Consider the following 56,909-nt stretch of genomic DNA (forward strand, 5'->3'; position numbering starts at 1 on the left):
CCACTAATTAGGCCTTTTTGGCAGAAGAGCCCTTTTTAGCCACTAAACGCGGGATTCGCCGAGCAACCAGCGGCAACCTCATCATTAACAGCAACGCACCTATCGATGCATAGATAGCCCACTCCTTCAGATCGGCGCGCACTATCCAGAGCATATGCAGCAATCCGAGCACAAGAATCAAATAAGCCAGGCGATGCAGCTTCTTCCAGCGGACTCCCAACCGCCGCTGACTGTATCGATTGGACGTGCACGCCAACGCCAGCAAACACAAGAAACCCAAGGCCCCAACAATGATATACGGACGTTTGCGCAACTCGACACCAAGCTGCGACCAGTCGAAGCCAAGGATAAATGCCAGATAAGCGCTCAAATGCAGGACCACATAAGCAAAACACCAAAGCCCCAGTTGCCGCCGGACGGCAACCCACCCCGCCCAACCGGTGAGCTTTTGCAGCGGCGTCATGCTCAATGTGATGAGCAACAGTACAAGCGTCCCCAACCCCAACCGGTCTACCAACACCTTGCCAGGGTCAGGACCCAGTACAGCCTGCCAGGCCTGGTACAACCAAAGCAGCGGCCACACCATCGCAGAAACGAAAACCCCTGTACGCCAGAGCGGATATCGCATCAATAGTTCTTCCGCAGATCGAGCCCTGCATATAAAGAAGCGACTTCATCCGCATAGCCATTAAACATCAACGTGTCACGCACATTCGGCTTGAACAGGCCACTCGGCAATCGGCGCTCGCGGGCCTGGGTCCAGCGCGGGTGATCAACCTCAGGGTTCACGTTTGCGTAGAAGCCGTACTCATCCGAGGCAATACTCTGCCAGGTGGTTTTTGGCTGCTCACTCACCAGGCTTATCCGCACAATGGACTTGATGCTTTTAAACCCGTACTTCCATGGCACCACCAAACGCAGGGGCGCCCCGTTCTGATTTGGCAACTCACGCCCATACATCCCCACCGCCAGTATTGCCAGCGGATTCATTGCCTCGTCCAATCGCAGCCCTTCTACATAAGGCCAGTCGATCAAGGCAAACCCTGACCGTTGCCCTGGCATGCTCTTGGGATCTTGAAGGGTCTCGAAACGAATAAACCTGGCTTTTGACGTGGGCTCTACCTGGTTAAGCAACGCCGAAATGGGAAAGCCTATCCATGGAATCACCATCGACCATGCCTCCACGCAACGCAGACGGTAGATGCGTTCCTCCAGTTGATAAGGCTTCATGAAGTCTTCCAGTGCATACCGCCCCGGCTTGCCCACCTCCCCGTCCACGACCACGCTCCAGGGTTCGGTCTTCAGCGCACCGGCATTGGCAGCCGGGTCCCCCTTGTCGGCACCGAACTCATAAAAGTTGTTGTAGTGCGTTGCGTCTTTGAACGGTGTGATCGCTTCATCCTTCACGCTGACGGCTCCCCACCGGGTGGCAGGAAGCTTTTCGTCAAACCAGGAAGGTGCCTTGCCAGGCTCGACATCAGGGTAACGCGCCGCTTCAGCGGCCACAGCCCATCGAGGCAGGCTGTTCACAGCCAATCCGGCCACGGCAGCGCCCAATACATGGCGCCTGGAAAGATAGAAGGGTTCAGGCGTGACGTCCGACTCATGGCAGTCGGACGCTTTTGGGACTTTGATCAGCATGGCTACTCCGCAGCATTGGAGAACAGACGCACCAACGTACTGCGGAGTATGAGGGAAATTACATCACTCGGCGCTTTTGCGCCGACGAAGATGTAACAGGTATTGCACCGGCCCGGAGGCTGCGTAACCGAGGAAAACCAGGAGCAGGATACGCGGCGGATCACTGAACACGACGGCAAACACCAACACCACGGCCAGGATCGCCACGAAAGGTACGCGCCCTTTCAGGTCCAGCTCCTTGAAGCTGTTGTACTTGATGTTGCTGACCATCAGCATGCCGGCCGCCGCTACCATCAGAGCAACCAGGAAGGACATCTTGGAACCCTGGATGCCGTAATCGCTGAACGCCCACACAATCCCCGCCACCACCCCGGCGGCGGCCGGGCTGGCCAGGCCGATGAAATAGCGCTTGTCGGCGGTACCGACCTGGGTATTGAAACGCGCCAGGCGCAACGCCGCGCCCGCTACATAGATGAAGGCGACCATCCAGCCGACCTTGCCCATGTCGCCCAGGGCCCAGCCAAAGGCGAGCAATGCCGGCGCCACGCCAAAGGCGACCATGTCCGACAGCGAGTCGTACTCGGCACCAAAGGCACTCTGGGTATTGGTCATGCGGGCAACACGGCCATCGAGGCCGTCGAGTACCATGGCCACGAAAATCGCAATGGCGGCAAACGCGAAGTACTTGCTCGCACCGATCGAGTCACCAGCGCTCAAGGCAGCCTGTGCACTCATCGAGTTGATGATGGAATAGAAACCTGCGAACAGGTTCGCAGTGGTAAACAGATTCGGCAGAAGATAGATACCACGATGCCGGACTTTACGGCCTTCAGCATCATGCCCTTCTTCGACATGCTCATCGATGGGCAGCAGGCTTTCGGCGTCAGAGGCCTGGTTTGGCTCTTCGGGACGTTCGCTCATGGACATTACCTTGCAACAGGGTGGAAAGTTTCGACAGGTGTCTGGGACGACGGTTCGACCGCAAACGATGCAGCTTTATACCAGAACCGGTCACCCAAACGAAAAAACGCGGCCTAAGCCGCGTTTTTCGTACAAGCGCTCGACTTAGTTTTTGGCTTTGTCGACGATCTTGTTGGCACCGATCCACGGCATCATGGAGCGCAGTTGCTCGCCGATGACTTCGATACCGTGCGCGGCGTTGTTACGACGCTTGGCGGTCATCGAAGGATAGCCGGTAGCGCCTTCGCTGATGAACATCTTGGCGTATTCGCCGTCCTGAATACGTTTCAGGGCGTTGCGCATCGCCTGACGGGACTCGGCGTTGATGACTTCCGGACCGGTCACGTACTCGCCGTATTCGGCGTTGTTGGAGATCGAGTAGTTCATGTTGGCGATGCCGCCTTCGTACATGAGGTCAACGATCAGCTTCAGTTCGTGCAGGCACTCGAAGTAGGCCATTTCCGGCGCGTAGCCAGCTTCAACCAACGTTTCGAAACCGGCCTTGACCAGTTCAACGGTACCGCCGCACAGAACGGCCTGTTCGCCGAACAGGTCGGTTTCAGTCTCGTCCTTGAAGGTGGTTTCGATGATGCCGGTACGACCGCCACCCACGCCAGCTGCGTAGGACAGTGCCACGTTTTTAGCGTTGCCCGAAGCGTCCTGGTAGATAGCGATCAGGTCAGGGATGCCGCCGCCTTTCACGAACTCGGAACGTACGGTGTGGCCTGGAGCCTTCGGTGCGATCATGATCACGTCGAGGTCAGCGCGCGGAACAACCTGGTTGTAGTGGATCGCGAAGCCGTGGGAGAAGGCCAGGGTGGCGCCTTTCTTGATGTTCGGCTCGATTTCGTTCTTGTACAGGGAAGACTGGAACTCGTCCGGGGTCAGGATCATGACCAGGTCGGCAGCAGCAACAGCGGAAGCAACGTCAGTCACTTTCAAGCCGTGGGCTTCAGCCTTGGCAACAGTGGCCGAGCCTTTGCGCAGGCCAACAGTCACGTCAACGCCGGAGTCTTTCAGGTTGCACGCTTGAGCGTGACCCTGGGAACCGTAACCGATGATGGCAACTTTCTTGCCCTGGATGATCGACAGGTCGCAGTCTTTATCGTAGAAAACTTTCATGAATTTCCCCTCTATCAGGCCGTTCAGGCCATTCGCTAATTTGGTTTAGATGCTGAGTACTTTGTCGCCGCGGGCGATACCGGTGACGCCACTGCGGACGGTCTCCAGGATCGAGGCGGTGCCAATGGACTGGATGAAGCTGTCGAGCTTGTCGCTGGTACCGGTCAATTGAACGGTATATACGCTGGCACTGACATCGACGATCTGTCCACGGTAAATATCGGTGGTGCGCTTGATCTCGGCGCGCTGGGCGCCGGTGGCCTTGACCTTGACCAGCATCAGTTCGCGCTCGATGTGAGCACTTTCCGACAGGTCGACCAGTTTGACCACTTCGATCAGCTTGTTCAGGTTCTTGGTGATCTGCTCGATGACTTCATCGTGACCAACAGTGGTCAGCGTCAGACGCGACAGGGTCGGGTCTTCGGTTGGCGCCACGGTCAGGCTTTCAATGTTGTAGTTGCGCTGCGAGAACAGGCCGACTACACGAGACAAAGCGCCAGGTTCGTTTTCCAGAAGCAAGGAAATTATGTGCCGCATGATTAAGTACGCTCCGTCTTGCTCAGCCACATATCGCGCATGGAGCCGTCTTTGATCTGCATCGGGTAGACGTGCTCGCTGGTGTCGACCGAAATATCGATCACCACCAGGCGATCTTTCATGGCGAACGCCTCTTCCATCTTCGACTTCAAATCTTTCGAATCGGTGATGCGCACGCCAACGTGGCCGTAGGCCTCTGCCAGCTTGACGAAATCAGGCAGCGATTCCATGTAGGAATGAGAATGGCGGCTGCCGTAGCTCATGTCCTGCCATTGGCGAACCATGCCCAGTACACCGTTGTTCAGGATGACGATTTTTACCGGCAAACCGTATTGCAGGCAGGTCGACAGTTCCTGAATGTTCATCTGGATGCTGCCCTCGCCCGTTACGCAGGCGACGTCGTCATCCGGAAAGCTCAACTTGATGCCCATGGCTGCTGGGAAACCGAAGCCCATGGTGCCCAGGCCACCGGAGTTGATCCAGCGGTTCGGCTTGTTGAACTTGTAGTATTGCGCCGCGAACATCTGATGCTGGCCCACGTCGGACGCAACAAAAGCATCGCCCTTGGTCACTTCGCACAGGGTTTCGATCACGGCTTGCGGCTTGATGACACTGCCGTCGCCCTTGTCATAAGGGAACAGGCCGCGGTCGCCGCGCCACTCGTCAATCTGCTTCCACCAGCTGGCAACGGACTCCTTGTTCGGGGTCTCGCCGATTTCCTTGAGGATCGCGACCATTTCGGTCAGGACGCTCTCGACCGGACCCACGATAGGCACATCGGCCTTGATGGTCTTGGAGATCGAAGCCGGGTCGATGTCGATGTGAATGATCTTGGCGTTCGGGCAGAACTTCGATGCGCCGTTGATGACGCGGTCGTCGAAACGTGCGCCGACGGCCAGGATCACGTCAGCATGGTGCATCGCCAGGTTGGCGGTGTAGCTGCCGTGCATGCCCAGCATGCCGATGAACTGACGGTCGGTGCCAGGGTAGCCACCCAGGCCCATCAGGGTGTTGGTCACTGGCAGGTTGAGCATTTTCGCCAACTCGGTGAGCGGCGCGGAGCCACCCCCCAGGATGACGCCACCGCCCGAATACAGCACAGGACGCTTGGCCGCCAGGAGCATTTCTGCCGCCTTGCGGATTTGCCCCGAGTGGCCACGTACGGCCGGGCTGTAGGAGCGCAGCTTGGCTTTTTTCGGGAAGACGTATTCGAACTTCTCGGCCGGGTTGGTCATGTCTTTCGGGATATCGACAACGACAGGACCAGGACGACCGGATTGCGCCAGGTAGAAGGCTTTCTTCATGACTTCCGGGATTTCCGACGCGTGCTTGATCATGAAGCTGTGTTTCACGATCGGCCGGGAGATACCGATCATGTCGGTTTCCTGGAAGGCGTCGGTACCGACCATGGTGCTCGGCACCTGGCCGGAAATCACCACCATCGGAATGGAGTCCATGTAGGCCGTGGCGATACCGGTGATAGCGTTGGTTGCGCCCGGGCCGGAGGTCACCAGTACCACGCCGGCTTTACCGGTGGCACGGGCGTAGCCGTCAGCCATATGAGTCGCAGCCTGCTCATGACGAACCAGGATGTGGGTCACTTCCGGTTCTTTGAACAGGGCATCGTAGACATGAAGAAGAGCACCACCCGGGTACCCGTAGATATATTTGACGCCTTCGTCACGCAAAAAGCGGACGAGCATCTCACCGCCAGATAAAAGCTCCACGTTGTTCACCTCTAAAACGCCAGAATACCGCCCACAAAAGGACGGGTCTTAATAGGTTTACTTCTCAGCAGAGCATGAGCGACGGTGGTCGCCGACTACGTCAGCACTGACTGAGCAAGTATTGGGATCGTCCCAAGTGTTGCGGGCCTTTCCCACCCAGCGCGAGGTAACGCGTTGCGGGTGTAACAGGTCGGCGCGGATGTGCGCCTCATGATCTGCCGAGTGGGTCTGCTTCTGGCAGTCCCTCTACAGCGGACTTTGGATTCTTCTGTTTCGTCCCCTGCAAGTCAAGTCGTCTATGAGGTTTATTCTACTAACCACATGAGAACGCAAGAAAAAACCTGTAAACACCCAGTGTGTTAGCTTCAATTGCGCAACTTTTGACTAGGAATTGGCATGCGTACGCACTTCTTCATCGCCGGCCTGATGGCCATCCTCAGCCCGCTGTCCATGGCGGCGCAGATTTACCAGTGGGTCGACGCCCAGGGCGTTACCCATTTCGATGCGCAACCACCCAGGGATCAGCCATCCACGACCATCGTCACGCCCGCCTCCCCCTCTGGCAAACCTGGCAACGCCGCGCACAGCGGCGCCATTGGCGACCAGCAGGCCATCGACAAGTCGGTCAAGCAGCAGGTGGCCGAGCAACAGAATCAGTTGAAGGTTTTTTGCGAACAGGCACGAACGAACCTGGCGCAGTTGCAGAATAATCCGCGCTTGAGGGAGGAAGTGGATGGCCAGATGCGGCGCCTGGATGACTCCCAACGCCAGGAACGCATCGGTGAAACGCAGAAACAGATTGCGAATAACTGCCGACGATGAGGGCACAACATTCAATGGATCCGTTGAATGTTACACCGCCATCGTGAGCAAGCTTGCCCCTATTAGGGGGCCGGCGTTCAGCGGGAGGCGGTAATCAGTTGATCGAACTCTTTGAGCAACACCTGCAGCTGACGATCCCTGCCCTGGACATTGCGCCCGGCAAAGACCATTTCTGCCATCTCCTGGATACCCGATGCGTTCGGCAATGGCAGATCCTGTTCGAGGATCATCTTCATGCGCGGCAGGAAGATCCATTGCAGCCACTGCTCGAAGTCCAGCGTATCGACCGAAAATGGCTCGACACTGGACAGCGCTTCAGCGGATGGCGGGACCTCGTCCCACCACCCTTGCACTCGCAACTCACGTTCGATCAACAGCAGCTGATCGGCGATTTGAAGAAAGCGTGCATCCATCACGAAGTAACCTTGGCTTTTTGACGAGCCAGTGCCGCGCCCGCGGAATCACCCTGCTTCTCACGCGCCTGGGCAATCAGCTCCCACAGGCTGGCTTGAAGTGCCGGCCGCCCGTTGGCGAAGGTCAGGCCACGGCGGGCAAATTGCTCGGCTTGCGGCGCATCGCCTTGAGCCATGCGAACTTGTGCCAGGCGATAAAGCACTTGCGGCTCACGCGGGGCCACACGCTGGGCGCGTTCAAGGCTGGAAGAGGCGCCATTGAGATCACCGCTGGACTGTTGCTGCTGAGCGGTGGTCAACAGGGCCAGTACCGGACCGTCCAGTTGCTCGTCGGCGGACAGGCCACCGGAACTGGCAGACGGAATCCCGCTCGGCGTCGAAGGCATGCTGTAGCTGCCCTGATTGACCGGCGCGGACTGAACCGGCGACGTGTCGATCGGCCCCGGGGTAATCGGACCCGGAGTGATAGGGCTGGTGCTGATCGGTGCCGACGTCACCGCACCACCGCCTGGCACCATCACGACTACACCGGTATCACCTTGTGGAATCGCCTGGGTCTGGGATTGCACAGGACGCTGTACCGTCGTCTGACGGTATCCGCCGTTCGCCGAAACGCGCTCGCTATTGGAAACCTTGGTGCCGGAGTCCACCACCGGAATCGAGCCGCGCTGGACCGTGGAGCAACCGCTGAGCAAAGCCACGGCGGTAACCGCTGGAATCAACCACTTGTTCACTTGAAACCCTCTTTGCTTAATTCATCCAGCCCTTGACCCAATCCATCACCGTTTCGCCGGAAGGGCTTTCGCCACCGCAAGCGGCACCGGGAGGCGGTTCGCTGCCGCGAATATACGGCATCTGCACGGCACCCGGGCAACCGGCGTCGGAACCTTGACCGGTTCGCGAGTCGACCCAGGCCTGAACGATATTATCCGGCTGCGGCATGTCCAGCGGCAACGGGTCGGCCTTGCGCATGAAGCTGGTCCAGACCTGCAATGCACCGGTAGCACCGGTGAACGGTGTCTTGCCGTTATCGTCGCGCCCCAGCCAGACCACCGCCAACAGGTCCTGACTGAACCCGGCGAACCAGCTGTCTCGCGAATCGTTACTGGTGCCGGTCTTGCCCGCCAGGTTCAAGGTCTTTGGTAACACGTTGTAAACCGAGCTGCCCGTACCCTCACGCATGACGCGCTGCATGGCACTCTGGATCAGGTAGATCGACGCCGGGTCGAAACGCTGCTGGATCTGGAACGGATAGCGCTTGAGCGGCTCGCCTTCGGCCGTCAATACGCTACGAATCCCACGCATTGGCGTATTGAAACCACCGTTGGCGAGCGTCTGGTACATGGTCGCCACTTCGATCGGGGTCATGCCGCCAGCGCCCAGCAACATCGACGGGAAGGCCGGGAACTCGCGGCTGACACCCAGGCGTCCAACTGTCTTGAGCACGTTCGGCACGCCTACGGCCAGACCCAGGCGCGCCGTCGACAGGTTATAGGAATGCGCCAGCCCTTGATAAAGGAACACCGTGCCATGGGAACGGCGGTCATAGTTCTGCGGCTTCCACACCTGGCCGTCCGCGCCCTTGACCGAGAAAGACTCGTCTGACAGCCAACTGGTCAATGTGTACTGGCTCGGTTTTTCCAGCGCCGTCAGATACACCGCCGGCTTGATCAACGAGCCGATCGGTCGTACCGCGTCCAGTGCCCGGTTGAAACCGGCAAAGCTGGCCTGGCGACTGCCGATCATCGCCTGCACCTCGCCGGTTTCCGGGTTGGTCACGACCATGGCGGCCTCGACATCATCCGAACCCTTGCGACCGGACAGGCGCTTGAACGTGTCGTTGACCGAGGCCTCGGCTTTCATCTGCAGGATCGGATCGAAACTGGTAAAGATCCGCAGCCCCTCTTCGGTCAAGTCTTCGTCGCGGTAGTCTTCGCGCAACTGGCGCTTGACCAGATCAAGGAAGCCGGGGAACGAGCTGTCCGCCAGGCTGCCGCGCTTGGTCACGCCCAGCGGCATTTTCTTCGCTGCATCGACCTGCTCGGCCGTGGCCACGCCCTGCTCCTGCAGCACATCGAGCACCAGGTTACGCCGTTCCAGTGCCCGCTCCGGATACCGGCGCGGGTTGTAGGAGGAAGGCCCCTTGACCATGCCCACCAGCAAGGCCACCTGATGCAGCTTGAGCTCGGCCAGTGGCTGACTGAAGAAGAACTGGCTGGCCAACCCGAAACCGTGCACCGCGCGCTGACCATCCTGGCCGACAAACACTTCGTTGAGGTAAGCCTCGAGGATCTCACGCTTGTCGTAGTGCAGTTCGAGCAGCAGCGCCATCATCGCTTCGGTAAGCTTGCGGCTCAGGCTACGCTCGTTGGTCAGGTAGAAGTTCTTGACCAGCTGTTGAGTCAGGGTACTACCGCCCTGGCGCATGCGGCCCGACGAACCGTTGACCCAGATCGCCCGGGCAATCGACTTCGGCGAGACGCCGAAGTGGTGATAGAAATCACGGTCCTCGACAGCGACCAACGTGTCGAGCAGATACGGCGGCACCTGGTCGATCTTGATCAGGATCCGGTCTTCGAGGTTTTTCGGGTACAGGCCGCCGATCAGCAGCGGCTCCAGGCGCACTACCGACAGCTTCGCGCCCTTGGTCGACGATAGTTCGGCCACATAGTCACCCGAGAAGCGCACACGCACGGGTTGCGCCTGCTCCATGCCCTCATAGAACTGGAAGCCACGGGTATTCAGATCGACGGTATTGCCGTTGACCGAAGCCGCGCCCGGACCATTGGCCACGCTTTCACGGCGATAGCCCAGGGCATCGAGCTCGGTGAGAAAATCGTCCCTGCTCAGCTTTTGTCCGACGAACAGCTCGAGCGGACGCGCGTAGACCTTGGCCGGAATGGTCCAGCGCTTGCCGGAGAACTTCTCCTGCACGATGGCATCGAGGTAAACGGCGAACCCGGCCAGCACCACAAGGCCGACCAGACTGAGTTTAAGGGCCCAGCCCATCCAGGGCCGCAGGCCTTTGGAGGGTGGTTTCTTTGGGGTACGGGGGGATCGAGTACGAGTCATGGCGGCGGATTATACGCACTTTATTCATACTCAACAGGAGGCCCGCGAGTTTGCGTTAGGCTGGCTAGACGCCATAATGACGACCTGAATTTTTTCCGACTCTTAAGGATCGCCTGTGAGCCAGTCCCTGATCGCCGCCCTGCAAAATCCGGCCCTCTACCCGCATCCTGTAGATGGATTCAAGGTCATCGAGACCCACATTTCCTGGGTCGTGCTTACCGGCCCCTTTGCTTATAAAGTGAAGAAGCCGATGAACTTCGGTTTCCTCGACTTCACCACCCTTGAGGCTCGCGGGCATTTCTGCGCCGAAGAGCTGCGCCTGAACCAGCGCCTGACCCAGGATCTTTACCTCGAAGTGTTGCCGATCACCGGTAGCGCCGAAGCGCCGCAACTGGGCGGTGAGGGCCCGGTCATCGAGTACGCGCTGAAAATGCGCCAGTTTGGGCAGGACGGATTGCTCAGCACACTGCAAGCCAACGGCGAATTGACGCCTGCGCACATCGACCAGTTGGCTGACCAGATCGCCCGTTTCCACCTTGACGCACCACGAGTGCCGGCAGAACACGAAGCCGGGACCCCGGACAGTGTCATGGCACCGGTGCGACAAAACTTCGAGCAGATTCGCCCCTTCCTCAGCGACAAGGCCGACCTGCTGCAGCTGGATGCGTTGCTGGCCTGGGCCGAAAGCAGCTTCGAACGCCTCAAGCCACTGTTCGCCCAACGCAAGGCCGAAGGGTTTATTCGCGAATGCCACGGTGACATCCACTTGGGCAACGCAACAGTGATCGACGGCCGTGTCGTGATCTTCGACTGCATCGAATTCAACGAACCGTTCCGCTTCACCGACGTATACGCCGACACCGCCTTCCTGGCGATGGACTTGGAAGACCGCGGCCTGAAGTGCCTGGCCCGTCGATTCATCAGCCAATACCTTGAGCTGACCGGCGATTACCAGGGCCTGGAGCTGCTGAACTTCTATAAAGCCTACCGCGCACTGGTTCGCGCCAAGGTCAGCCTGTTCAGCATGCCGGCCGAGGCGACCCCGGTACAGCGCGCCACGACACTGCGCCAATATCGCAACTACGCCAACCTGGCGGAAAGCTACAGCACCATCCCTTCGCGCTTCATGGCCATCACCCACGGTGTTTCCGCCGTTGGCAAAAGCCACGTTGCCATGCGCCTGGTGGAAGCCCTGGGAGCCATTCGCCTGCGCTCCGACGTGGAACGCAAACGCCTGTTCGGCGAGCAAACCGTCACCAACGACCTGCAGGCCGGCATTTACAGTGCTGATGCCAGCGCGGCAACCTACCAGCGCCTGCACGAAATTGCCGCGGTGATCCTGCACGCCGGGTTCCCGGTGGTGGTCGATGCCACTTACCTCAAGCATTCGCAGCGCGACAGCGCGGCGAAAGTGGCCGAGGCCACCGGCGCGCCGTTCCTGATCCTTGACTGCAATGCCCCGCAAGCGGTGATCGAGAGCTGGCTGGCCCTGCGCCAGGCCGACCAGAAGGATCCGTCCGACGCCACTCTGGCCGTGATCGAAGCCCAGCAAGCCAGCCGCGAGGCATTGACGCCCGCAGAAATACTCTGCAGCAAACGCGTGCAGACCAACGAAAGCGGAACCCTTGACACAGTAGTGGAACAGATTCGCCAGCGCCTGCCCGGACTATAAGGAAGCATTTCAGCCGTGGAGCCTGCTCCGGCTTCACGGCTGTCAAATAGTGGCCCTATACTGGCGTCATAAATCCAACAGGTGACACGCCATGAGCCAGCCGAAACTGCTCGATACCCCGCTTTATGCCTTGCTGCACAAAGACGACATCGCTGGCTTCAACAAAGAGCGCCCAGAGCAAGGACCTATCGACATGGTCGGTGGTGATTTTCGCGGGTTGGACCTGCGCGAGTTGAATGCCGACGGCATCGACTTCACAGACGCCTACTTTCGCTCAGCCGATTTGCGCGGCATTGATTTTCGCAATGCTTCGCTTGAAGGTGCGAGCCTCGCCCACGCTCAGATATCCGGCGCCTACTTTCCGGCGGAGCTGAGCGCCGACGAAATCCTGATGTCGATGAACTTCGGTACGCGCCTGCGTTATCGCACCCGCTGAGCACCCGTCTAAATTGACAAGTCCAGCGCCCTCGCCTCGCGCTTGACTACGGGCTTTTTCGCGCTGAAATTCGCATTTTTAATGGCTATACCCTTCCTTATCGGCGCTTTTCGAAGCACCCGTGCCTGCCGCCGCTTAGAAGCATTTGCGTCAAAAACGAGCAAAGAATCACGCTTTTCCTACTGATGGCTACACTCCTCAGAAGCTTGCCCACGCACCATTCGGCCATCGCAAGGAGGCTTGATGAATGATGAACTGCAACACCTGAAAAATCTTGGCAAGACGTCGGCGCAGTGGCTGCATGCCGTGGGCATCCACAGCGCCTCGGACTTGCGTCGCCTGGGGGCGGTGGATGCTTATCGGGCCGTGCGCACGCGCGGGTTTCGGGCGTCCAAGGTGTTGTTGTACGCGATCGAAGGCGCGCTGATGGACGTGCACTGGAACGACATTCCCGCCGAACGCAAGGAAGCCCTGAACAAACAACTCGAAGCCATCTCGTCCCGCCACAAGAATTGAACGAGTACCGCTCGCCATGTACTTACTTGGGGAACAACCGGCTTACGCCGAAACACTGATCAATCGACTGCAAAACATTCCCGCCAGACTGCTGCAGGGTTTGGCACCGAGTGGGCCCGCCATCGAGTTTCCCGCCATCGACGACCTCGCTGCCGCGCTGCCCAGCGACCAACTGTACGTGCTGGATATCGGCCGGCTGCACGGCTGTATCGATGATCGCGCACTGTTCTACCTGCGCCAGGGCGACCTGATCGGCCTGCGTCAGGACGCTGGCCTGCCGCGCTGTCGCTTGTGCAGCAAGACGCCCCTGGCGCTGACGCCCTACCTTCGATCCCAGGTGTTCCAGCATATCTATGCCGACCCGGCCCGCTCGGAGCTGTTCCTGCAGTACATGGCGGGCCAGACCGCCCTGCTGTCCGATGCCGTGGCACGACTCAAGCAGCCAGAGTTTCGCGCCACCAACGGCTTCCAGCGAGTCGCCAGCGGCGAAACGCTGATCCGTCAGGGCGATGAGGCGGACCACGTATTCGTGATCATTGAGGGTCACGCCGAAGCGTTCGTCGATGGATTCAAAGTGGGCGACGTGCCCAAGGACGAGATTTTCGGCGCCATGGCGGTGTTTACCGGCGAGAAACGCAATACCACGGTCATCACCGCCGAACCGAGCACCATCATGCGCATACCCAAGGATCAGTTTTTGAGCCTCACCCAGAGCAATCCGAAGATTGCCGGCAGCCTGATCGAGAGCATGGCCCGCAGAATCGACTTGCTGAATAAACAGGTAACACAACTGATGGCATTGAAAACGACAGGCAGAACCCAGTAAATACAAGGAATTGGAACGTGCGTGCGACACGAATCAAACAAATGGGAAATCACCTGTTGACTTGGTAATGAGAATCGATATGATTATCACAACTGGTCGCGAGACTGGTCGATTTTCTGGAAAGCCCTTGGTTCGGACTCTCAGATTATCTCCTCATCAGGCTAATCACGGTTATTTGACCCGGCTCTTGCCGGGTCTTTTTTTGCCTGTGCAAAAGTCATCCGGCGCTGCGCCAAGTATCCTGAGCACCTGAGTACTGCTCGCACCGGGCAAGGGCGTCATTTGAGGACCAGCATGAAATTTTTGTGTACCGGCATTGAACTGGCCGAGGCCAGCAGCCGCGGTTTCGACATCGACGGCCAGAAGCTTTTCGCCGTGCGCCGGGGCGGCCAGGTCTATGTCTACATCAACCGTTGCCCGCACCGAGGGGTCGGCCTGGAATGGAACCCTGACCAGTTCCTGGATCCCAGCAACAGCCTGATCCAGTGTGCGACCCATGGCGCCCTGTTCCTGATCGAGGACGGCGAATGTGTCGCCGGCCCGTGCGCGGGGCAATCGCTGAGCCGTGTCGATAGCCGCGAGGACGCCCAGGGAATCTGGATCAGCCTCTAGCCCCCGAGCAACACGTCCAGGCGCCGGTCCACCACCATCTCTTCATGGCTCAGGCTTACGCCGTAGGCCAGCACTTCCACTCCGCACGCCACGGCCTCGCGCAGGGCCTGGGCGTAGGCCGGATCGATTTCTTCAGCCGGACGCACGGCTTCGATACCAGTGAGATTGACGCAATACAATTGCACCGCGCGAATCCCGTCCCGAGCCAGATGCGCCAATTCGCGCAAATGCTTGGCCCCACGCTGGGTCACCGCGTCGGGAAACGCCGCCACGAGCGTGCCGTCATAGCCCAGCGTGACACTTTTGACTTCCACGTACGCTGGCCCGCCCGGGTAATCGAGGCGAAAATCGATGCGACTGCTTTCCTGACCGTACGCCACTTCGCGCTTAAGCTCGGTGAAGCCGTTCAACTCGCTGATGACGCCCGCCCGCAGCGCCTCTTCCACCAAGCCATTGGCCCGTCCGGTATTCACGCAGAACAAGCGCCCGTGCGGGGTCTCGCCGACTTCCCAAGTGCCGGGCAACTTGCGCTTGGGATCATTGGAGCGACTGAACCACACTTGCCCGCCTTCCACCTGGCAATTGAGCATCGAGCCCGTGTTCGGGCAGTGAATGGTCAGTAATTCGCCATCGACGGTTTCGATGTCGGCGAGAAAACGCTTGTAACGGCGAATCAGCCGACCTTCTTCGAGAGGGGGATGAAAACGCATCAGCCTTGCCAGCTCCGCAGGCCACGACCGATACGCTCCACCGCTTCCTGTAAGCGTTCGAGGTTTTGGGTGTAGGCAAACCGTACGTGGTGCCCGGCTTGATAGCGGCCGAAGTCCAACCCCGGGGTAATCGCGACATGTTCGGTTTCGAGGAAATGACGGCAGAACGCGAAGGCATCGCCGCCGAACTTGCTGATATCGGCGTACAAGTAGAACGCACCTTCCGGTTCGACGGCGATACCGAAACCGAGCTCTCTCAGGGCCGGCAGCAGGAAATCCCGACGACGACCGAATTCGGCGCGACGCTCTTCCAGGATCGCAATGGTGGCCGGCTCAAAACAGGCCAACGCCGCATGCTGGGCCATGCTGGGCGCGCTGATGTAAAGATTTTGAGCGAGCTTTTCCAACTCACTCACCGCCGCGTCCGGCGCTACCAGCCAGCCCAGACGCCAACCGGTCATGCCGAAATACTTGGAAAAACTATTCAGGACAAAGGCGCTGTCGTCGACTTCCAGCACGCTGGCCGCATCGGTGCCATAAGTCAGGCCATGGTAGATCTCATCCACCACCAAGTGACCATGGCGCTGCTTGATGGCCTGGGAGAGACCCGCCAGTTCGTCGCGAGTGAGGATCGTACCGGTCGGGTTGGCCGGGGATGCCACCAGCGCACCCACGCTGTCGTGATCCCAATGCCGGGCGATCAGATCCGGCGTCAGCTGATAACGCACGTCGGGCCCAACTGGGACAAGCTGCGCGGCGCCTTCCACCAGCCGCAGGAAATGCCGGTTGCACGGGTAACCCGGGTCGGCCAACAGCCAGTGTTTGCCAGGATCGACCAGCAAGGCGCTGGCCAGCAGCAACGCACCAGACCCCCCAGGCGTGATAAGGATGCGGCGCGGGTCGATGTTCAAGCCATAACGCTGCTGATAAAAGCCCGAAATGGCCTCACGCAGCTCGGGAATGCCGCGGGCAGCGGTGTAACGCGTCTTGCCCCCTTCCAGCGCAGCCTGCCCGGCACGGATGATCGGCTCGGCGGTGGTGAAGTCCGGTTCGCCGATTTCCAGGTGGATCACATCATGACCGGCAGCCTGCAACTCATTGGCCCGCGCCAGCAGCGCCATGACATGGAAAGGTTCGATCGCGCGGCTGCGGGCACTGTAGGACTGAGCCATTGGCCTTCCTTCAACAGGGAAAAGAACCGATTCTACCCAAGCGCAGGAACGAGCGAGAACCTAAAGCGGTCAGAGGCCATATGACCCAGGCCGCAAACGAGCTGAGCGAGTGCCCCAGGTTTGACTAAAATCATTAATTGAGCAGGACTCCAGAGCCACCAGGCAACGCTTTGCCATCATTTGCAAGCACCGCGGGCTGCGCCCTCGACATCCGGGAGTAGCGCGGTCTGATTTGATCTGGTAAGTTCGCCCGCTTGCAGCCGCAGGGCCGGCAGGTGCCGGTGATGGAGCAATCCTGCGCAGATGGATTACAAGAGTAGAGGCGGTCTATTTCATGTCCACCCAAGCAAAGCAACAAGCGAATCAGACGATCAGCGGCTTCGAGCCCTATGTTCAGAAAGCTGGCGAAGAGTACATGGGCGAGCCCATGCGCAAGCACTTCACCAAGGTTCTGAATCAGTGGAAAAAAGAGCTGATGGAAGGTGTCGACAAGACTGTGGACCACATGAAGGACGAAGCGGCCAACTTCCCGGACCCGGCAGACCGTGCCAGCCAGGAAGAAGAGTTCGCTCTCGAGCTTCGCGCCCGCGATCGTGAACGCAAGTTGATCAAGAAGATCGACAAGACGCTTCAGCTGATCGAAGACGAAGAGTACGGCTGGTGTGAGTCCTGCGGCATCGAGATCGGCGTCAAGCGCCTCGAGGCACGTCCTACCGCTGACTTGTGCATCGACTGCAAGACACTGGCAGAAATCAAGGAAAAGCAAGTCGGCAAATAATCGCGACTTGAACGAAGAACGGGGCGTGCGAACGCTCCGTTTTTGTTTCTGATGTTTTTTTGGCTTTAAATGCATTCATGACCGCCATCACCTCCCCCGCCTATATCGGGCGTTTTGCCCCCACGCCCAGTGGCCACCTGCATTTCGGTTCGCTGGTCGCGGCACTGGCTTCGTACCTGGACGCCCGCTCAGTGGGTGGCCGCTGGCTGATGCGCATGGAAGACCTGGATCCGCCCCGTGAAGAACCCGGCGCCCAGGCGGCCATACTCAAGGCTCTGGAAAGCTACGGCTTCGAGTGGGATGGCGACCTGGTTCGCCAAAGCGATCGCCACGAGGCCTACGCCGAAGCGCTCAATCGCCTGTTCAATCAGGGCCTGGCCTACGCCTGTACCTGTTCGCGCAAACAGCTGGAGCCGTATCACGGGATTTATCCGGGGCTGTGCCGCAATGCCGGCCATGGCACTGATGGTGCGGCCATCCGCCTGCGCGTACCGGAACTGGAATATCACTTCCTCGACCGGGTGCAGGGTCAATACCGCCAACACCTGGGACGCGAAGTCGGCGATTTTGTGATCCGCCGCCGCGACGGGCTCTACGCCTATCAATTGGCCGTGGTCCTGGACGATGCCTGGCAGGGCATTACCGACATCGTTCGCGGTGCCGACCTGCTGGACTCCACACCCCGCCAACTCTACCTGCAAGAACTGCTCGGCCTGCCTCAACCCCGTTACCTGCATATCCCGCTGATTACCCAGCCAGACGGCAACAAACTCGGTAAATCCTACCGTTCGCCGCCGTTGACCGAAGATCAGGCAACGCCACTGTTGCTGCGGGCGTTACGCGCACTGGGACAGAAACCGGGAACCGAGCTGGCCTGCGCCACGCCACGGGAAGTGCTGGACTGGGGCATCGCCCACTGGGACGCCTTGTTGATCCCGCGCACACTGAGCCTGCCTGAGGCACAGCTACAGTGATCGTACTTGCAGTGGCGCGCCCATCCGTTACCATCGCCGCACGTTTTCGGGCACGGGCATAAAAAAGAGAGGCCGGGATGTACATCTATCGCTTGGTCCTGCTCCTGGTAGTGGGGATTTACCTGTTTTCCCCGGCCATCATGGATTGGTGGATCGACGCCACGGGCGCCTGGTATCGCCCTTATCTGCTCTGGCTGATCCTGATCGTCGTGACCTTCATCCTGCAGAGCCAAAAAGATGCCGATGAGCTTTAGCCTGACCCAGATGATCCTGATCAGCGCCGCCTACCTGGCGGTACTGTTCGGCGTGGCCTGGGTCAGCGAACGGGGCATGATCCCGCGGGCGATCATTCGCCACCCGCTGACCTACACCCTGTCGCTGGGGGTCTATGCCAGTGCCTGGGCCTTTTATGGCACCGTGGGCCTGGCCTATCAGTATGGCTACGGCTTCCTGTCCAGCTACCTGGGCGTTTCCGGCGCATTCCTGCTGGCGCCGGTGCTGCTGTATCCAATCCTGAAGATCACCCGCACCTATCAACTCTCGTCCCTGGCCGACCTGTTTGCGTTCCGCTTTCGCAGCACCTGGGCCGGCGCGCTGACCACGGTTTTCATGCTGGTCGGGGTTCTGCCCCTGCTGGCGCTGCAGATCCAGGCGGTCGCCGATTCCATCGGCATCCTCACCCGCGAGCCGGTACAGCATCGCGTGGCGCTGAGTTTCTGTGCCCTGATCACGTTGTTCACGATTTTCTTCGGCTCCCGGCACATCGCCACCCGGGAAAAACATGAAGGCCTGGTGTTCGCAATTGCCTTCGAGTCGGTGATCAAGTTGATCGCCCTGGGCGGCGTCGGCCTCTATGCGCTGTATGGTGTATTCGACGGCCCGCAACAGCTGGAGCTGTGGCTGCTGCAAAACCAGACCGCCCTCGCCGCGCTGCACACGCCATTGCAGGAAGGCCCTTGGCGTACGCTGCTGCTGGTGTTCTTCGCCTCGGCGATCGTCATGCCGCACATGTACCACATGACCTTCACCGAAAACCTCAATCCGCGCTCGCTGGTCAGCGCGAGCTGGGGCTTGCCGCTGTTCCTGTTGCTGATGAGCCTGGCGGTACCGCTGATTCTCTGGGCGGGCCTGAAACTCGGCGCCACCACCAACCCGGAATACTTCACCCTGGGTATCGGCATCGCTGCCAACAGCAAGGCCCTGGCATTGCTGGCCTATATCGGCGGCCTGTCCGCCGCCAGCGGCCTGATCATCGTCACCACCCTGGCCCTGTCCGGCATGGCCCTGAACCACCTGGTGCTGCCGCTCTACCAGCCACCGGCCGAAGGCAACATCTACCGCTGGTTGAAGTGGACCCGTCGGGCCCTGATCGTCGCCATCATCATGGCTGGCTACGGCTTCTACCTGATGCTGGGTGCCGAGCAGGACCTGGCCAACCTCGGCATCGTCGCTTTCGTCGCCACCCTGCAGTTCCTGCCTGGCGTGCTGTCTGTACTGTATTGGCCGACCGCCAACCGTCGCGGCTTCATTGCCGGGCTGCTGGCGGGGATCCTGGTGTGGCTGGTGACCATGCTGCTACCGCTGGTCGGCAACCTGCAGGGCTTCTATATACCGTTGTTGAACATGATCTACGTGCTCGACGACACCAGTTGGCACATGGCCGCGATCGCCTCCCTGGCCGCCAACGTGCTGATGTTCACCCTGATTTCGCTGTTCACCAATGCCAGCACCGAAGAAGCCAGCGCCGCCGAAGCCTGCGCCGTGGACAACGTGCGCCGCCCGCAACGCCGGGAGCTGCATGCCGCCTCGCCCCAGGAGTTCGCCACCCAGCTGGCCAAACCGCTGGGTGCCAAGGCCGCGCAGAAGGAAGTCGAGCAGGCCCTGCGCGATCTCTACCTGCCCTTCGACGAACGGCGGCCGTACGCCCTGCGCCGCTTGCGCGACCGCATCGAAGCCAATCTCTCCGGCCTGATGGGACCGAGCGTGGCCCAGGACATGGTCGAGACGTTCCTGCCCTATAAGGCCGGCGGTGAAAACTATGTCACCGAAGACATCCACTTCATCGAAAGCCGCCTCGAGGACTACCACTCGCGCCTGACCGGCCTGGCCGCCGAACTCGATGCCCTGCGCCGTTATCATCGCCAGACCCTGCAGGAGTTGCCGATGGGCGTCTGCTCGCTGGCCAAGGACCAGGAAATCCTCATGTGGAACAAAGCCATGGAGGAACTGACGGGGATCGCCGCGCAGCGCGTGGTCGGTTCGCGCCTGAGCACCATTGCCGACCCGTGGAAAGCGCTGCTGCAAGGCTTCATCAACGTGCCGGATGAGCACTTGCACAAACAGCACCTGGCCCTCGACGGCCAGACCCGCTGGCTGAACCTGCACAAGGCGGCGATCGACGAGCCGCTCGCACCAGGCAACAGTGGCCTGGTACTACTGGTGGAAGACTTGACCGAAACCCAGATGCTCGAAGACAAACTGGTGCATTCCGAGCGCCTGGCCAGCATCGGTCGCCTGGCTGCGGGCGTGGCCCATGAAATCGGCAACCCGATCACCGGCATTGCCTGCCTGGCGCAGAACCTGCGCGAAGAGCGCGAGGAAGACGGCGAACTCAAGGAAATCAGCGGGCAGATCCTCGAACAGACCAAGCGCGTGTCGCGCATCGTGCAATCGTTGATGAGCTTCGCCCACGCCGGCAGCCACCAGCACAGCGACGAACCCGTTTGTCTGGCGGAAGTGGCGCAGGATGCCATCGGCCTGCTGGCCCTGAACCGGCGCAATTTCGAAGTGCAGTTCTACAACCTGTGCGATCCCGACCACTGGGTCGAAGGCGACCCGCAGCGGCTCGCCCAGGTATTGATCAACCTGCTCTCGAACGCCCGCGACGCCTCGCCCCCCGGCAGCGCGGTGCGGGTCAAAAGCGAAGCCGGCGAACACACGGTCGATCTGATCGTGGAAGACGAAGGCAGCGGAATTCCACAGAGCATCATGGACCGATTGTTCGAACCCTTCTTCACCACCAAGGACCCGGGTGAAGGTACCGGTCTGGGCCTTGCACTGGTCTATTCCATCGTTGAAGAGCATTATGGACAAATCACCATCGACAGCCCGGCTGATGTACAGAGCCAACGCGGCACCCGGATCCGGGTGACTTTACCGCGTCATGTCGAAGCGACGTCCGCTGTGAACTGAGACCGTCGAGAGTATCGAATCAATGCCGCACATTTTGATCGTCGAAGACGAAACCATTATCCGCTCCGCCTTGCGCCGCCTGCTGGAACGCAACCAGTACCAGGTCAGCGAAGCCGGTTCAGTGCAGGAAGCACAAGAACGCTTCACCATTCCCACGTTCGACCTGATCGTCAGTGACCTGCGCCTGCCGGGCGCGCCGGGCACCGAGTTGATCAAGCTGGGCCAGGGCACTCCGGTGCTGATCATGACCAGCTACGCCAGCCTGCGCTCGGCGGTGGACTCGATGAAGATGGGCGCGGTGGATTACATCGCCAAGCCTTTCGATCATGACGAAATGCTCCAGGCCGTCGCACGCATCCTGCGCGACCGGCAATCGGCGCAAGCCAGTGTCGAACCGGTTGCCGCCAAAGCCGGCAATGGCGCGGCAAAACCCGGTAGCGACAACAGCAACGGTGAAATCGGCATCATCGGCTCGTGCCCACCGATGCAGGACCTGTATGGCAAGATCCGCAAAGTTGCGCCGACCGACTCCAATGTCCTGATCCAGGGCGAATCAGGTACCGGTAAGGAACTGGTGGCGCGTGCCCTGCACAACCTCTCCAAGCGGGCCAAGGCGCCGATGATCTCGGTGAACTGCGCGGCCATTCCGGAAAGCCTGATCGAGTCGGAACTGTTCGGCCACGAGAAAGGCGCATTCACCGGCGCCAGCGCCGGCCGTGCCGGCCTGGTGGAAGCGGCGGATGGCGGCACCCTGTTCCTCGATGAAATCGGTGAGCTGCCACTGGAGGCCCAGGCGCGCCTGCTGCGCGTGTTGCAGGAAGGTGAAATTCGTCGAGTGGGCTCGGTCCAGTCGCAGAAAGTCGATGTGCGCCTGATCGCCGCGACCCACCGCGACCTCAAGAGCCTGGCGAAGATCGGCCAGTTCCGTGAAGACCTGTATTACCGACTCCACGTGATCGCCCTGAAACTGCCCGCCCTGCGCGAGCGCGGCGCGGACGTCAATGAAATCGCCAACGCCTTCCTGGCGCGCCAAAGCGCTCGGATCAACCGTACAGACCTGAGGTTCGCCGCGGACGCCGAGCAAGCCATTCGTCACTACTCGTGGCCAGGCAACGTTCGCGAACTGGAAAACGCGGTCGAGCGGGCTGTCATCCTGAGCGAGAGCGCGGAAATTTCCGCCGAGCTGCTGGGCATCGACATCGAACTGGGTGACCTGGAAGACGACGAGTTCATCGGCCTGCCTCCGCAACAGGGCGGCGGCAATGCCGGCAACAACAATCATGAGCCGACCGAAGACCTGTCCCTGGAAGACTACTTCCAGCACTTCGTGCTTGAGCATCAGGATCACATGACCGAAACAGAGCTGGCGCGCAAACTCGGGGTCAGTCGCAAATGCCTGTGGGAACGCCGTCAGCGCCTGGGCATCCCGCGGCGCAAAACCGGGGTGGCCAGCGAAAGCTGAACCCCACCTGTCTCATGTGCGGGTAACACATGATTTTGTGAAAAAACTGTTACCTCAGGTTTTTCACGTAACAGAAGCCGGGGCTTACGGTAACGAAGCCCCGGTTTTTTTTGGCCCTCATCTACCCCCTCCATCCGCCTAACCCCTTGTTTTACTGGGGTTCGCAAAAGTTGGCACGCACCCTGCTATATGTTTGGTACAAGAACAATAACAAGCAATGCACAAGACAATAAAAATAAGACGTATCGACTCACGCACAATAAAAACAAGACGGCGAGAGGCGCAGCTAACTGATTCTTTTGGAGAGGCGTTGTATTTGGGGCTTGCCCCACGACCAGGCCGAGAACAACAAAAAACTGTCTTAAGACAGAGCCTGAACTGGTTGGATCGCAAGATCACTGCAGCACAGCGACCAAAGCAATCCGTTTGCTCTTGGCTCCCGATTGGGAGGGTCATGAAGGAAAGCTTCATGGCGAGGGCACTCAACAAAAACAAGAAGCCCGAAACCAATAACAAAAATAGAGCATGCAACTACTTCTTGGGGAGCTTCGGCTCCCCTTGTAGTTTCTGCGATTTGCCTGCCCCGCCTCGCTCCTACAGCTCAAATCTGCTGTGTCCTACACCATCCCCCGACTAAATGCTAGAATCCCCGCCCATCATGCGGTCATTCTTCGTTTTTGGCCGAACATTCCTTCAAACAGTGCATCCCATGCTGAAGAAGCTGTTCCAGTCATTCCGTACTCCCGTGCGTCGTACGCAACACATTCGCAGCACGCCTGAAGTGCTCAACAGCGGTCAACATTCGCTGCAAAAGGGGCAATTCAGCCGTTACGCGGTGAACATCGTCGAACGCCTGCAGGGCGCCGGTTACCAGGCCTATCTGGTTGGCGGCTGTGTGCGTGACATGCTGCTCGGCATCACGCCGAAAGACTTCGACGTCGCCACCAGCGCCACCCCTGAACAGGTACGCGCCGAATTCCGTAACGCACGGATCATCGGCCGCCGGTTCAAACTGGTGCATATCCACTTTGGTCGCGAAATCATCGAAGTTGCGACCTTCCGCGCCAATCACCCGCAAAACGACGAAGAGGAAGATCAAAATCAATCCTCGCGAAACGAAAGCGGGCGCATCCTGCGCGATAACGTCTACGGGACCCTGGAAGAAGACGCGCAACGTCGCGACTTCACCATCAACGCCCTGTACTACGACCCGGTCAGCGAACGCATCCTCGATTACGCCAACGGCGTGCACGACATTCGCAACCAACTGATCCGCCTGATTGGCGACCCCAAGCAGCGCTACCAGGAAGATCCGGTGCGGATGCTGCGCGCCGTGCGGTTTGCCGCCAAGCTGAATTTCGGCATCGAAAAACACAGCGCCGCGCCTATCCGCGATCTCGCGCCCATGCTGCGCGAGATCCCGTCGGCCCGCCTGTTTGAAGAAGTGCTCAAGCTGTTCCTGTCCGGTCACGCGGCCGACACCTTTGAAATGCTGGTCGACCTGCAATTGTTCGATCCACTGTTCCCGGCCAGCGCCGAGGCGCTGGAATACAACCCGACCTACACCCACACCCTGATCAGCGAAGCCCTGATCAACACCGACCTGCGCATCAAGCAGAACAAACCGGTGACCCCGGCGTTCCTGTTTGCCGCCCTGCTCTGGCCTGCCCTGCCGGCACGCGTATTGCGTTTGCAGGACCGTGGCATGCCACCGATCCCGGCGATGCAGGAAGCCGCTCACGAACTGATTGCCGAGCAATGCCAACGCATCGCGATCCCGAAACGCTTCACCCTGCCGATCCGCGAGATCTGGGACATGCAGGAGCGCCTGCCACGGCGCAGCGGCAAACGGGCCGACCTGCTGCTGGACAATCCACGATTCCGCGCTGGCTACGACTTCCTGCTGCTGCGCGAAAGCGCCGGCGAGCAGACCGATGGCCTGGGCGAATGGTGGACGGACTACCAGGATGCCAATGACAGCGAACGTCGCGACATGATTCGTGACCTCAGCGGCAAGGACGACGGCACCGGCGGCCCACGCAAACGTCGCCGCAGCGGCGGCTCCAAGCGCAAGCGCGCAGCGGACGCATCGAGTACCACGGGCGAGTAATCCATGGAACGCATCTACATCGGCATGGGCAGCAACCTGGCTGACCCCGCCGAACAACTGCGCAGCGCCGTAGAGGCGCTGGCACAGTTGCCGCACTCGGAGCTTGTCGGGGTTTCAGCCTTCTATCAAAGCGACTCGTTGCTGCCCGGCCAGCCGCGTTACACCAACGCAGTGGCCGCGCTCGACAGCACGCTGCCCCCCCTAGAGCTACTCGACGCCCTGCAGTCAATCGAGAACGGCCAGGGCCGCGAGCGCCTCGAGCGCTGGGGGCCGCGTACGCTGGATCTGGACATCCTGCTGTTCGGAGCCCGCCTGATCGACGAGCCTCGCCTGAGAGTCCCTCATTACCATATGCAGGAACGGGCATTCGTGCTGTATCCCCTGGCCGAACTGGCTCCCGCCGACTTGCGCCTTGCCGATGGCCGCACACTGGCCGACTTGCTCGCTTCGTGCCCGTTCGTCGGGCTGGAACGCCTCCCTTCGAGCTGACCAAGCCCCCCTGTGGGTGCGGGCTTGCTCCGGGCGGCGTTCCGACGAAAGCGGTGCATCAATCAACACAGATGTTGAATGTCAGGCCTCCTTCGCGAGCAAGCCCGCTCCCACATTGGATTGTGTTGCTCCTGCAGAATTTGCTGAAACGCATCAGTCAACCCGGTAACACCCCACGCGTAACAATGCGGTAACACACGCAATTGACTTCCCACGTTCTCCTCACGACTATAGGCGTCCCGCTGCCGTCACCGCGGCATCAAGGGCGCAATCCAGGCCTTAAAAGCACGACAAAAGACCGTGCGCCTGTATTCAACGAAGAATCACGCGCGTTACTCGCAGTAGTTTCCACAGCGCCTGAATGAGGAACTTTTCATGCCAGCCATCACCCTGACCACTCTGCAAGGTCTCAAGCAAAAAGGTGAAAAAATCACCATGCTGACCTGCTATGACGCGACCTTCGCCCACGCCTGCAACCAGGCCGGCGTCGAAGTGCTGCTGGTGGGCGACTCCCTCGGCATGGTTCTGCAAGGTCATGACAGCACCCTGCCGGTCACCACCGCCGAGATGGCTTACCACGTGGCCTGCGTCAAACGCGGTAACACCGACGCCCTGATCCTGGCCGACTTGCCGTTCATGGCCTACGCCACCACGGAACAGGCCATGACCAACAGTGCCCTGCTGATGCAGGCCGGCGCTCACATGGTCAAGATCGAAGGCGCGTTGTGGCTGGCGGACTCGATCCGCCTGCTGGCGGAACGAGGCATTCCGGTGTGTGCCCACATGGGCCTGACGCCGCAATCGGTGAACATCCTCGGCGGCTACAAAGTCCAGGGTCGCAACGAAAACCAGGCGCGGCAGATGCGTGCCGATGCGATTGCGTTGGAACAGGCCGGCGCGGCGATGCTGCTGCTCGAATGCGTACCCAGCGACCTGGCCGAAGAAATCACCCAGGCCGTGAGCATTCCGGTCATCGGGATTGGCGCCGGCCACCGCACCGACGGCCAGGTATTGGTCCTGCATGACATGCTGGGCCTGTCCATTACCGGACGCGTACCCAAGTTCGTGAAGAACTTCATGGCCGGCCAGGAAAGCATTCATGCGGCCTTGAGCGCTTACGTCACTGAAGTCAAAGCGGCGACTTTCCCAGGCATCGAACACGGATTCTCTGCATGAACACCGTCAAAACCGTACGCGAATTGCGGGCCGCCGTGGCCCGCGCCCGCAGTGAAGGCAAGCGCATCGGCTTTGTGCCGACCATGGGCAACCTGCACAGCGGTCATGTCGCGCTGATCACCAAGGCCACCCAACGGGTGGATTTCGTGGTCGCGAGCATTTTCGTCAACCCGCTGCAGTTCGGTGTTGGCGAAGACCTCGACAAATACCCGCGCACCCTCGCCGCCGATCAGGAAAAGCTGCTCGAGGCCGGTTGCGACCTGTTGTTCGCGCCAACCGTTGAAGAGATGTACCCCGACGGCATGGCCGGCCAGACCCGCGTCAGCGTCCCGCAGCTTTCCGAAGGCCTGTGCGGCGCCAGCCGTCCGGGGCATTTCGAAGGTGTGGCAACGGTGGTCAGCAAGCTGTTCAATATGGTCCAGCCGGACCTGGCGATCTTCGGCCAGAAGGACTATCAGCAACTGGCGGTGATTCGCGCGCTGGTGCATGACCTGAACATGCCGATCCAGATCATCGGCGAGCCGACGGTACGGGCGGCCGATGGCCTGGCTCTTTCGTCGCGCAATGGCTTCCTCGACGAGGATCAGCGCGCGGTGGCTCCAGTGGTGTATCGCACGCTGAGCGAGATCGCCGAATCGATCAAGCAAGGCGAGCGCGATTACCCGGCCCTGATCCGCACCAAGCTGCAACAGCTCGAAGCGGCGGGCCTGCGCCCCGACTACCTGGAAATTCGCCATGGGTTGAGCCTGCGCCCGGCAACCCCGGAAGATCGGGACCTGGTGATCCTGGTGGCGGCGTTCCTGGGGACGACGCGCCTGATCGACAACCTGCACCTGAACCTCGACACCCCCGCCTGACTCCCCCACGACCGCGCCGGTACAAAAAAGTACCGGTCGCAGGTCCGACAAAGCCAAGACAGATCGTCTCTCTGGGTTTACTGTTACCGGTCTGCGCTATTTAATCGTGTGCACGCAGGCTAACCGGGTTACCGCCAGTCAGTGGTCAGGACATTCCGGTATTTTCAGTGTCTTAAAGGCAGTTCAAGTAAAAGGAAACCCGCAGCGATGGCGTATTACCGCACCCCCCACGACGTGACCACCCTGCCCGCCTGGCAGGCGTTGAAAGACCACCGCCAGGCCATGCAGGATTTCAACATGCGCGAGGCCTTCAACGCCGACCCGCAGCGCTTCAACCAATTCACCCTGAGCAGCTGTGGCCTGTTTCTCGACTATTCGAAAAACCTGATCAACGCCCAGACCCGCGACCTGCTGGTGGGCCTGGCCGACGAAGTCGACCTCAAGGGCGCGATCAAATCGCTGTTCGATGGCGAAATCGTCAACGCCTCCGAAGGACGCCCCGCCCTGCACACCGCCTTGCGTCGCCCGGTCGGCGACAAGCTGTCGGTCAACGGCGTCAACGTGATGCCTGAAGTGCACAAGGTACTGAACCAGATCACCGACCTCGTGGGCCGTATCCACGACGGCCTGTGGCGCGGCTACTCCGAGAAGCCAATCACTGACGTGGTCAACATCGGCATCGGTGGTTCGTTCCTCGGTCCGGAACTGGTGTCCGAAGCCCTGCTGGCCTATGCCCAGAAAGGCGTGCGCTGCCACTACCTGGCAAACATCGATGGCAGCGAATTTCACGAACTGGCCATGAAGTTGCGCGCCGAGACCACGCTCTTCATCGTCTCGTCGAAATCCTTCAATACTCTCGAAACCCTGAAAAACGCTCAGGCCGCACGCGCCTGGTACCTGGCCCAGGGGGGCTCGGAAGCCGAGCTGCATCGCCACTTCATCGCGGTATCGAGCAACAACGCCGCCGCCGTGGCGTTTGGCATTCGCGAAGAGAACATCTTCCCGATGTGGGACTGGGTCGGCGGGCGTTACTCGCTGTGGTCGGCCATCGGCCTGCCGATTGCCTTGGCCATCGGCATGTCGAACTTCAAGGAATTGCTGTCCGGTGCCTACACCATGGACCAGCACTTCCTGAATACCCCGTTCGAACAGAACATGCCGGTGCTGCTGGCCTTGCTTGGTGTGTGGTACGGCAATTTCTGGGGCGCGCAAAGCCACGCGATCCTGCCGTACGATCACTACCTGCGTAACATCACCAAGCACTTGCAACAGCTGGACATGGAATCCAACGGCAAGAGCGTGCGCCAGGACGGTACACCCGTCAGCACCGACACCGGCCCGGTGATCTGGGGTGGCGTGGGCTGCAACGGCCAGCACGCTTACCACCAGTTGCTGCACCAGGGCACCCAACTGATCCCGGCCGATTTCATCGTGCCGATCGTCAGCTTCAACCCGGTGGCCGACCATCACCAGTGGCTGTACGCCAACTGCCTGTCGCAAAGCCAGGCACTGATGCTCGGCAAGACCTTGGCCGAAGCGCAGGCCGAGCTGCGTGACAAAGGTATGAGCGAAGAGCAGGTGCAGAGCCTGGCGCCGCACAAGGTGATCCCGGGCAACCGTCCGAGCAACACCCTGGTGGTCGAGCGCATCAGCCCGCGGCGCCTGGGTGCGCTGGTGGCGATGTACGAACACAAAGTCTTCGTGCAAAGCGTGATCTGGGGCATCAATGCCTTCGACCAATGGGGCGTGGAGCTGGGCAAGGAACTGGGCAAAGGCGTCTACAACCGCCTGGTCGGCAGTGAGGAAACCCCGGCCGACGACGCATCCACCCAAGGCTTGATCAACTACTTCCGCGGGCGTCACCGCGGATGACTTGACGCTTGTACTAACCTTTGTAGGAGCTGGCTTGCCAGCGATTGCGGTGTGTCAGTCGACATAGGTATTGACTGATCCACCGCTTTCGCTGGCAAGCCATCTCCTACGAGGGTCGCGCAGCTCCCCTCTTCGCCAAAACAAGAAGAAGGAACCGTCATGTTCGATATCAGCACGTTTCCCAAAGCCGATGCCGTGCGCCGGGCTGCTCAATTGAGTCAGGACGACTATCGCCGCCTGTACCGCGAATCCATCGAACACCCCAGCACCTTCTGGGCCGAACAAGCCACCCGCTTCCTCGACTGGAGCACACCGTGGCAGACCGTCCAGCGCTACGACCTGAAAACCGGTGAAGCCCACTGGTTTGCCGGCGCAAAACTGAACGTCAGCTACAACTGCATTGACCGTCACCTGGCCACACGCGGCGATCAAACCGCGATCATCTGGGAAGGCGACGACCCCGCCGAATCCACCCAGATCACCTACAAGAAACTTCACCATTACGTCTGCCGCCTGGCCAATGTGCTCAAAAGCCGTGGCGTGAAAAAAGGCGACCGGGTGTGCATCTACATGCCGATGATCCCTGAAGCAGCCTATGCCATGCTCGCCTGTACGCGCATTGGCGCAGTGCATTCGGTGGTGTTCGGTGGATTCTCGCCGGATTCGCTGCGCGACCGGATCCTCGACGCCGACTGCCGCACAGTGATCACCGCCGATGAAGGCGTGCGCGGCGGCAAATTCGTACCGCTCAAGCACAATGTCGACAAGGCGCTGCAAAGCTGCCCGAATGTCAGCACCGTGGTCGTAGTCGAACGGACCCAGAACCCGGTGAACTGGGTCGAGGGCCGCGACCTCTGGTATCACCAGGCGCTGCGCGACGTCAGCGACGACTGCCCGCCCGAGCCGATGGACGCCGAAGACCCGCTGTTCATCCTCTACACCTCCGGTAGCACCGGTAAACCCAAGGGCGTGCTGCACACCACTGGCGGCTACCTGCTACAAGCGGCAATGACCTTCAAATATGTGCTGGACTACCGCGACGGTGAAGTTTTCTGGTGCACCGCCGATGTCGGCTGGGTCACCGGCCACAGCTACATCGTCTACGGTCCATTGGCCAATGGCGCCACCACCCTGATCTTCGAAGGCGTGCCGAGCTACCCGAGCACGTCGCGGTTCTGGCAGGTGATCGACAAGCACAAGGTGAACATCTTCTACACTGCCCCCACCGCGTTACGCGCGCTGATGCGCGAAGGTGCGCAGCCATTGAAGGAAACGTCCCGCGCCAGCTTGAGATTGCTCGGCACAGTCGGTGAGCCGATCAACCCGGAAGCCTGGGAGTGGTACTTCAATGTCGTCGGCGAACAACGCTGCCCTATCGTCGATACCTGGTGGCAGACCGAGACCGGCGGCATCATGCTCAGCCCGCTGGTCAGCGCGCAGCGGATCAAACCGGGCTGCGCGACACAACCGATGTTCGGCGTGCAACCGGTGTTGCTGGACGAGCATGGCAAGGAAATCAAAGGTGCCGGCAGCGGAGTGCTGGCGATCAAATCCAGCTGGCCGGCACAGATCCGCAGCGTCTACGGCGACCCGCAACGAATGGTCGACACCTACTTCAAACCCTACCCCGGCTACTACTTCACCGGCGATGGCGCTCGCCGCGACGAAGATGGCGACTACTGGATCACCGGGCGCATCGACGATGTCATCAACGTCTCCGGGCATCGTATCGGCACCGCCGAAGTGGAGAGCGCCCTGGTCGTGCATGACAACATCGCCGAAGCCGCCGTGGTCGGTTATCCCCATGACGTCAAGGGCCAGGGCATCTACGCCTTCGTCACCCCCATGAACGGCGTCGAGGCCAACGAAGAACTGAAAAAAGCCTTGCTAGCCCACGTCAGCAAGGAAATCGGCAGCTTCGCCAAGCCCGACCTGATCCAGTGGGCGCCGGCCTTGCCGAAAACCCGCTCAGGCAAGATCATGCGGCGCATCCTGCGCAAGATCGCCTGTAACGAACTGGACAGCCTGGGAGATACCTCGACCCTGGCTGACCCGAGCGTGGTCCAGGGCTTGATCGACAAGCGCTTGAACCAATAACGTACTGCTTCTGAAGTCAAAACCGGGACACCATGGAATACATTCGTACCCGCATCGAAACCCAGATCATGAGCCTGACCGGCCTGTCCCTGGGCAAGCTCGACCTGGAAAACCCCAAGGGCGACCCCGGGCTGTTCGGGCCGGATTCGGTGAGCTGGCAAGTCCACGGCGACTTCAGCAGCATGTTGATCGGCGGCATCAGCGCCCTGATGCTGCAGGCCCTGCACCCGCTTGCCCTGGCGGGTGTGTGGGACCATTCGAATTTTCGCGAGGACATGCTCGGTCGCCTGCGCCGCACCGGGCAATTCATCTCCGGCACCACCTTCGGTTCACGCCAGGACGCCGACTGGCTGATCGAGAAAGTGCGCACCATCCATCTGCAAGTGACCGGCACCGCGCCCGACGGCCGCCCCTATGCCGCCAGCGATCCCGAGCTGCTGACCTGGGTGCATGTGGCCGAGGTCAGCAACTTCCTCGCCGCCCACTTGCGCTACCGCAACCCTCGCTTGTCCCTGGCCGATCAGGATCGTTACTACGGCGAAATCGCTCTGGTAGCCGAACGCCTCGGCGCGCGCGAGGTGCCGCGTTCCCGTCAGGAAGTCTGCGATTACCTTGAACACATCCGCCCGCAACTGCTGTGCGACGAACGCAGTCGGGAAGTGCTGCGATTGTTGTTGAACGCCCCTTCCCCCAGCCGCCTGGCCAGACCATTCGGCGGTTTGATGATGCAGGCAGGAATCGATCTGCTGCCGGACTGGGCGAGTGACATGCTCGGCGTCCATCAAAGTCCGCTGCAACGCAAACTGATCCGCGCCAGCGTCAACCGCAGTGCGCCGATGCTGCGCTGGGCAGTGCGCAATGGCTCGGTGCAGCGTGCGAAAAGACGTATGGGCTTGTTGTAGGCGCGAGCCTGCTCGCGATGCTGTTAAACTCCCGCGCCCAATTCCACCTGCAAGGCGCCCGGCATGTCCTCCTTGAATCAGGCGCTGCGCGCCGCCCTTGAAAACCGCCAGGATCTGCTGGCCGAGTTGCACAGCCAGGGCACCGACTGCTATCGCCTGTTCCATGGCAGCCAGGAAGGCGCCGGCGGCCTGACGATCGACCGCTATGGCCCGCAACTGATGGTGCAGAGCTTCCACCAGTCGCTGGACCGCGAAGCGTTGCTGCAGTTGCACGAAATCGTCAATCAGCACTTGGGCTTTGAAACCCTGCTGGTCTACAACGACCGCTCCCGTGGCAACTCGCGCATCGACCGCGAAGACACCGTCTACCGCAACGACGACGCCGCGCTGCAAGACCTGGTGGGCCATGAATGGGGCCTCAATTACCGGGTGCGCGGGCGCCACGCCGGGCAAGACCCGCTGCTGTTCCTCGACCTGCGCAACACCCGCGGCTGGGTCAAGGCCCACAGCCAGAACAAAAGCGTACTGAACCTGTTCGCCTACACCTGCGGGGTCGGCCTCAGCGCCGCCGCCGGTGGAGCCCGCGAGGTATGCAACCTGGACTTCGCCGAAGGCAACCTGGCGGTCGGTCGCGAGAATGGCCTGCTCAACCCGCAATTGCCGACCATGGAATTCATCCAGTCCGACTACTTCCCGGCCATTCGCCAGTTGGCCGGCCTGCCCATTAGCCAGCGTCGCGGGCAGAAACTGCCGAGCTATCAACGCCTGGAACAGCGTCAATACGACCTGGTGCTGCTCGATCCACCGGCCTGGGCCAAGAGTGCTTTCGGCACCGTCGACCTGCTGCGCGACTATCAGAGCCTGCTCAAGCCGGCGTTGCTGGCCACCGCCGACAATGGCGTGCTGATCTGCTGCAACAACCTGGCAAAAGTCAGCATGGACGACTGGCGTGAGCAGGTTTTGCGTTGCGCCGAGAAAGCCGGTCGGCCGGTACGGGAGTGGACCGTCATGAAACCAGGCGCCGACTTCCCGTCCATGGACCAGCAGCCACCGCTGAAAACCCTGATTTTGCAGTTCTGAAAGTCGCCGTTGTTTTCAGACAAATCCGGCCGGATGTGAGGACTTCGGAACCGAAATCGCGTGCCATACTCCAAGGCACTCCGATCCAGACAGATGAAGCCGCACATGTACAAAGGATTGATTCGCGCCATCGGCGCCTTGTTGACTGCTCTGGCCCTGTACAGTCTGCTGGGCTTTCTGATTTTGCCCGGCATCGCGTTGCGCGTTGCCAACCAACAACTGGCCAACTACGCCACGACGCCCGCCACCCTCCAGCGTATCGAACTCAACCCGTTCAGCCTTGAAGTGACCCTTTGGGGCCTGAACATCGGCGAGCCCGGCAAGGAGCAGGTCGGCTTCCAACGCCTATACGCCAACCTGCAGCTCGACAGTCTCTGGACCAAGGCGCTGCACCTGTCCGACATCGAACTGGAAAAATCCACGACCGAAATCCTCTTCAGCAAGGACGGCAAGCTCAATCTGCGCGGGCTGTTCAAACTGCCAGCGAGTGAACCCACGCCGGCCGACCCGAATGCCAAGCCGTTCCCGTTGCGCATCGACCGGATCAAACTGGCCGGCGGCGCCTTGCACTTCAAGGATGAGCGCCCCAGCGAACCGATCGAATTTCTCTACGACAAACTCGACTTCGAACTGAAAAATCTCAGCACCCTGCCCGAAGACAGCGCCGACATGGAGCTGGTCGCTATTGGTCCCAACGGTGGCCAGATCGACTGGACCGGCAACTTCAGCCTCATTCCGTTCGCCTCTGAAGGTAAGCTGAAAATTACTGACGGCAAGATGAAAGCCTTCTGGCCCTATGTTCGCGACGCCGTGCCCCTGGACCTCGAAAGCGGGGTGATGAGCCTCAGTACCGACTACAAACTCAGCCTGGCCAAGCAAACCGAACTGCTGCTGAACAACCTCTCTGTCAGCGTCGCGCCTTTCGCGATCAAGGCCCCGGACGGACGGCCGCTGGCGAAGCTCGAGCGTCTGGACATCAGCGAAACCACGGTGGACCTGGCCAAACAACAAGTGGTGGTCGGCAAGATCCGCAGCCACAAGCTGGAAACCTGGGCCGCACTGGAAACCGATGGCCAACTCGACTGGCAGAAGCTGTTTGCCAGCCAACCGTCCAAGCCGGCGGCCAAGGCCAACGCCGAACCGCCGAGCACCCCGGCGGCGGCCGATTCGCCGAAACCTGAACCGGCAGTGCCGAGCAAACCCTGGCAAGTGCTGCTCACCGATGTGCAATTGCGCGATTACAAAGTGCATCTGGCGGACCGCAAGGCACAACCCCCCGTGGAAGTGGAACTGAGCCCGCTGAATCTCGACTTGCAGAAGTTCGACAGCCTCAATGGCTCGCCCTTCGCCCTCAAGCTCGACACCGGCGTGGGCAAACAAGGCAAGCTCACGGCCGATGGCGAGGTCAACCTGGCGCCGGTCAGCGCCAGGCTCAACGTACAGACCAAGGACATCGACTTGCGCGTCGCCCAGTCCTATATCAGTCCGTTCATTCGCCTGGAACTGCGCAGCGGCATGCTCGGCAGCGACCTGGCGGTCAATCTGAAAAGCACTGAGCCACTGGCCCTCAGCGTCACCGGCCGCGCCCAGGTCGATCAGTTGCACACCCTCGATACCCTCAAGACCCGCGACTTCCTCAAGTGGCAACAGTTGGTGGTCGAAGGCCTGAACTACCAGCACGGCGACAGCTTGTCGATCGACAAGATCAACCTGCTGCAACCCTATGCGCGCTTCATGATCAACGATGACCGAACCACCAACATCGATGATCTGCTGATCCCGCAACCGCCGGACGCCGGCGCCAAACCCGCCGCCAGCAAACCGGCCGCCAGCAAGGACAAGCCCCTGGGCATCCATATCGGCGGCATTGCCATCAACGACGGATCTGCGAACTTCGCCGACTTCAGCCTGACCCCGAACTTCGCCACGGCCATCCAGCAGCTCAACGGTTCGATCGGGACCATCGACAGCCGCCAGGCGAAACCGGCCAGTGTCGATATCAAGGGCAAGGTCGACCGTTACGCACCGGTGACCATCAAGGGCGCAGTCAACCCGTTCGACCCGATGGCCAGCCTCGACATCGCCACCAGTTTCAAACGCGTGGAACTGACCACGCTGACCCCCTACTCCGGCAAGTTCGCCGGTTATCGCATCCGCAAGGGCCGGCTCAACCTCGAACTGCATTACGTCATCGTCAAGGGCCAGCTCAAGGCTGAAAACAAAGTGGTGGTGGAGCAGTTGCAACTGGGCGAAAAAGTCGACAGCCCGGACGCCGTGAGCCTGCCACTGAAACTGGCGATTGCCCTGCTCAAGGACGTCGACGGCAAGATTTCCATCGAACTGCCGGTGAGCGGCGACCTGAACAATCCGCAGTTCAGCGTCATGCCGATTGTCTGGCAGACCCTGCGCAACCTGATCGTCAAGGCTGCCGCCGCACCGTTCAAACTCATCGGTGGCCTGGTGAGCGGAGGTGGTTCGCAAGACCTGGGTACCGTGTCATTCGCGCCGGGCTCGAGCGACCTGAGCAAGGACGCCGAAGCGGCACTGGTCAAACTGTCCCAGGCCCTCAAGGAACGCCCGGCCCTGCGCCTGGAAATCGAGGGCACCGCGGCCAAGAGCAGCGACGGCCCGCTGCTCGCCGAGCAACGCCTGGAACGGGAATACCAGTACAACTACTACAAAATGCTCCAGCGCCGTGGCGACAAGGTACCGGCGAAAGCGAGTCTGCTGGAGGTGCCCGACAGTGAGAAAGGTCCACTGCTGGAAGGGATCTACCGCACACGCCTGAAAGTCCAGCCACCCGTCGAATGGAAAGATCTGGGCAAAGAAGAACGCACCGCAAAAATGCGTGCGGACGTGATCCAGTTCTGGAGTACCAGCGAAGTACTGTTGCGTGAGCTGGGTCAGGAACGCGCCAGCAGCATCAAGGATTATCTGGTCGACAAGGGGCAGTTGGCCGATGATCGGGTGTACTTCATCGATGCCCAGTTGGGCGAAGCCGAGAAGGACGGCAAGGTCGTCACCCCAATGCACCTGGACGCTGAGTGAGGGTGTGGGAGCCAGCCTGCTGGCTCCCACAGTTGTTCCCCAGGCCCGAAATAGAACAGGCCCCGACACGAATGCCGGGGCCTGTAATGACCACATCCTTGTGGCCGGTCGCATGAACTTCATAAGTTGCGGCAGACGTATGGCTCAGCCCGCCTACCGCGCCTTCTCCCAGTCCAGGCGAGAAGTCTTGCCTTACTCGGCTTTCAGGCCGTCAGCGGAGACCGCCTTGACGCCTTTGATTTTCTTGGCGATGGCCACCGCGGTGGTTTTCTGAGCGTCGGTTACCGCAACGGTGGACGACAGGGACACAACACCTTTATTGGTTTCCACTTTGATATCGGTACCTGGAATGCCTTTCTCGGTAACCAGGTCAGCTTTGACTTTGGTAGTGATCCAGGTATCGGAAGTAGCTTCTTTTGCTTCAGTCACTTCACCGGCAGCCAGCACCATTGGCGACTGGGTAGCCTGGGTGGTTTGAGCAAACGCAGCGTTGGCCATGGCCAGGGTCAGCGTGGTAGCAGCAGCGGCAGCAATAGCGAACTTCTTCATACGAGTAACTCCTGTTTTTCTGGAAAATCTGCTGATTGTCTTGTCAGCAGGCTTACCGTAGATATTGCGAACGCTGTGCCAACTTTGAAACACGTATAAATAGCTTAAAAATCAATAACTTATAAAATCAGTCATTTTTCACAATCATGCAAATTGCATGAGTTGGAAATTATCTACATGCAAGTTGCGGGTTTTGAAGAAGGCCTAAGGCCATGAATTGTGGGAAGTTTTCTCAGACACCCGACACCGCTGAACATCGTGAAAAAAATACCCCGCATAAGCGGGGTATCCGGTAATAAGCGGATGTATCAGGCTTTCGGGACTACGCCCGTACAGCCTTTTGGCGCGTATTCCTGATCGACGGTGGTGGCACATGTCCAGCCTGTTGCCGTACGCGAAAGGGTGATGGTTTTGTTCAGCACCGGAGCCGGCGCATTAAGGATCGTGCAACCGATGGTCCCGCTACCATCAGTGGCTTTACCGCTGGCCGAGGTCGTGCAGTTGGACGTTGATGGCGTGCCGCCGACCTTGGCCAGATCAGGGTCGTCGCCCTGATTGATCACATCCTCGAACGCCACCTTCAACGCCGATATCTCGGCCAGCCCGGCCGTCACCTTGGCCCGCGCCTGGTACTTCGAGTAAGCCGGTATCGCAAACGTTGCCAGAATGCCGATGATCGCCACCACGATCAGCAACTCGATCAGGGTAAAACCTTTTTGATTGTTCAAGGACAGCCTCCGTGCATGAGTCGAATTCTCATGATCTGCACCTGCACAGCACAGCCCATGCCAAGCCCTGCGTCCCCTGTCCGCGGGGCGCGCGATCGCCACGAAGCCCCTTTTTTTCCCTCAGGAACCGCACTATCTGACACTTTTTGTCACCTCAACGGCGCTGGATTGGTTCTGCCGCTTGACTAGGCTATAAGTCGCTTCCCGAGGAACGCATCGGCACATTCACGATCTATGAGCCGATCGGCTGCGATCAACGCATCGGCGGTTACAAAGGGCTGAACATGGCAGTCAAGGCAGCAAGCACCAGCGTCTACAGCTGGGAAGGCACAGACCGGAAAGGCGCGAAGATAACGGGCGAGTTGAGCGGCCAGAACCCGGCGCTGATCAAGGCGCAATTGCGCAAACAAGGTATCAACCCCGGCAAGGTGCGCAGGAAGACCACGTCGATTTTCAATCGGGGCAAGCGCATCAAGGCCCAGGACATTGCCCTTTTCACCCGGCAGATGGCGACCATGATGAAAGCCGGCGTGCCGTTGCTGCAATCCTTCGACATCATCGGTGAAGGCTTCGATAACCCGGCCATGCGCAAGCTGGTCGACGAAGTGAAACAGGATGTAGCGGCGGGCAACAGCTTCGCCGGCGCCTTGCGCAAGAAACCGCAATATTTCGACGAGTTGTACTGCAACCTGGTGGACGCCGGGGAACAGGCCGGCGCACTGGACACCTTGCTGGAGCGGGTGGCGACCTACAAGGAAAAAAGCGAGCGTCTCAAGGCGAAAATCAAGAAGGCCATGACCTACCCGCTGATCGTCGTGTGCGTCGCGATCATCGTGGCCGGCATCCTGCTGATCAAGGTGGTGCCGCAATTCGAATCCGTATTCAAGGGATTTGGCGCTGAGCTGCCGGCCTTCACCCTGATGGTCATCGACCTGTCGCAATTCATGCAGGCGTGCTGGTGGATGCTGCTGGGCGCGCTGACCGCAGGCATTTTCGCTGTGCGCCACGCCTTGAAAACCTCGCAAGGCTTTCGTGATCGAATGGACACCTGGCTGCTGAAACTGCCGCTGGCAGGTACCTTGATGTACAAGTCCGCCGTGGCCCGTTTCGCCCGCACGCTTTCGACCACTTTCGCCGCCGGTGTGCCGTTGGTAGAAGCCCTGGAGTCGGTGGCCGGCGCCACCGGCAACATCGTGTTCAAACGTGCGGTGCTGCGCGTTCGGCAGGACGTTGCTACGGGCATGCAGCTGAATTTTTCCATGCGTACGACCGGCGTTTTTCCCAACATGGCCATTCAGATGACCGCCATTGGCGAGGAGTCTGGCGCACTCGACGACATGCTCGACAAGCTCGCCGGCTTCTACGAGGACGAGGTCGACAATCTGGTCGACAATCTCACCAGCCTGATGGAACCGTTCATCATGGTGGTGCTGGGTGTTATTGTCGGCGGCCTGGTGGTTGCGATGTACCTGCCCATCTTCCAACTCGGCTCAGCGATCTGACATGCCCTTGAACGAAATTCTGATCCACTTCCCGCAGGCTTTCGTCGTCATCGCCGGGGTGGTCGGCCTGCTGGTCGGCAGCTTCCTCAATGTACTGGTCTGGCGGCTGCCGAAAATGCTCGAGCGCGAGTGGCGCATGCAAGCCCATGAGATCCTCGGGCTGCCCGGCGAAACACCGTTGCCTACTTTCAACCTGATGCTGCCCCACTCCCAATGCCCATACTGCGGCCACCGGATCCGTGCCTGGGAAAACATTCCGGTATTGAGCTTCCTGTTCCTGCGCGGGCGCTGTTCGGACTGTGCGACACCGATCAGCAAACGCTATCCATTGACCGAACTGGCCTGCGCGCTTCTGACCGCGTTCATTGCCTGGCACTTCGGTTTCGGTTGGCAAGCCGGCATGGCGATGCTCCTGACCTGGGGCCTGCTCGCCATGAGCCTGATCGACGCCGAGCATCAACTGCTGCCGGATGTGCTGGTGCTACCGCTGATGTGGCTGGGGCTGATCATCAACAGCCTCGATCTGTTCGTGCCATTGCCTGAGGCGTTGTGGGGCGCCATTGCCGGCTACATGGCCCTGTGGACGGTGTTCTGGGTGTTCAAGCTGATCACCGGCAAGGACGGCATGGGTCATGGCGATTTCAAGCTGCTGGCGATGTTTGGCGCCTGGGGCGGCTGGCAGATCCTGCCGCTGACGATCGTCCTGTCGTCCCTGCTGGGCGCGATCATCGGTGTGATTTACCTGCGCCTGCACAAGGCGCAAACATCGACGCCAATCCCTTTCGGCCCCTATCTGGCCATTGCCGGCTGGATTGCCCTGCTCTGGGGTGGTCAAATAACCGACTTCTATTGGCAGTTTGTCGGTCTGAAATGAATACCCCTGTGGAAAAACCCTGGATTCTCGGCTTGACCGGCGGCATCGGCAGCGGCAAAAGCGCGGCGGCCCAACACTTCATCGACCTGGGCGTGCACGCGGTCGATGCCGATCATGCCGCTCGCTGGGTGGTGGAACCCGGTCGGCCGGCGCTGGCGAAGATTGCCGAACACTTCGGCCCAGGCGTGTTGCTGGCCGACGGGCAACTGGACCGCGCCGCATTGCGCAAACTGATCTTCGAAGTACCAGAGCAACGCCTCTGGCTGGAAGCCTTGCTACATCCGCTGATCGCCGAAGAGATTGCCCATCACCTGGCGCTGGCAAAATCACCTTATGCGATCCTGGTTTCGCCGCTCCTGATCGAATCCGGCCAGTACGCCATGACCCAACGGGTCCTGGTGATCGATGCCCCCGAACAGTTGCAGATCGAACGCACCCTGCAGCGCGACCAGACCAGCGAGCAGCAGGTCCAGGCGATCCTCAAGGCCCAGTCCAGCCGCCAGGATCGCATAAGCCATGCCGACGACGTGGTGGTCAACGACCGCGATCTCGCCTGGCTGCACAGCGAGGTCGAACGCCTGCATCACTTTTACCTTACTTTGCGTGGAGGCCAGTCATGAGCCAACCAACAACCGTCGAATGCCCAACCTGTGGTGCCCCCGTGGAGTGGACAGCCGAGAGCAAATTCCGGCCATTCTGCTCTGATCGCTGCAAACTGATCGACCTGGGCGCCTGGGCGTCCGAAGAACACAAGATCCCAGTGGCTCCCGATGCCGAGGACGAGATGTTCAGCGGCGACTTCGACCCGCGTCACTGATTCTCGATGGCGTCGACGATCTCAAGCATGCGCTGCATCAAGGCTTGGGATCGTCGTCTTTCCAGGGCGCCGACAGATAACGCGTACGGTTGAAGGTCTCCAGCCATTCCGGGCAGAACACCACCAACGCGCTGACGACCATGCCGTTGATGAACGCCTCGGGAAAAATGATCAGCCACAGGTAACCGACAAAATCCTCCAGCCAGTACGGCATGGCGAATCGTTCGTCGTACCACAACAACGTCAGCGCCAGCACCAGGCACAGCAACGCTGAAAGGGCTGCGGCAAAGAAACCGGAAACGAAGATGTACACGAAGAGATTTCGTGGCTGCGCGCGCTCCACCAGAATCGCACAGCATTCGGTGATCAACACTGGCAACAAAATGAACAGTGCGCCATTGACCCCCATGGCCATCAGGTCCTGACGGCCCAGCAGCACCAGGCCTGTTTGCGCCACCAGACCGCCGACGATCGCCAGCGGCCAGTCCAGCAACAGCGTCACCGCCGTCATGCCGATAAAGTGATAGGACACGCCGGTATCAAAGTCCCGACGCACCAGCCACAGCATGAACAGCGCAAACACCGTACCGAACAGCAGATGCTGGCGACGACTGTCGGTGAACAACTCGACCCAGGGTGCGCGCACAACGGCCCAGAGCAATACCGGTAGGTAGATCAACCACCCCACGTTCAGGGTCTGGGATGACAACAGCTCGACACCGATCATGGCTGGGCGCACTCCCTGTCTTGCCGAAAGAGAAAGACCCTCAGTCTACACCGCACTTCGCCGGCCCTTCGACCTCATGCCCAATGCCGTGGATCGTTCATCACCGCGTCATGTTCGGCAAACATTTTTGGAAGCTCTGCCTTGAGAAAATCCACCCAGGTACGCACCTTGGCATCGAGAAAACGCCGCGACGGATACAGCGCATAGACATTGCGCTCACGCAGGCGCCAGGCCGGCAGTACACGCAACAAGGTGCCATCGCTCAAGGGCCGAGTGGCGGTGTGGAACGGCAGCAGGCTGATGCCCATGCCAGCCTCCGAGGCCTTGACCATCGACTCGGCGACATTGCACTGGAAGGTCTTGGCCGGACTGATGGCATGTTCGCCGTGTTCGTCCTGGAATATCCACGGGTCGCCATACATGGGATCAAGCAGGCGCAGGCATTGATGCTCGTTCAGCGCCAGCGGCTGCTGCGGAATACCCCTGCGCCGCAGGTAATCCGCTGAGGCGCAAGGAACGCTGTAGATCTGCCCGATGGCCTGGGCGACCAATTGCGAATCGGCCAGTTCGGGGGCGATCGAAATCACCACGTCGTGCCCTTCCTCCAGGGGATCGGGATTGCGCTGCGACAAAGTCAGTTCGAACACCACTTCGGGATAAAGCTCACTGTAGCGGGCGATCAGCGGCGTAATCAGCACGCCCAGGCCAGTCATGCTATGCACCCGCAGACGCCCGGCCGGGTTGATATGTGCGCCTCGGGCCTCGGCCGTCGCCTCGTCCATTTCTTCGACAATCTGCCGGCTGCGCAACAGGAAGCGCTCGCCCGCTTCCGTCAGGCTCAACCGTCGCGTGGTGCGTTGCAGCAGGCGTGCCTGTAGATGTACTTCCAGATCCGCGACCAATCGGGACACCTGTGCCGTCGACAGGTCCAGCGTGTCGGCCGCGGCGGTGAAACTGGCGCAGTCCACCACACGGATGAACACGCGCAAGTTGTTAAGCAAATCCATAATCCCCCCTCGGACTATTACATTATCCGTAACGCTGCATCAGCCGCTGGCCCCTTTATCCCCGGGTGGCGAAGACTAAAATCAATACATCAAAACCCACCCGGAGCACGCCAGCATGAAAACGTTGATCAGCCTGTTTCTGACCGTCATCGCCACCTCGGCGATGGCCGCTGACAACGAGCCGCTCGCTGTCTTGTACAACCCGGCGCAGCCGCTGGACATCGCCAAGGTGGTGTCTGTGTCGGACACCGCGACCGCTTGCGGGGTTGTGCCGGCGACCATGGTGTATGTGGATCATCAGGGCCAGACCCGCCGCGTGACGTACAACGTGATCGGCGATTGCACCAGCAACCTGTAATTGGCCGCTGCACTCACAGCAGGGTCCAGGTGTAACTGAGGATCAGGCGGTTTTCATCGATATCACTGCGGTAATTGGACCGCGCCATCGCGTTACGCACGCGGATGCCCAGGCCTTTGAGGCTGCCGCTTTGCAGCACATAGCCGATGTCCAGGTCACGCTCACGATCCTTGCCCTCATACCCCTTGCCGGTATCGACATTGTTGCCGCGGATGTAGCGCAGGGTACTGGTCAAGCCCGGTACACCCAGGGCCGCGAAGTCGTAGTCGTAACGCGCCTGCCAGGAACGCTCATCGGTGTAGGCGAACTCGTAGGTCGGCACCTCGTTACCCAGTGGCGAGATGTTGGCGAATACCCGCGGGAACGCGCTGTCGCCGAACATCCCCTGATAGCCGACATAAAAAGTGTGACCACCACGTTTGGCCGATAGCAACGAATAGAACGCCTGGTTGTCGATGTTGCCCAGCAGTTTTTTGCCGTCTTCGCGCGAATCGAAGTACCCGAGGTTGGCGCCCAGGACCCAGTCACCCAAGGGTTCGCTGTGTTTAAGGCCTAGAAAGCGCTGGTTGTAGATGTCCTCCAGTTGCCCGTACCAGGCGCTGACCGAGGTGCGCTTGTCGTTGAAGGCATAATCGCCACCGGCAAAATTGAACCCGTCACTGCTGACCTGGCGCTGCGGCACATGCCCGAGCATGGCCTGCATTTTTTCGTCGCCAGCCTCGTTGCGCAGGCTGGTTGAACTCAAGTGTCCGCCCTGCACGGTCAGGCCATTGATCTCGCTGGAGCTGATGCTCGCCCCCTGGTAACTCGGCGGCAGCAGGCGAATGTCACTGAACACCAGCACCGGCAGATTGGGTTGCAACTCGCCGACTTTCAGCTCGGTTTTCGAGTAACGCATCTTCAACGCGCCTTCCAGACGGCTGTAATTGTCCGCCGCGCGACCGTCATCCTGCACCGGCAGCAAACCGGTATTGACCCGGTCCGGGCTGCTGTCGAGCTTGAGTCCGAGCAAGCCGATGACATCCACACCAAAACCGACGGCACCCTGGGTGTAACCGGACTTCACGTTGAGGATGAAACCTTGGGCCCACTCCTGCGCCTTCGATTGTTGGTTGGCGCCGACGATGTCGGAATAGTCGCGGCTGAAGTAGTAATTGCGCGCCTGCAACGTCGCGGTGGTGTCTTCGATAAATCCACTCTCGGCGGCCATTGCGCCGGTGGAAAAACCCGAGACGACAGCCAGGGACAACGCCGAACCGGTTGTTGGAAGAATCTGTTTCATCGGTTTTTCTCTTATTGTTATTGATCGACAGGTTGAACAACTTCAGTCGCAGTGGATGTGTGAAGGGGAACGGGCCGACGCGCGTTTAACAGCACATGGGTGACCATGCCGAAAATCAGACCCCAGAAGGCAGCGGACAAGCCGAACAGCGACATGCCCGAAGCCGTGATCAGAAATGTCACCAGAGCGGCTTCACGGTCGCTCGGCACCGCCATCGCCCCCGTCAGCGCCCCGGCGATGGCGGCAAACAGCGCCAGCCCTGCCAACGCCGCAATCAGCTCCTTGGGGAATGCCGAAAACAGCGAAACCAGGGTGGCGCCGAAGATGCCCAGGACCAGGTAGCACAGGCCCCCTACCACGCCTGCGACGTAGCGTTTGCGCGGATCCTCGTGGGCTTCCCGACCGGTGCAGATGGCCGCCGTGATCGCGGCCAGGTTCAGCCCATGACAACCAAAGGGGGCCAGTAGCGCAGTGCCCAATGCACTGCTGGCGATGATCGGGCTCGCGGGCGTCGGGTAACCGCTGGCGCGCAGCACGGCCATGCCGGGCACGAACTGGCCGGTCAGCGCCACCATCACCAGTGGCAAGGCGATGTTCAGCGTCGCGCCCAGGCTGAACTCGGGCGTGATCCACACCGGAGTAGCCAGGCCGATCACCAATGCCTCGCGATGCAAATCACCGCTGAGTGCGGCAATCGAACAGCCCGTCAGCAGCACCAGCAACACCGCGTAACGCGGCATCAGCCGTTTGCCGATCAGATAGACAGCAAACATGGCCAGCACCAGCAACGGCTTGTGTTGCATGGAGACGAACAACCCGGTGCCGAAGCTGAACAGGATCCCGGCCAGCATCGCCGCCGCAATCGCGGCGGGAAGCTTGCTGATGATCCGGTCAAAAGCCCCCGAGACCCCAACCACAAAGATGATCAGGCTGCTGACCAGATAAGCCCCCACCGCTTCTGCCATGGAAATATCAGGCAACAACGCCACCAGCAACGCCGAGCCCGGTGCCGACCAGGCGATGATCACCGGTACCCGATAGCGCAGGCTCAAACCGATGCCCAGCACCGCGCTGCCGATGGAGATCGCCCAGATCCAGGACGACAGCAGTTCCCGCGGCAGATGGGCCGCTTGCGCCGCCTGAAAGATGATCACCAACGGCCCGGCATAGGAAATCACCGTGGCGATAAATCCGGCGACAGCGGCTGACAGGGAGAAGTCCTGGAAAAAAGCCCTCATGGCTCAGGCGCCCGTTGGCGACAGCGCCGGGCTGACGGCCATGGCGCTGCGTCGGTTGCTGATGGCGAACACCGTCATGGCGATGGCCGCTACGGCACCGGGCAAGGCGAATGCCATGAAGTTCAGTTGCAGCGGCAGGCTTATGCCAAGCAAGGCGCCGCCCAGCAGAGGACCGACGATGGCACCGTTGCGTCCGATGCCCGACGCCCAGCCAAGGCCAGTGGAGCGAATGGTCATGGAGTAGAACTGGGCGGCGCAGGCGTACAGCAGAATCTGCGAGCCGATGGTGGTGGCGCCAGCGATGGCGATCAGCAGGTACAGCACCGGCATCGGGCTGTTGAAGCCCAACAGGGTGATCGACACTGCCGCCATGGCGAAGAACACCGACAGCACACGCGGCAGGTTGAGCTTGTCACCCAGCACACCGCCGCCGACTGCACCGAAGATCGCCCCGAAGTTCAGCACCAGCAGGAACGACAGGCTGGAGCCCAGGCTGTAACCGGCGTTGGCCATCAGTTTGGGCAACCAGGAACTCAAGGCGTAGACCATCAGCAGGCAGCAGAAAAACGCCAGCCACAACATCAGCGTGCGCAGTGCACGCCCCTCGCGAAACAACTGCAGCACCGGGGTGCCCGTGCCCTTCACTTCACTCATGTGCAACTGATCATCGGCCTGCGCGACATACACCGGGTCAATCCGCTGGAGAATGTTGCGGGCTTCTTCATTGCGCCCCTGGCGCAGCATGAAACCCACCGACTCGGGCAGGAAGTACATGATCAGTGGCAACAGCAGCAGTGGCAGGGCCGCCACGTAGAACACCGACTGCCAGCCGAAACTCGGAATCAGGACGATGCCCAGCCCGGCAGACAGCATGCCGCCCACCGAGTAGCCGCTGAACATGATCGCCACCAAGGTGCTGCGGATTTTTTTCGGCGCATATTCGTTCATCAGCGCCACGACATTGGGCATCACACCACCAATGCCCAGGCCGGCAACGAAACGACAAAGACCAAATTCGGTGGGGTTGCGAGCGAAACCGTTGAGCACGGTGAAACCGCTGAAGAGCATCACGCAGATCGTGATGGCTTTCTTGCGTCCGATCTTGTCCGACAGCGGTCCGAAGAACAGTGCACCGAACATCATGCCGAACAGCGCATAGCTGCCCAGTGCTCCGGCTTGCAGAGGACTGAGCCCCCACTCTTTCATCAGCATCGGCAAGACCACGCCGTAGATCACCAGGTCGTAACCATCGAAAATGATGATCAGGGCACACCAGAACAGCACCATCCAGTGAAAGCGGTTGAACCGAGCGTTGTCGATAACCTCGTGTACGTCGATCTTGCGCATGGCATTCATCTCTTGTTGTTGTTTTTCCAGGAGCAGCGGTAGCACGGCTTACGTCCGTACAGCCGAGGGTAGAGTCACCAGGCGCGGGCCAATATCCGCATTGCGCAGACCACTATCCGTTTTGTGCAGCGCTCTGAATCGGGCTGGGGAGCGAGAGGTTTTGCCCCTCTCCGATAAACTGTCTTCTTTGCAATCACATTTGAGCGCTAAGCTTGGGCGTATGGATGATTCAGATTACTTACGCCTGCTGACCATTGCGGCCGAGCAAGCCAACGCGTTCCTTTCCAATGCCCGCAAATGGGAGCGGGAGCGTTGGGTTTGCCAACGCCTGCTGCAAGGCTTGAACATTCCCTACCGCGCCGACGAATTCGCCCCGGCCGGTGAGCCGCCGGACGTGTTGTTTCGCGACGCCAGTTTCGAGGTCTTCTTCGTGCTCGACGAAGGCCGCCGCCTCAATGATGAATGGCGCGACGAACTGCAGAGGCGGCGCAGCGCGTTTTCCTTGAGCCAGCTGGTACGGCGCGAGGCCAAGCCCCGGCGCATACCGGCCAACGAGTTCTTGCTGCGCCTGGCGCCGACCTTGCGTAAAAAAGCGCACAACTACAAAGAGCGCGGCATGGATCTGGGCGAGCTGGACATCATTGCCTTCGCCAGCCTCAAGCGCGAAGTGCTGGACCTCAACAGTCATTTCCCGCCGCCCACCGAATACCTGCGCCAAGGCTGGCGCTCGCTGTCGCTGGTGGGTCCGACCTTCGCCCGCGTGCTGTTCGCGCATCCCGATGCACCGGACTTCCTGCGCAGTAACCTGGGACGCAGCATCGTGTTCGACGTCGGGATCAGCCTGTGAGCCCATTGCAGGAACTGATTGCCGAAGTCCCGCAAACCGGCCGCGTACGCTGGATCGGCGTGCGCCCGGAACGTCACGGGGCAATGATCGAACTGGATGCCGTGGAAGCGCGGCTCGAGGCCGGCCTGACGGGCGATCGTGCCCGACCCGGCATTCGCAATGCGCGTCAGGTAACACTGATTCAGTGGGAGCACCTGGCAGTGATCAGTTCGCTGATGGGCCGCCCGGACGATCAACCGGTCAAGCCTGAAGATTTGCGCCGCAATCTCGTTATCAGTGGGATCAATCTGTTCAGCCTCAAGGGCCGGCGCTTTCGCATCGGCCAGGCGATTTTCGAAACCACCGGCTGGTGCCAACCCTGCGCACGGCTGCAAGCCAACCTGGGACCCGGAACGTTTCAGGCGGTGCGTGGACATGGCGGAATCACCGCCCGGGTGTTACAAAGTGGCATCATTCGCCTGGACGACACGGTGAGCGTCGAGCCCATTCCGGACAGTGGCTATGCTCCGTTCAACGTTCGTTGAATCAGCCTGTAGCTTCAACACCTTCAGCAACGTCTACCTGACGAGGCCTTTATGACCAGCCGCCTGAACCCCGACGACCAAAAGCATGTCGAAGAGTACCTGCAGTTGTCCCAGCACCGAGTCGAGCGCCGGCCTTTCCGGCCGTGGATGCTCCTGGTGCTGGTATTGGCAGTGACCATTGGTCTTGGCCTGTTGAGCCGACTTATCAGTTACCTGACGCTATGAGCTGCCTCGCGCTCGCTTGGGTAACCACATCGATTTCCTTTAGCCTTGCGAGTTATCCCCATGTCCCATCGTATTGTCATTGTCGGCGGCGGCGCCGGCGGTCTGGAGTTGGCTACCCGTCTGGGTAAGACTCTGGGCAAACGCGGCACGGCCAGCGTGATGTTGGTCGACGCTAACCTGACCCACATCTGGAAACCGCTGTTGCACGAAGTCGCTGCCGGGTCGTTGAACTCGTCCGAAGACGAACTCAACTATGTTGCCCAGGCCAAATGGAACCACTTCGAGTTCCAACTGGGACGCATGAGCGGGCTTGATCGCGCCAATAAAAAAATCCAGCTGGCCGCCACTTATGATGAAGCAGGCCTGGAACTGGTGCCCGCCCGGGAAGTGCCATACGACTCACTGGTGATTTCCGTCGGCAGCACCACCAACGATTTCGGTACCCTGGGCGCGGCGCAGCACTGCCTGTTCCTCGATACCCGCAAACAGGCCGAGCGCTTCCATCAGCAGTTGCTCAACCACTACTTGCGCGCGCACGCCGGGCAGACCGACAAGATCGAGCAGATCAGCGTCGCCATCGTCGGTGCCGGTGCCACCGGGGTCGAACTGGCCGCCGAGCTGCATAACGCCGCCCATGAACTGGCGGCCTACGGGCTGGACCGGATCAAACCGGAAAACATGCACATCACCCTGATCGAAGCCGGTCCACGGGTGCTGCCGGCCCTGCCGGAACGGATTGGCGGGCCTGTGCATAAAACCCTGGAAAAACTCGGGGTCAACGTCATGACCAATGCTGCGGTCAGCGAGGTGACCGCAGACAGCCTGATCACCGCGGATGGCAAAGTGATCAACGCCAGCCTGAAAGTCTGGGCTGCCGGGATTCGTGCACCGGCGTTCCTCAAGGACATCGATGGCCTGGAAACCAACCGCATCAATCAACTGCAAGTGCTGCCGACCCTGCAAACCACCCGTGACGAGAATATCTTCGCTTTCGGTGACTGCGCGGCCTGTCCGCAACCAGGCACTGACCGCAATGTGCCGCCGCGCGCCCAGGCTGCGCATCAGCAGGCGTCGTTGCTCGCAAAATCGCTGAAACTGCGGATCGAAGGCAAGGCGCTGCCGGAGTACAAGTACACCGACTACGGTTCGCTGATCTCGCTGTCGCGCTTTTCGGCTGTGGGTAACTTGATGGGTAACCTGACCGGGAGCGTCATGCTGGAAGGCTGGCTGGCGCGGATGTTCTATGTGTCGTTGTACCGGATGCACCAGATGGCCCTGTACGGGCCGTTTCGCACGGCGATGCTGATGCTGGGCAGCAAGATTGGTCGCGGCACCGAGCCGCGCCTGAAGCTGCACTGATGTAAAAACCTGTGGGAGCAGGCTTGCTCGCGAACGCGGTGTGTCATTCAGCTTTATGTCGACTGACACACCGCTTTCGCGAGCAAGCCCGCTCCCACATTGGTTTTGCGCTGTTGCAGGTTTCTCGCGGGCAAAAAAAATCCCCGTATCTTTCGACACGAGGATTTTTAATATGGTCGGGGTAAGGGGATTCGAACTCCTGACATCCTGCTCCCAAAGCAGGCGCGCTACCGGACTGCGCTATACCCCGGTAAAAAAAAGGCACCTTTTAAAGGCGCCTTCTGCGAACAGAGCTTTTGGCGTCTGATCTTAAGATTCGATTCCAGCGTTAACTGGTTTCAAAAATGGTGGGTCGTGTGGGATTCGAACCTACGACCAATTGGTTAAAAGCCAACTGCTCTACCAACTGAGCTAACGACCCAAAAATGGTCGGGGTAAGGGGATTCGAACTCCTGACATCCTGCTCCCAAAGCAGGCGCGCTACCGGACTGCGCTATACCCCGGCTTGAAATTGGCTCCGTGACCAGGACTCGAACCTGGGACCCAATGATTAACAGTCATTTGCTCTACCGACTGAGCTATCACGGAACTACACATTTCAATTTACAACTTTGTAGCTTTACTGCGTTCTCTTCGACCCGTTCGCATCGCTGCGTTCGTGTGTCTGAGGCGCGCTATTCTACAATTTCTACAACCTCTGTCAACCCCCTAATTTGCTTTCAAGTTAATGATTTGCAACTTATTTTAGATTCCTGCTTGTTAGCAGAAACCCTGGCGGGTGACTTACTGCGGGGCGCACTTTACAAGCCTTTTCCTTTGAGTTCAACAGCCTGAATGAAAAAAAGGCCTCGCAATGCGAGGCCTTTTCGATTTTGCTGTTGTTATGGCTCAGACGAAGACGATTTCGTCGTTCTCCACCACGCCATGAGCGGTGTCGCCCGGCATGAATCGACCCGAAAGGATCAACTGCGCCAACGGGTTCTCGATCCAGCGCTGTATGGCCCTCTTGAGCGGCCGTGCGCCGTATACCGGGTCGTAACCGACCGCGATCAGCTTGTCCATGGCCTCGGGGCTCAGTTCCAGCTTCAGTTCCCGCTCGGTCAGGCGACTGCGCAGGCGGCCCAACTGGATCTCGGTGATGCCAGCGATCTGATCCCGCGCCAATGGCTCGAAGATCACCACTTCGTCGACCCGGTTGATGAACTCCGGCCGGAAGTGGGTGGAGATCGCATCCATCACCGCCGCGCGCTGTGCCTCACGATCACCCACCAACTCCTGGATCTGCACCGACCCCAGGTTGGAGGTCATGACAATCACGGTATTCTTGAAGTCCACCGTGCGGCCGTGGCTGTCGGTCAGGCGACCGTCTTCCAGCACTTGCAGCAAGACGTTGAAGACATCCGGGTGCGCCTTTTCGACTTCGTCCATGAGGATCACCGAGTAAGGCTTGCGACGTACCGCCTCGGTCAGGTAACCGCCCTCTTCGTAACCGACGTAGCCTGGTGGTGCACCGATCAGGCGAGCCACGGAATGTTTCTCCATGAACTCGGACATGTCGATCCGCACCATCGCCTCTTCGGTATCGAAGAGGAATTCAGCCAGCGCCTTGCACAGCTCGGTTTTACCGACACCGGTCGGGCCGAGGAACATGAACGAGCCGCTCGGGCGATTCGGGTCGGACAAGCCGGCTCGGGAGCGCCGTACCGCGTTGGAAACGGCCACCACCGCTTCGTCCTGGCCGATCACACGCTGGTGCAACAGGCTTTCCATCTTCATCAATTTTTCGCGCTCGCCTTCGAGCATTTTCGACACTGGAATACCGGTCCACTTCGAAACGACTTCGGCGATCTCTTCTTCAGTCACCTTGCTGCGCAGCAACTGGTTTTCGGGTTTGCCATGCTGATCGACCATTTGCAGGCTGCGCTCCAGGTCCGGGATCACCCCGTACTGCAACTCGGCCATGCGGTTCAGGTCACCTTTGCGGCGAGCGGTTTCCAGCTCCTGGCGTGACTGCTCGATCTTCTGCTGGATTTGGGCAGAACCCTGCACCTCGGCTTTTTCCGAGTTCCAGATTTCTTCCAGGTCCGAGTACTCACGCTCGAGACGGGCGATTTCTTCCTGGAGTTTTTCCAGGCGTTTCTTCGCCGCGTCGTCGCTTTCTTTCTTCAGCGCCTGGGACTCAACTTTCAGTTGGATCAAGCGACGTTCCAGGCGGTCCAGTACTTCCGGCTTGGAGTCGATCTCCATGCGGATGCGGCTGGCGGCCTCGTCGATCAGGTCGATGGCCTTGTCGGGCAACTGGCGGTCAGTGATATAGCGATGGCTGAGCTTGGCCGCCGCAATGATCGCGCCGTCGGTGATCGCCACTTTGTGGTGGACCTCGTAACGCTCTTTCAGGCCACGCAGGATGGCGATGGTGTCTTCTTCGCTCGGCTCGTCCACCAGCACTTTCTGGAAGCGTCGCTCAAGGGCGGCGTCCTTCTCTATGTATTGGCGGTATTCGTTGAGCGTAGTGGCACCGACGCAGTGCAGCTCGCCACGTGCCAAGGCCGGCTTGAGCATATTGCCCGCATCCATCGAGCCCTCGCCTTTACCGGCGCCGACCATGGTGTGCAGTTCGTCGATGAACAGAATGATCTGCCCTTCCTGCTTCGACAATTCATTGAGCAGGGATTTCAGGCGCTCCTCGAACTCGCCACGGTACTTGGCACCGGCAATCAACGCCCCCATGTCCAGGGAGAGCAAGCGCTTGCCCTTGAGGCCGTCCGGCACTTCGCCGTTGATGATGCGCTGGGCCAGGCCTTCGGCGATGGCGGTTTTACCAACACCAGGCTCGCCGATCAGTACCGGGTTGTTCTTGGTGCGGCGTTGCAGCACCTGGATGGTCCGGCGAATTTCATCGTCGCGGCCGATCACCGGATCGAGCTTGCCGTCTTCGGCACGCTTGGTCAGGTCGACGGTGTATTTATCCAATGCCTGGCGCGCTTCCTCGTGGTTAGGGTCATTGACCGCCTCACCGCCACGCAGGTTGTTGATCGCGTTTTCCAGGGCTTTCTTGCTCACGCCCTGACCGAGCAACAGTTTGCCGAGCTTGCTGTTCTCGTCCATGGCGGCGAGCAGCACCAGTTCGCTGGAAATGAACTGGTCGCCCTTTTGCTGGGCCAGGCGATCGGCCTGGTTGAGCAGGCGCGCCAGATCCTGCGACATATTTACGTCGCCGGTCGGGTTCTGGATCTTCGGTAGCTGGTCAAGTTCTTTGGTCAGCTCTTTTCGCAGGCTGTTGACGTCGAAGCCCACCTGCATCAGCAGGGGCTTGATCGAGCCACCCTGTTGCTCGAGCAAGGCTTGCATCAAGTGCGCCGGTTCAATGGCCGGATGATCGAGACCGACGGCCAGGGATTGGGCATCGGACAACGCTAACTGCAATTTGCTGGTTAAACGGTCTATACGCATGGGTCACCTTCCTTTTGAGCAGGCCGGACCTATAAAACATCCTGAATGAAGAAACCTGCCAGATAGCACAATAGATGTGGTCGATTCTGGGAGTTTCAAGCGTCGAGAGGTTGATGCAGATCAGACAAGTCTAGCGTTCGAGCCAGATAAGGGAGGCAAATCGGCCAGTGCGGGAGGCACGGCGATAGGAAAAGAAGCGTGGATCGGAGACGGTGCAGAATCCGCCGCCATAAACAGCGGTTACACCCTGAGCTGCCAGACGCAAGCGCGCCAGCATATAAATGTCCGCCATGAACTTGCCGGGGTTTTGACTCGGCGCAAAAGCCTGAGCAGCTCCAGGCAGTTGCTCGACGAAGGTTTCCCGTACTTCGGGGCCCACTTCAAAGGCTTGCGGGCCAATCGCCGGGCCGAGCCAGACCAAAACCGCCGCAGGTGGCACCGCCAGGCTGTCAAGGGTCGCTTCCAGCACGCCCGCCGCCAACCCGCGCCAACCGGCATGGGCCGCCGCGACACGAGTACCGGCACGGTCGCAAAACAGCACAGGCAGGCAATCGGCAGTCATCGCCGCACAGGCAATGCCCGGCGTAGAAGTCCAACTGGCATCGGCAATGTCCACCCGGCTCGGGTCGGCATGCGCCACGACGATGCCGTGAACCTGCTGCAACCAGGCCGGCTGTATCGAAAAATGGTCAGTAAGACGCCGGCGATTCTCGGCGACGGCCTCAGGGCTGTCGTCGACGTGATCGCCAAGATTGAGGCTGTCGAACGGCGCCAAGCTGACGCCGCCCGCACGGGTGGTGACGCAGGCTTTGACCCCGGCCGGCGCGGGCCAGTCAGGAATCAGCCAGTCACTCATCCGACAAACGCCTCGCGGTCTTGCTTGAGCAGGGTCAGCAACCAGACGAAGTCTTCCGGCAGCGGCGATTCCCAGCTCATGCGAACACCGGTGGTCGGATGATCCAGCTCGAGGAACCGCGCATGCAGTGCCTGGCGCGGGAAGTTCTTCAGCGATTCAACCATGGTCGGGTTGGCTGCCGGCGGAATCCGGAAACGACCACCATAGGCAGGATCTCCGACCAACGGGAAGTTGATGTGGGCCATGTGCACACGAATCTGGTGTGTACGACCGGTTTCGAGCTTCACCCGCACGTGGGTGTGGGAGCGGAAACGCTCGAGCACGCGGTAGTGGCTGACGGCTTGCTTGCCACCTTCCATCACGGCCATGCGCTGGCGTTGCTGGCCGTGACGACCGATCGGCGCATTGATCTTGCCGCCAGCGGTTACCACGCCGATCACGATGCACTCGTAGATCCGGCTGACGCTGCGGCTCTGCAACTGAGTCACCAGCTGTGTCTGCGCCTGAATGGTCTTGGCCACCACCATCAGACCGGTGGTGTCCTTGTCCAGGCGATGCACGATGCCGGCGCGGGGCACATTGATGATGTCCGGCACGTGGTGCAGCAAGGCGTTGAGCAAAGTGCCATCAGCGTGGCCGGCAGCCGGGTGAACCACCAGGCCCGCGGGCTTGTTGATCACCAGGATGTCGTCGTCTTCATAGACGATGTCCAGGGCGATGTCTTGAGCGACCCATTCGCCCTGAGCTTCCTGCTCGGCAGTGAGTTCAAGAATGGCGCCACCGTGAACGATGTCTCGCGGGCGGACAACCGCCCCATCCACAGTCAGGCGGCCGTCTTTGATCCAGGCGGAAAGGCGCGAGCGCGAGTGCTCAGCGAATAATTGTGCGGCGACTTGATCGAGGCGTTGGCCGCCCAATTCGGACGGCACCTCTGCGCGGAGTTCAATTTTATCGGACATGCTCAGACTAGGCGTCGGCACAGCTTTTGGTTTCGGCTGCGCGCTTGTGGTTAAATACGGCGTCTTTTGCCCCGAGGCTATTCAACGGGGCGCTCATCATAACAGGACGGCCTCGCCCAAGACAGCGGCCGTCATAGGGACGCAAGCCGCCATGCAAGTGAAACACCTGCTGCTGATCGCCATCCTCGCATTGACCGCTGCTTGCTCTTCGAAGGAAGTCGTAGACGAAAACCTGAGCGAAGTCGAGTTGTACCAACAGGCTCAAGCCGATCTGGACAATAATAGCTACACCAGCGCCACTGCCAAGCTGAAGGCTCTGGAATCACGCTATCCGTTCGGCCGCTATGCCGATCAGGCCCAGTTGGAGCTGATCTACGCCAACTACAAGAACGCCGAACCGGAAGCCGCCAAGGCTGCTGCCGAGCGCTTCATTCGCCTGCACCCACAACACCCGAACGTCGACTACGCCTACTACCTCAAGGGCCTGACTTCTTTCGACCAGGACGTTGGCCTGCTGTCGCGTTTCCTGCCGCTGGACATGACCAAGCGTGACCCGGGTGCCGCTCGCGACTCCTACAACGAGTTCGCCCAGCTGACCAGCCGCTTCCCCAACAGCCGTTACGCGCCGGACGCCAAGCAGCGCATGATCTACTTGCGCAACCTGCTGGCGGCCTATGAAATCCATGTGGCCGACTATTACCTGACCCGTCAGGCCTACGTCGCCGCCGCGAACCGCGGTCGCTACGTGGTGGAAAACTTCCAGGAAACCCCTTCGGTCGGCGACGGCCTGGCGGTGATGACCGAGGCCTACCAGCGCCTGCACCTGGACGAACTGGCTGCCACCAGCCTCGAAACCCTGAAGCTCAACTACCCGAACCACCCAAGCCTGGTGGACGGTCAGTTCGAGCCATCGGTGGCTGAAGCCGACAACCGGTCGTGGCTGAGCAAGGCCACCCTGGGCCTGATCGAATCCCGTCCACCGCTGCCACCGGGAGAAACCCGCGCCAACCAGGATGTGCAGAAGCAGTTCCAGGAAGCCAAGGACGCGATTCCGAGCGAGCTCAAGCCTAAGGACAGCGACGGCGATGTGATCGAAGAAGAGGATCACGAGGCCGAGGGCAACAATGAAGACCGCTCGTGGTTCAGCTACATGACCTTCGGCGTGTTCGACTGATACGACCGTGTTGCAGAAAGGGAGACGCTTGAGTCTCCCTTTTTTATTGCGCCATTTTTAAGCAGCGCGAATACGCTGTGCGGCTGTCATGTCCTTGGCTAAACTGGCGGCTCATCCGTCATAAAGCAGCCCGCCATGCTTCGTTTATTATTCTGGATCGCAGTGATTGCCGCCGCTGTTTGGTTATGGCGCAAGTACAAGGGCCAGGTTTCCGCACCCAAGTCCTCCGCCGAGCGGGAAGCAGCGCCCATGGTCCGCTGCGCCCATTGCGGCGTGCACCTGCCCCGCGACCGTGCGCTGAGCCTCCAACAACAGTGGTATTGCAGCCAGGCTCACCTTGAGCAAGGCCCAGGCTCCAGTGGTCGCTGAGACGTCCAGTCCCGGCGACAAACAGGCCCAGCGACTGCTGCGCCTCTATCACCTCTACCGTTTGAGCATCGGCATCACCTTGGTGCTGCTGATTTCCAGCAACCTGGACAACCGGTTGCTGACGTCCGCCAATGACGACCTGCTGCGCTATGGCAGCGGGATGTACCTGGTGCTGAACATCCTGCTGGTGGTGTTCTTCCAGAACACCCGCCGCCCAGCCCAACTGTTCAGCCTGGCACTGGTCGACGTCGCGCTGCTTTGCGTGATGTTCTACGCAGGTGGCGGAGTGGCCAGCGCCATTGGCAACCTGCTGATCGTATCGGTGGCCATCAGCAATACCTTGCTGCGAAGACGCATCGGCCTGCTGATTGCTGCCATTAGCGTGCTGGGCATCCTGGGTTCGAGTTTCCTGCTGAATGTCAGCCATCCCGCCAGCCCC

At 60.0% G+C, this 56,909-nt stretch carries 53 protein-coding genes and 4 tRNA genes (1 of these 57 running past the window's edge); 32 read left to right on the forward strand and 25 right to left on the reverse strand.

Features of this window, described 5'->3' with window-relative positions:
- Nucleotides 1-7: 7 nt before the first annotated feature.
- From msrQ to NQL71_RS17300, 6 genes are all read right to left on the reverse strand, one after another.
- Nucleotides 8-628, reverse strand: a complete 621-nt coding sequence (msrQ, locus tag NQL71_RS17275; protein WP_274643058.1) for a protein-methionine-sulfoxide reductase heme-binding subunit MsrQ — start codon at nt 626-628, stop codon at nt 8-10.
- Nucleotides 628-1,641, reverse strand: coding sequence for a protein-methionine-sulfoxide reductase catalytic subunit MsrP (gene msrP / locus NQL71_RS17280; RefSeq protein ID WP_077185870.1), 1,014 nt, complete (start codon nt 1,639-1,641; stop codon nt 628-630). The genes msrQ and msrP overlap by 1 nt, the downstream gene beginning before the upstream one ends.
- A 63-nt stretch (nt 1,642-1,704) precedes the next feature.
- The gene (gene pssA / locus NQL71_RS17285) at nt 1,705-2,562 is read right to left on the reverse strand and encodes a CDP-diacylglycerol--serine O-phosphatidyltransferase (RefSeq protein WP_077185869.1); all 858 of its coding nucleotides are present in this window, start codon (nt 2,560-2,562) and stop codon (nt 1,705-1,707) included.
- A 144-nt stretch (nt 2,563-2,706) separates the two neighbouring features.
- Entirely contained in the window at nt 2,707-3,723 is a 1,017-nt protein-coding gene (ilvC, locus tag NQL71_RS17290; protein ID WP_007909969.1) for a ketol-acid reductoisomerase, read from the reverse strand.
- 45 nt (nt 3,724-3,768) lie between these two features.
- On the reverse strand, nt 3,769-4,260 hold the full coding sequence (gene ilvN / locus NQL71_RS17295; RefSeq protein ID WP_003176102.1) for an acetolactate synthase small subunit: 492 nt from the start codon (nt 4,258-4,260) through the stop codon (nt 3,769-3,771).
- Nucleotides 4,261-4,262: 2 nt separating this feature from the next.
- Nucleotides 4,263-5,987, reverse strand: a complete 1,725-nt coding sequence (locus NQL71_RS17300) for an acetolactate synthase 3 large subunit (RefSeq protein WP_020798578.1) — start codon at nt 5,985-5,987, stop codon at nt 4,263-4,265.
- Between the two features lie 396 nt (nt 5,988-6,383).
- Between NQL71_RS17300 and NQL71_RS17305 the strand changes: the two genes are divergently transcribed.
- On the forward strand, nt 6,384-6,809 hold the full coding sequence (locus NQL71_RS17305; RefSeq protein ID WP_077185868.1) for a DUF4124 domain-containing protein: 426 nt from the start codon (nt 6,384-6,386) through the stop codon (nt 6,807-6,809).
- Nucleotides 6,810-6,886: 77 nt separating this feature from the next.
- On the opposite strand, the gene NQL71_RS17310 is transcribed toward NQL71_RS17305, so the two are convergent.
- Genes NQL71_RS17310 through mrcB form a run of 3 tightly spaced genes read right to left on the reverse strand, consistent with a single transcriptional unit; the run spans nt 6,887 to nt 10,294 of the window.
- Nucleotides 6,887-7,222 carry a YqcC family protein gene (locus tag NQL71_RS17310; protein ID WP_046815664.1) on the reverse strand — a complete coding sequence of 112 codons (336 nt, stop codon included), beginning with the start codon at nt 7,220-7,222 and terminating at the stop codon, nt 6,887-6,889.
- The gene (locus tag NQL71_RS17315; RefSeq protein ID WP_046815665.1) at nt 7,222-7,956 is read right to left on the reverse strand and encodes a tetratricopeptide repeat protein; all 735 of its coding nucleotides are present in this window, start codon (nt 7,954-7,956) and stop codon (nt 7,222-7,224) included. The genes NQL71_RS17310 and NQL71_RS17315 overlap by 1 nt, the downstream gene beginning before the upstream one ends.
- Nucleotides 7,957-7,972: 16 nt before the next feature.
- Nucleotides 7,973-10,294: a penicillin-binding protein 1B gene (gene mrcB / locus NQL71_RS17320; RefSeq protein ID WP_274643059.1), complete on the reverse strand. Its 2,322-nt coding sequence runs from the start codon at nt 10,292-10,294 to the stop codon at nt 7,973-7,975.
- Between the two features lie 115 nt (nt 10,295-10,409).
- Here mrcB and NQL71_RS17325 point away from each other — a divergent pair, with 115 nt between their 5' ends.
- From NQL71_RS17325 to NQL71_RS17345, 5 genes are all read left to right on the forward strand, one after another.
- Nucleotides 10,410-11,966, forward strand: a complete 1,557-nt coding sequence (locus NQL71_RS17325) for a bifunctional aminoglycoside phosphotransferase/ATP-binding protein (protein ID WP_274643060.1) — start codon at nt 10,410-10,412, stop codon at nt 11,964-11,966.
- Nucleotides 11,967-12,057: 91 nt separating this feature from the next.
- Nucleotides 12,058-12,402, forward strand: coding sequence for a pentapeptide repeat-containing protein (locus tag NQL71_RS17330; protein ID WP_166618905.1), 345 nt, complete (start codon nt 12,058-12,060; stop codon nt 12,400-12,402).
- Nucleotides 12,403-12,645: 243 nt separating this feature from the next.
- A complete protein-coding gene (locus NQL71_RS17335) occupies nt 12,646-12,918 on the forward strand; it encodes a TfoX/Sxy family protein (protein WP_007971093.1) in 273 nt (90 codons plus the stop codon).
- A 16-nt stretch (nt 12,919-12,934) separates the two neighbouring features.
- Nucleotides 12,935-13,744, forward strand: a complete 810-nt coding sequence (locus tag NQL71_RS17340; protein WP_248686969.1) for a Crp/Fnr family transcriptional regulator — start codon at nt 12,935-12,937, stop codon at nt 13,742-13,744.
- A 294-nt stretch (nt 13,745-14,038) separates the two neighbouring features.
- The gene (locus tag NQL71_RS17345; protein ID WP_046815670.1) at nt 14,039-14,356 is read left to right on the forward strand and encodes a Rieske (2Fe-2S) protein; all 318 of its coding nucleotides are present in this window, start codon (nt 14,039-14,041) and stop codon (nt 14,354-14,356) included.
- Here NQL71_RS17345 and sfsA read toward each other — a convergent pair.
- Nucleotides 14,353-15,066, reverse strand: coding sequence for a DNA/RNA nuclease SfsA (sfsA, locus tag NQL71_RS17350; protein WP_046815671.1), 714 nt, complete (start codon nt 15,064-15,066; stop codon nt 14,353-14,355). The genes NQL71_RS17345 and sfsA overlap by 4 nt on opposite strands.
- Nucleotides 15,066-16,238: a pyridoxal phosphate-dependent aminotransferase gene (locus NQL71_RS17355; protein ID WP_046815672.1), complete on the reverse strand. Its 1,173-nt coding sequence runs from the start codon at nt 16,236-16,238 to the stop codon at nt 15,066-15,068. Before NQL71_RS17355 ends, sfsA begins: the two co-directional genes overlap by 1 nt.
- Before the next feature lie 334 nt (nt 16,239-16,572).
- On the opposite strand from NQL71_RS17355, the gene dksA reads away from it, so the two are divergent.
- From dksA to NQL71_RS17425, 14 genes are all read left to right on the forward strand, one after another.
- Nucleotides 16,573-17,016, forward strand: coding sequence for an RNA polymerase-binding protein DksA (dksA, locus tag NQL71_RS17360; protein WP_046815673.1), 444 nt, complete (start codon nt 16,573-16,575; stop codon nt 17,014-17,016).
- 77 nt (nt 17,017-17,093) lie between these two features.
- Nucleotides 17,094-17,990, forward strand: coding sequence for a tRNA glutamyl-Q(34) synthetase GluQRS (gluQRS, locus tag NQL71_RS17365; RefSeq protein WP_274643061.1), 897 nt, complete (start codon nt 17,094-17,096; stop codon nt 17,988-17,990).
- Nucleotides 17,991-18,067: 77 nt separating this feature from the next.
- Nucleotides 18,068-18,244, forward strand: a complete 177-nt coding sequence (locus NQL71_RS17370; RefSeq protein ID WP_003176118.1) for a hypothetical protein — start codon at nt 18,068-18,070, stop codon at nt 18,242-18,244.
- Entirely contained in the window at nt 18,228-21,182 is a 2,955-nt protein-coding gene (locus tag NQL71_RS17375) for a sensor histidine kinase (RefSeq protein ID WP_162488900.1), read from the forward strand. The genes NQL71_RS17370 and NQL71_RS17375 overlap by 17 nt, the downstream gene beginning before the upstream one ends.
- A 22-nt stretch (nt 21,183-21,204) precedes the next feature.
- The gene (locus NQL71_RS17380; RefSeq protein ID WP_046815676.1) at nt 21,205-22,644 is read left to right on the forward strand and encodes a sigma-54-dependent transcriptional regulator; all 1,440 of its coding nucleotides are present in this window, start codon (nt 21,205-21,207) and stop codon (nt 22,642-22,644) included.
- 709 nt (nt 22,645-23,353) lie between these two features.
- Complete coding sequence (locus NQL71_RS17385) at nt 23,354-24,754, forward strand: polynucleotide adenylyltransferase PcnB (protein ID WP_046815677.1); 1,401 nt, start codon at nt 23,354-23,356, stop codon at nt 24,752-24,754.
- Between the two features lie 3 nt (nt 24,755-24,757).
- Entirely contained in the window at nt 24,758-25,243 is a 486-nt protein-coding gene (folK, locus tag NQL71_RS17390; protein ID WP_046815678.1) for a 2-amino-4-hydroxy-6-hydroxymethyldihydropteridine diphosphokinase, read from the forward strand.
- Between the two features lie 375 nt (nt 25,244-25,618).
- On the forward strand, nt 25,619-26,419 hold the full coding sequence (gene panB, locus NQL71_RS17395) for a 3-methyl-2-oxobutanoate hydroxymethyltransferase (RefSeq protein ID WP_046815679.1): 801 nt from the start codon (nt 25,619-25,621) through the stop codon (nt 26,417-26,419).
- A complete protein-coding gene (gene panC, locus NQL71_RS17400; protein WP_046815680.1) occupies nt 26,416-27,276 on the forward strand; it encodes a pantoate--beta-alanine ligase in 861 nt (286 codons plus the stop codon). Before panB ends, panC begins: the two co-directional genes overlap by 4 nt.
- A 207-nt stretch (nt 27,277-27,483) precedes the next feature.
- A complete protein-coding gene (pgi, locus tag NQL71_RS17405; RefSeq protein ID WP_046815681.1) occupies nt 27,484-29,148 on the forward strand; it encodes a glucose-6-phosphate isomerase in 1,665 nt (554 codons plus the stop codon).
- Between the two features lie 159 nt (nt 29,149-29,307).
- Entirely contained in the window at nt 29,308-31,245 is a 1,938-nt protein-coding gene (gene acs / locus NQL71_RS17410) for an acetate--CoA ligase (RefSeq protein ID WP_046815682.1), read from the forward strand.
- 32 nt (nt 31,246-31,277) lie between these two features.
- On the forward strand, nt 31,278-32,147 hold the full coding sequence (locus NQL71_RS17415) for an oxygenase MpaB family protein (RefSeq protein WP_077185863.1): 870 nt from the start codon (nt 31,278-31,280) through the stop codon (nt 32,145-32,147).
- 63 nt (nt 32,148-32,210) lie between these two features.
- Nucleotides 32,211-33,227, forward strand: coding sequence for a class I SAM-dependent rRNA methyltransferase (locus NQL71_RS17420; RefSeq protein WP_046815684.1), 1,017 nt, complete (start codon nt 32,211-32,213; stop codon nt 33,225-33,227).
- Nucleotides 33,228-33,320: 93 nt separating this feature from the next.
- Entirely contained in the window at nt 33,321-36,275 is a 2,955-nt protein-coding gene (locus NQL71_RS17425) for a DUF748 domain-containing protein (RefSeq protein WP_274643062.1), read from the forward strand.
- A gap of 192 nt (nt 36,276-36,467) precedes the next feature.
- Here NQL71_RS17425 and NQL71_RS17430 read toward each other — a convergent pair whose 3' ends face one another.
- A complete protein-coding gene (locus tag NQL71_RS17430) occupies nt 36,468-36,824 on the reverse strand; it encodes a BON domain-containing protein (RefSeq protein WP_046815686.1) in 357 nt (118 codons plus the stop codon).
- 308 nt (nt 36,825-37,132) lie between these two features.
- On the reverse strand, nt 37,133-37,552 hold the full coding sequence (locus NQL71_RS17435) for a pilin (protein ID WP_046815687.1): 420 nt from the start codon (nt 37,550-37,552) through the stop codon (nt 37,133-37,135).
- Between the two features lie 284 nt (nt 37,553-37,836).
- Between NQL71_RS17435 and NQL71_RS17440 the strand changes: the two genes are divergently transcribed.
- The 4 genes from NQL71_RS17440 to yacG are packed head-to-tail and all read left to right on the forward strand — an operon-like array spanning nt 37,837 to nt 40,745.
- Nucleotides 37,837-39,054 (forward strand): type II secretion system F family protein, encoded by a 1,218-nt coding sequence (locus NQL71_RS17440; protein WP_077185861.1) that lies wholly within the window; start codon nt 37,837-37,839, stop codon nt 39,052-39,054.
- A 1-nt stretch (nt 39,055) separates the two neighbouring features.
- Nucleotides 39,056-39,928, forward strand: coding sequence for a prepilin peptidase (locus tag NQL71_RS17445; protein WP_166618909.1), 873 nt, complete (start codon nt 39,056-39,058; stop codon nt 39,926-39,928).
- Complete coding sequence (gene coaE / locus NQL71_RS17450; RefSeq protein ID WP_046815690.1) at nt 39,925-40,548, forward strand: dephospho-CoA kinase; 624 nt, start codon at nt 39,925-39,927, stop codon at nt 40,546-40,548. The genes NQL71_RS17445 and coaE overlap by 4 nt, the downstream gene beginning before the upstream one ends.
- Entirely contained in the window at nt 40,545-40,745 is a 201-nt protein-coding gene (gene yacG, locus NQL71_RS17455) for a DNA gyrase inhibitor YacG (protein WP_007970539.1), read from the forward strand. The genes coaE and yacG overlap by 4 nt, the downstream gene beginning before the upstream one ends.
- A 37-nt stretch (nt 40,746-40,782) precedes the next feature.
- Here the strand turns inward: yacG and NQL71_RS17460 are convergent, their stop codons facing one another.
- Both NQL71_RS17460 and NQL71_RS17465 read right to left on the reverse strand, forming a co-directional pair.
- Entirely contained in the window at nt 40,783-41,472 is a 690-nt protein-coding gene (locus NQL71_RS17460) for an energy-coupling factor ABC transporter permease (protein ID WP_077185859.1), read from the reverse strand.
- A 74-nt stretch (nt 41,473-41,546) separates the two neighbouring features.
- A complete protein-coding gene (locus NQL71_RS17465) occupies nt 41,547-42,479 on the reverse strand; it encodes a LysR family transcriptional regulator (protein WP_046815692.1) in 933 nt (310 codons plus the stop codon).
- Nucleotides 42,480-42,594: 115 nt separating this feature from the next.
- Here NQL71_RS17465 and NQL71_RS17470 point away from each other — a divergent pair, with 115 nt between their 5' ends.
- Nucleotides 42,595-42,837 (forward strand): DUF2790 domain-containing protein, encoded by a 243-nt coding sequence (locus tag NQL71_RS17470; RefSeq protein ID WP_046815693.1) that lies wholly within the window; start codon nt 42,595-42,597, stop codon nt 42,835-42,837.
- A gap of 13 nt (nt 42,838-42,850) precedes the next feature.
- On the opposite strand, the gene NQL71_RS17475 is transcribed toward NQL71_RS17470, so the two are convergent.
- Genes NQL71_RS17475 through NQL71_RS17485 form a run of 3 tightly spaced genes read right to left on the reverse strand, consistent with a single transcriptional unit; the run spans nt 42,851 to nt 46,704 of the window.
- Nucleotides 42,851-44,119, reverse strand: a complete 1,269-nt coding sequence (locus NQL71_RS17475) for an OprD family porin (protein ID WP_166618910.1) — start codon at nt 44,117-44,119, stop codon at nt 42,851-42,853.
- Between the two features lie 17 nt (nt 44,120-44,136).
- On the reverse strand, nt 44,137-45,357 hold the full coding sequence (locus tag NQL71_RS17480; RefSeq protein WP_166618911.1) for a benzoate/H(+) symporter BenE family transporter: 1,221 nt from the start codon (nt 45,355-45,357) through the stop codon (nt 44,137-44,139).
- Nucleotides 45,358-45,360: 3 nt separating this feature from the next.
- A complete protein-coding gene (locus NQL71_RS17485; protein WP_077185876.1) occupies nt 45,361-46,704 on the reverse strand; it encodes an aromatic acid/H+ symport family MFS transporter in 1,344 nt (447 codons plus the stop codon).
- A 220-nt stretch (nt 46,705-46,924) separates the two neighbouring features.
- Here NQL71_RS17485 and NQL71_RS17490 point away from each other — a divergent pair, with 220 nt between their 5' ends.
- The 4 genes from NQL71_RS17490 to NQL71_RS17505 are packed head-to-tail and all read left to right on the forward strand — an operon-like array spanning nt 46,925 to nt 49,659.
- Nucleotides 46,925-47,551 carry a DUF1780 domain-containing protein gene (locus tag NQL71_RS17490; RefSeq protein ID WP_007970534.1) on the forward strand — a complete coding sequence of 209 codons (627 nt, stop codon included), beginning with the start codon at nt 46,925-46,927 and terminating at the stop codon, nt 47,549-47,551.
- Nucleotides 47,548-48,075, forward strand: a complete 528-nt coding sequence (locus NQL71_RS17495; RefSeq protein ID WP_274643063.1) for an MOSC domain-containing protein — start codon at nt 47,548-47,550, stop codon at nt 48,073-48,075. The genes NQL71_RS17490 and NQL71_RS17495 overlap by 4 nt, the downstream gene beginning before the upstream one ends.
- Before the next feature lie 51 nt (nt 48,076-48,126).
- On the forward strand, nt 48,127-48,300 hold the full coding sequence (locus NQL71_RS17500; protein WP_007996394.1) for a DUF3094 family protein: 174 nt from the start codon (nt 48,127-48,129) through the stop codon (nt 48,298-48,300).
- A 60-nt stretch (nt 48,301-48,360) separates the two neighbouring features.
- A complete protein-coding gene (locus NQL71_RS17505; protein WP_046815698.1) occupies nt 48,361-49,659 on the forward strand; it encodes an NAD(P)/FAD-dependent oxidoreductase in 1,299 nt (432 codons plus the stop codon).
- Nucleotides 49,660-49,832: 173 nt separating this feature from the next.
- On the opposite strand, the gene NQL71_RS17510 is transcribed toward NQL71_RS17505, so the two are convergent.
- The 7 genes from NQL71_RS17510 to rluD form a co-directional block, all read right to left on the reverse strand.
- A tRNA-Pro gene (locus NQL71_RS17510) sits at nt 49,833-49,909 on the reverse strand.
- A 95-nt stretch (nt 49,910-50,004) separates the two neighbouring features.
- Nucleotides 50,005-50,080 (reverse strand) — tRNA-Lys (locus NQL71_RS17515).
- A gap of 5 nt (nt 50,081-50,085) precedes the next feature.
- A tRNA-Pro gene (locus NQL71_RS17520) sits at nt 50,086-50,162 on the reverse strand.
- 9 nt (nt 50,163-50,171) lie between these two features.
- Nucleotides 50,172-50,247 (reverse strand) — tRNA-Asn (locus NQL71_RS17525).
- Nucleotides 50,248-50,547: 300 nt separating this feature from the next.
- Nucleotides 50,548-53,112, reverse strand: a complete 2,565-nt coding sequence (clpB, locus tag NQL71_RS17530; RefSeq protein WP_046815699.1) for an ATP-dependent chaperone ClpB — start codon at nt 53,110-53,112, stop codon at nt 50,548-50,550.
- Nucleotides 53,113-53,242: 130 nt separating this feature from the next.
- On the reverse strand, nt 53,243-53,968 hold the full coding sequence (pgeF, locus tag NQL71_RS17535; RefSeq protein WP_274643064.1) for a peptidoglycan editing factor PgeF: 726 nt from the start codon (nt 53,966-53,968) through the stop codon (nt 53,243-53,245).
- The gene (gene rluD / locus NQL71_RS17540; protein ID WP_008058321.1) at nt 53,965-54,927 is read right to left on the reverse strand and encodes a 23S rRNA pseudouridine(1911/1915/1917) synthase RluD; all 963 of its coding nucleotides are present in this window, start codon (nt 54,925-54,927) and stop codon (nt 53,965-53,967) included. Before rluD ends, pgeF begins: the two co-directional genes overlap by 4 nt.
- A 151-nt stretch (nt 54,928-55,078) precedes the next feature.
- On the opposite strand from rluD, the gene NQL71_RS17545 reads away from it, so the two are divergent.
- The 3 genes from NQL71_RS17545 to NQL71_RS17555 all read left to right on the forward strand — a co-directional run.
- The gene (locus NQL71_RS17545; RefSeq protein WP_046815701.1) at nt 55,079-56,101 is read left to right on the forward strand and encodes an outer membrane protein assembly factor BamD; all 1,023 of its coding nucleotides are present in this window, start codon (nt 55,079-55,081) and stop codon (nt 56,099-56,101) included.
- A 135-nt stretch (nt 56,102-56,236) separates the two neighbouring features.
- A complete protein-coding gene (locus NQL71_RS17550) occupies nt 56,237-56,470 on the forward strand; it encodes a PP0621 family protein (RefSeq protein WP_077185855.1) in 234 nt (77 codons plus the stop codon).
- Nucleotides 56,460-56,909, forward strand: partial view of a sensor histidine kinase gene (locus NQL71_RS17555; RefSeq protein ID WP_274643095.1) — the beginning only. 1,137 nt of this gene lie beyond the right edge of the window; 450 of the gene's 1,587 nt are visible here — the first part of the coding sequence; its start codon is at nt 56,460-56,462; its stop codon lies beyond the right edge, outside the window. Before NQL71_RS17550 ends, NQL71_RS17555 begins: the two co-directional genes overlap by 11 nt.

It is taken from the genome of Pseudomonas serbica (genome assembly GCF_028823535.1).
Lineage (GTDB): Bacteria > Pseudomonadota > Gammaproteobacteria > Pseudomonadales > Pseudomonadaceae > Aquipseudomonas > Aquipseudomonas serbica.

Excerpts from the sequence above, each read along its gene's own strand:
- NQL71_RS17380 (WP_046815676.1), top strand. The coding sequence starts at position 21,205 with ATGCCGCACATTTTGATCGTCGAAGACGAAACCATTATCCGCTCCGCC.
- NQL71_RS17460 (WP_077185859.1), bottom strand. The coding sequence starts at position 41,472 with ATGATCGGTGTCGAGCTGTTGTCATCCCAGACCCTGAACGTGGGGTGG.
- NQL71_RS17505 (WP_046815698.1), top strand. The coding sequence starts at position 48,361 with ATGTCCCATCGTATTGTCATTGTCGGCGGCGGCGCCGGCGGTCTGGAG.
- dksA (WP_046815673.1), top strand. The coding sequence starts at position 16,573 with ATGTCCACCCAAGCAAAGCAACAAGCGAATCAGACGATCAGCGGCTTC.
- NQL71_RS17355 (WP_046815672.1), bottom strand. The coding sequence starts at position 16,238 with ATGGCTCAGTCCTACAGTGCCCGCAGCCGCGCGATCGAACCTTTCCAT.
- panB (WP_046815679.1), top strand. The coding sequence starts at position 25,619 with ATGCCAGCCATCACCCTGACCACTCTGCAAGGTCTCAAGCAAAAAGGT.
- panC (WP_046815680.1), top strand. The coding sequence starts at position 26,416 with ATGAACACCGTCAAAACCGTACGCGAATTGCGGGCCGCCGTGGCCCGC.
- NQL71_RS17340 (WP_248686969.1), top strand. The coding sequence starts at position 12,935 with ATGTACTTACTTGGGGAACAACCGGCTTACGCCGAAACACTGATCAAT.
- NQL71_RS17550 (WP_077185855.1), top strand. The coding sequence starts at position 56,237 with ATGCTTCGTTTATTATTCTGGATCGCAGTGATTGCCGCCGCTGTTTGG.
- NQL71_RS17345 (WP_046815670.1), top strand. The coding sequence starts at position 14,039 with ATGAAATTTTTGTGTACCGGCATTGAACTGGCCGAGGCCAGCAGCCGC.
- NQL71_RS17335 (WP_007971093.1), top strand. The coding sequence starts at position 12,646 with ATGAATGATGAACTGCAACACCTGAAAAATCTTGGCAAGACGTCGGCG.
- NQL71_RS17385 (WP_046815677.1), top strand. The coding sequence starts at position 23,354 with ATGCTGAAGAAGCTGTTCCAGTCATTCCGTACTCCCGTGCGTCGTACG.
- NQL71_RS17485 (WP_077185876.1), bottom strand. The coding sequence starts at position 46,704 with ATGCGCAAGATCGACGTACACGAGGTTATCGACAACGCTCGGTTCAAC.
- pgeF (WP_274643064.1), bottom strand. The coding sequence starts at position 53,968 with ATGAGTGACTGGCTGATTCCTGACTGGCCCGCGCCGGCCGGGGTCAAA.
- NQL71_RS17330 (WP_166618905.1), top strand. The coding sequence starts at position 12,058 with ATGAGCCAGCCGAAACTGCTCGATACCCCGCTTTATGCCTTGCTGCAC.
- NQL71_RS17425 (WP_274643062.1), top strand. The coding sequence starts at position 33,321 with ATGAAGCCGCACATGTACAAAGGATTGATTCGCGCCATCGGCGCCTTG.
- rluD (WP_008058321.1), bottom strand. The coding sequence starts at position 54,927 with ATGTCCGATAAAATTGAACTCCGCGCAGAGGTGCCGTCCGAATTGGGC.
- yacG (WP_007970539.1), top strand. The coding sequence starts at position 40,545 with ATGAGCCAACCAACAACCGTCGAATGCCCAACCTGTGGTGCCCCCGTG.
- NQL71_RS17445 (WP_166618909.1), top strand. The coding sequence starts at position 39,056 with ATGCCCTTGAACGAAATTCTGATCCACTTCCCGCAGGCTTTCGTCGTC.
- mrcB (WP_274643059.1), bottom strand. The coding sequence starts at position 10,294 with ATGACTCGTACTCGATCCCCCCGTACCCCAAAGAAACCACCCTCCAAA.
- msrQ (WP_274643058.1), bottom strand. The coding sequence starts at position 628 with ATGCGATATCCGCTCTGGCGTACAGGGGTTTTCGTTTCTGCGATGGTG.
- NQL71_RS17420 (WP_046815684.1), top strand. The coding sequence starts at position 32,211 with ATGTCCTCCTTGAATCAGGCGCTGCGCGCCGCCCTTGAAAACCGCCAG.
- NQL71_RS17440 (WP_077185861.1), top strand. The coding sequence starts at position 37,837 with ATGGCAGTCAAGGCAGCAAGCACCAGCGTCTACAGCTGGGAAGGCACA.
- clpB (WP_046815699.1), bottom strand. The coding sequence starts at position 53,112 with ATGCGTATAGACCGTTTAACCAGCAAATTGCAGTTAGCGTTGTCCGAT.
- NQL71_RS17370 (WP_003176118.1), top strand. The coding sequence starts at position 18,068 with ATGTACATCTATCGCTTGGTCCTGCTCCTGGTAGTGGGGATTTACCTG.
- gluQRS (WP_274643061.1), top strand. The coding sequence starts at position 17,094 with ATGACCGCCATCACCTCCCCCGCCTATATCGGGCGTTTTGCCCCCACG.
- NQL71_RS17475 (WP_166618910.1), bottom strand. The coding sequence starts at position 44,119 with ATGAAACAGATTCTTCCAACAACCGGTTCGGCGTTGTCCCTGGCTGTC.
- acs (WP_046815682.1), top strand. The coding sequence starts at position 29,308 with ATGTTCGATATCAGCACGTTTCCCAAAGCCGATGCCGTGCGCCGGGCT.
- NQL71_RS17500 (WP_007996394.1), top strand. The coding sequence starts at position 48,127 with ATGACCAGCCGCCTGAACCCCGACGACCAAAAGCATGTCGAAGAGTAC.
- pssA (WP_077185869.1), bottom strand. The coding sequence starts at position 2,562 with ATGAGCGAACGTCCCGAAGAGCCAAACCAGGCCTCTGACGCCGAAAGC.
- msrP (WP_077185870.1), bottom strand. The coding sequence starts at position 1,641 with ATGCTGATCAAAGTCCCAAAAGCGTCCGACTGCCATGAGTCGGACGTC.
- ilvN (WP_003176102.1), bottom strand. The coding sequence starts at position 4,260 with ATGCGGCACATAATTTCCTTGCTTCTGGAAAACGAACCTGGCGCTTTG.
- NQL71_RS17470 (WP_046815693.1), top strand. The coding sequence starts at position 42,595 with ATGAAAACGTTGATCAGCCTGTTTCTGACCGTCATCGCCACCTCGGCG.
- NQL71_RS17415 (WP_077185863.1), top strand. The coding sequence starts at position 31,278 with ATGGAATACATTCGTACCCGCATCGAAACCCAGATCATGAGCCTGACC.
- sfsA (WP_046815671.1), bottom strand. The coding sequence starts at position 15,066 with ATGCGTTTTCATCCCCCTCTCGAAGAAGGTCGGCTGATTCGCCGTTAC.
- coaE (WP_046815690.1), top strand. The coding sequence starts at position 39,925 with ATGAATACCCCTGTGGAAAAACCCTGGATTCTCGGCTTGACCGGCGGC.
- NQL71_RS17545 (WP_046815701.1), top strand. The coding sequence starts at position 55,079 with ATGCAAGTGAAACACCTGCTGCTGATCGCCATCCTCGCATTGACCGCT.
- NQL71_RS17305 (WP_077185868.1), top strand. The coding sequence starts at position 6,384 with ATGCGTACGCACTTCTTCATCGCCGGCCTGATGGCCATCCTCAGCCCG.
- NQL71_RS17310 (WP_046815664.1), bottom strand. The coding sequence starts at position 7,222 with ATGGATGCACGCTTTCTTCAAATCGCCGATCAGCTGCTGTTGATCGAA.
- NQL71_RS17375 (WP_162488900.1), top strand. The coding sequence starts at position 18,228 with ATGCCGATGAGCTTTAGCCTGACCCAGATGATCCTGATCAGCGCCGCC.
- NQL71_RS17465 (WP_046815692.1), bottom strand. The coding sequence starts at position 42,479 with ATGGATTTGCTTAACAACTTGCGCGTGTTCATCCGTGTGGTGGACTGC.
- ilvC (WP_007909969.1), bottom strand. The coding sequence starts at position 3,723 with ATGAAAGTTTTCTACGATAAAGACTGCGACCTGTCGATCATCCAGGGC.
- NQL71_RS17480 (WP_166618911.1), bottom strand. The coding sequence starts at position 45,357 with ATGAGGGCTTTTTTCCAGGACTTCTCCCTGTCAGCCGCTGTCGCCGGA.
- pgi (WP_046815681.1), top strand. The coding sequence starts at position 27,484 with ATGGCGTATTACCGCACCCCCCACGACGTGACCACCCTGCCCGCCTGG.
- folK (WP_046815678.1), top strand. The coding sequence starts at position 24,758 with ATGGAACGCATCTACATCGGCATGGGCAGCAACCTGGCTGACCCCGCC.
- NQL71_RS17490 (WP_007970534.1), top strand. The coding sequence starts at position 46,925 with ATGGATGATTCAGATTACTTACGCCTGCTGACCATTGCGGCCGAGCAA.
- NQL71_RS17430 (WP_046815686.1), bottom strand. The coding sequence starts at position 36,824 with ATGAAGAAGTTCGCTATTGCTGCCGCTGCTGCTACCACGCTGACCCTG.